55 protein-coding genes (1 of these 55 only partly in view) are annotated in these 57,225 nt (G+C 71.5%); 39 read left to right on the plus strand and 16 right to left on the minus strand.

Features of this window, described 5'->3' with window-relative positions; all coding sequences use genetic code 11:
- Positions 1–159: 159 nt before the first annotated feature.
- The 5 genes from VHU88_23115 (at position 160) to VHU88_23135 (ending at position 4,677) form a co-directional block, all read left to right on the plus strand.
- A complete protein-coding gene (locus VHU88_23115) occupies positions 160–1,743 on the plus strand; it encodes a benzoate-CoA ligase family protein (protein ID HEX3614596.1) in 1,584 nt (527 codons plus the stop codon).
- 1 nt (position 1,744) lies between these two features.
- Positions 1,745–2,086 carry a ferredoxin gene (gene fdxA / locus VHU88_23120; protein HEX3614597.1) on the plus strand — a complete coding sequence of 114 codons (342 nt, stop codon included), beginning with the start codon at positions 1,745–1,747 and terminating at the stop codon, positions 2,084–2,086.
- The gene (locus tag VHU88_23125; GenBank protein ID HEX3614598.1) at positions 2,079–3,011 is read left to right on the plus strand and encodes an amidohydrolase family protein; all 933 of its coding nucleotides are present in this window, start codon (positions 2,079–2,081) and stop codon (positions 3,009–3,011) included. Before fdxA ends, VHU88_23125 begins: the two co-directional genes overlap by 8 nt.
- On the plus strand, positions 3,012–3,539 hold the full coding sequence (locus tag VHU88_23130) for a gamma carbonic anhydrase family protein (GenBank protein ID HEX3614599.1): 528 nt from the start codon (positions 3,012–3,014) through the stop codon (positions 3,537–3,539).
- A gap of 475 nt (positions 3,540–4,014) precedes the next feature.
- On the plus strand, positions 4,015–4,677 hold the full coding sequence (locus VHU88_23135) for a TrkA family potassium uptake protein (GenBank protein ID HEX3614600.1): 663 nt from the start codon (positions 4,015–4,017) through the stop codon (positions 4,675–4,677).
- Between the two features lie 86 nt (positions 4,678–4,763).
- On the opposite strand, the gene VHU88_23140 is transcribed toward VHU88_23135, so the two are convergent.
- Entirely contained in the window at positions 4,764–5,420 is a 657-nt protein-coding gene (locus tag VHU88_23140) for a TetR family transcriptional regulator (protein HEX3614601.1), read from the minus strand.
- Positions 5,421–5,523: 103 nt separating this feature from the next.
- Here VHU88_23140 and VHU88_23145 point away from each other — a divergent pair, with 103 nt between their 5' ends.
- From VHU88_23145 to VHU88_23155, 3 genes are all read left to right on the plus strand, one after another.
- Positions 5,524–6,390, plus strand: a complete 867-nt coding sequence (locus VHU88_23145; protein ID HEX3614602.1) for an alpha/beta fold hydrolase — start codon at positions 5,524–5,526, stop codon at positions 6,388–6,390.
- Positions 6,391–6,425: 35 nt separating this feature from the next.
- Positions 6,426–6,836 carry a hydroxyphenylacetyl-CoA thioesterase PaaI gene (gene paaI / locus VHU88_23150; GenBank protein ID HEX3614603.1) on the plus strand — a complete coding sequence of 137 codons (411 nt, stop codon included), beginning with the start codon at positions 6,426–6,428 and terminating at the stop codon, positions 6,834–6,836.
- A 122-nt stretch (positions 6,837–6,958) separates the two neighbouring features.
- Positions 6,959–8,191 (plus strand): FAD-dependent oxidoreductase, encoded by a 1,233-nt coding sequence (locus VHU88_23155; GenBank protein HEX3614604.1) that lies wholly within the window; start codon positions 6,959–6,961, stop codon positions 8,189–8,191.
- Between the two features lie 85 nt (positions 8,192–8,276).
- Here VHU88_23155 and VHU88_23160 read toward each other — a convergent pair whose 3' ends face one another.
- The 5 genes from VHU88_23160 to VHU88_23180 form a co-directional block, all read right to left on the minus strand.
- Positions 8,277–8,654 (minus strand): cupin domain-containing protein, encoded by a 378-nt coding sequence (locus VHU88_23160; protein ID HEX3614605.1) that lies wholly within the window; start codon positions 8,652–8,654, stop codon positions 8,277–8,279.
- Between the two features lie 49 nt (positions 8,655–8,703).
- On the minus strand, positions 8,704–9,906 hold the full coding sequence (locus VHU88_23165) for an acyl-CoA dehydrogenase family protein (GenBank protein ID HEX3614606.1): 1,203 nt from the start codon (positions 9,904–9,906) through the stop codon (positions 8,704–8,706).
- Positions 9,907–9,967: 61 nt separating this feature from the next.
- Positions 9,968–10,699 (minus strand): DUF4328 domain-containing protein, encoded by a 732-nt coding sequence (locus tag VHU88_23170; GenBank protein ID HEX3614607.1) that lies wholly within the window; start codon positions 10,697–10,699, stop codon positions 9,968–9,970.
- Complete coding sequence (locus VHU88_23175; GenBank protein HEX3614608.1) at positions 10,692–11,603, minus strand: MaoC family dehydratase N-terminal domain-containing protein; 912 nt, start codon at positions 11,601–11,603, stop codon at positions 10,692–10,694. Before VHU88_23175 ends, VHU88_23170 begins: the two co-directional genes overlap by 8 nt.
- Positions 11,600–12,829 carry a CoA transferase gene (locus tag VHU88_23180; GenBank protein HEX3614609.1) on the minus strand — a complete coding sequence of 410 codons (1,230 nt, stop codon included), beginning with the start codon at positions 12,827–12,829 and terminating at the stop codon, positions 11,600–11,602. The genes VHU88_23175 and VHU88_23180 overlap by 4 nt, the downstream gene beginning before the upstream one ends.
- Before the next feature lie 105 nt (positions 12,830–12,934).
- On the opposite strand from VHU88_23180, the gene VHU88_23185 reads away from it, so the two are divergent.
- The 12 genes from VHU88_23185 to VHU88_23240 all read left to right on the plus strand — a co-directional run bounded on the left by VHU88_23185 (position 12,935) and on the right by VHU88_23240 (position 26,125).
- Positions 12,935–14,110, plus strand: coding sequence for an acyl-CoA dehydrogenase family protein (locus VHU88_23185; GenBank protein HEX3614610.1), 1,176 nt, complete (start codon positions 12,935–12,937; stop codon positions 14,108–14,110).
- Entirely contained in the window at positions 14,110–14,820 is a 711-nt protein-coding gene (locus VHU88_23190) for a histidine phosphatase family protein (protein ID HEX3614611.1), read from the plus strand. Before VHU88_23185 ends, VHU88_23190 begins: the two co-directional genes overlap by 1 nt.
- Positions 14,821–14,893: 73 nt before the next feature.
- Entirely contained in the window at positions 14,894–15,466 is a 573-nt protein-coding gene (locus VHU88_23195; GenBank protein ID HEX3614612.1) for a nucleotidyltransferase family protein, read from the plus strand.
- A gap of 186 nt (positions 15,467–15,652) precedes the next feature.
- Positions 15,653–16,216 carry a rhodanese-like domain-containing protein gene (locus tag VHU88_23200; GenBank protein ID HEX3614613.1) on the plus strand — a complete coding sequence of 188 codons (564 nt, stop codon included), beginning with the start codon at positions 15,653–15,655 and terminating at the stop codon, positions 16,214–16,216.
- Positions 16,216–17,850: an AMP-binding protein gene (locus VHU88_23205; GenBank protein HEX3614614.1), complete on the plus strand. Its 1,635-nt coding sequence runs from the start codon at positions 16,216–16,218 to the stop codon at positions 17,848–17,850. The genes VHU88_23200 and VHU88_23205 overlap by 1 nt, the downstream gene beginning before the upstream one ends.
- A gap of 235 nt (positions 17,851–18,085) precedes the next feature.
- Positions 18,086–19,099 (plus strand): Gfo/Idh/MocA family oxidoreductase, encoded by a 1,014-nt coding sequence (locus VHU88_23210; protein ID HEX3614615.1) that lies wholly within the window; start codon positions 18,086–18,088, stop codon positions 19,097–19,099.
- Complete coding sequence (locus VHU88_23215; GenBank protein HEX3614616.1) at positions 19,096–20,022, plus strand: TIM barrel protein; 927 nt, start codon at positions 19,096–19,098, stop codon at positions 20,020–20,022. The genes VHU88_23210 and VHU88_23215 overlap by 4 nt, the downstream gene beginning before the upstream one ends.
- A 73-nt stretch (positions 20,023–20,095) precedes the next feature.
- Positions 20,096–21,085, plus strand: a complete 990-nt coding sequence (gene iolC / locus VHU88_23220) for a 5-dehydro-2-deoxygluconokinase (protein ID HEX3614617.1) — start codon at positions 20,096–20,098, stop codon at positions 21,083–21,085.
- Positions 21,082–21,963, plus strand: a complete 882-nt coding sequence (gene iolB, locus VHU88_23225) for a 5-deoxy-glucuronate isomerase (GenBank protein HEX3614618.1) — start codon at positions 21,082–21,084, stop codon at positions 21,961–21,963. Before iolC ends, iolB begins: the two co-directional genes overlap by 4 nt.
- 7 nt (positions 21,964–21,970) lie before the next feature.
- Complete coding sequence (gene iolD / locus VHU88_23230; protein ID HEX3614619.1) at positions 21,971–23,851, plus strand: 3D-(3,5/4)-trihydroxycyclohexane-1,2-dione acylhydrolase (decyclizing); 1,881 nt, start codon at positions 21,971–21,973, stop codon at positions 23,849–23,851.
- A 25-nt stretch (positions 23,852–23,876) separates the two neighbouring features.
- Positions 23,877–25,361 (plus strand): CoA-acylating methylmalonate-semialdehyde dehydrogenase, encoded by a 1,485-nt coding sequence (locus VHU88_23235; GenBank protein ID HEX3614620.1) that lies wholly within the window; start codon positions 23,877–23,879, stop codon positions 25,359–25,361.
- Entirely contained in the window at positions 25,358–26,125 is a 768-nt protein-coding gene (locus tag VHU88_23240; GenBank protein ID HEX3614621.1) for an ROK family protein, read from the plus strand. The genes VHU88_23235 and VHU88_23240 overlap by 4 nt, the downstream gene beginning before the upstream one ends.
- A 13-nt stretch (positions 26,126–26,138) precedes the next feature.
- Here VHU88_23240 and VHU88_23245 read toward each other — a convergent pair whose 3' ends face one another.
- Positions 26,139–28,115 carry a penicillin-binding transpeptidase domain-containing protein gene (locus tag VHU88_23245; protein HEX3614622.1) on the minus strand — a complete coding sequence of 659 codons (1,977 nt, stop codon included), beginning with the start codon at positions 28,113–28,115 and terminating at the stop codon, positions 26,139–26,141.
- Between the two features lie 215 nt (positions 28,116–28,330).
- Between VHU88_23245 and fabG the strand changes: the two genes are divergently transcribed.
- The 3 genes from fabG to VHU88_23260 all read left to right on the plus strand — a co-directional run bounded on the left by fabG (position 28,331) and on the right by VHU88_23260 (position 30,731).
- Positions 28,331–29,080, plus strand: coding sequence for a 3-oxoacyl-[acyl-carrier-protein] reductase (fabG, locus tag VHU88_23250; protein ID HEX3614623.1), 750 nt, complete (start codon positions 28,331–28,333; stop codon positions 29,078–29,080).
- 3 nt (positions 29,081–29,083) lie between these two features.
- Positions 29,084–29,887 carry an enoyl-ACP reductase FabI gene (gene fabI, locus VHU88_23255; protein HEX3614624.1) on the plus strand — a complete coding sequence of 268 codons (804 nt, stop codon included), beginning with the start codon at positions 29,084–29,086 and terminating at the stop codon, positions 29,885–29,887.
- A 340-nt stretch (positions 29,888–30,227) separates the two neighbouring features.
- Positions 30,228–30,731, plus strand: a complete 504-nt coding sequence (locus VHU88_23260; GenBank protein HEX3614625.1) for a histidine phosphatase family protein — start codon at positions 30,228–30,230, stop codon at positions 30,729–30,731.
- Between the two features lie 15 nt (positions 30,732–30,746).
- On the opposite strand, the gene VHU88_23265 is transcribed toward VHU88_23260, so the two are convergent.
- The 3 genes from VHU88_23265 to glgC form a co-directional block, all read right to left on the minus strand.
- Positions 30,747–31,202: a hypothetical protein gene (locus VHU88_23265; protein ID HEX3614626.1), complete on the minus strand. Its 456-nt coding sequence runs from the start codon at positions 31,200–31,202 to the stop codon at positions 30,747–30,749.
- Positions 31,203–31,382: 180 nt separating this feature from the next.
- The gene (gene serB / locus VHU88_23270) at positions 31,383–32,552 is read right to left on the minus strand and encodes a phosphoserine phosphatase SerB (GenBank protein ID HEX3614627.1); all 1,170 of its coding nucleotides are present in this window, start codon (positions 32,550–32,552) and stop codon (positions 31,383–31,385) included.
- 60 nt (positions 32,553–32,612) lie between these two features.
- On the minus strand, positions 32,613–33,851 hold the full coding sequence (gene glgC / locus VHU88_23275; protein ID HEX3614628.1) for a glucose-1-phosphate adenylyltransferase: 1,239 nt from the start codon (positions 33,849–33,851) through the stop codon (positions 32,613–32,615).
- A gap of 59 nt (positions 33,852–33,910) precedes the next feature.
- Between glgC and glgA the strand changes: the two genes are divergently transcribed.
- On the plus strand, positions 33,911–35,095 hold the full coding sequence (gene glgA / locus VHU88_23280) for a glycogen synthase (protein HEX3614629.1): 1,185 nt from the start codon (positions 33,911–33,913) through the stop codon (positions 35,093–35,095).
- Between the two features lie 98 nt (positions 35,096–35,193).
- Here the strand turns inward: glgA and VHU88_23285 are convergent, their stop codons facing one another.
- Positions 35,194–36,021 (minus strand): hypothetical protein, encoded by an 828-nt coding sequence (locus VHU88_23285; GenBank protein HEX3614630.1) that lies wholly within the window; start codon positions 36,019–36,021, stop codon positions 35,194–35,196.
- A 109-nt stretch (positions 36,022–36,130) separates the two neighbouring features.
- Here VHU88_23285 and VHU88_23290 point away from each other — a divergent pair, with 109 nt between their 5' ends.
- Complete coding sequence (locus VHU88_23290; GenBank protein HEX3614631.1) at positions 36,131–36,931, plus strand: ABC transporter ATP-binding protein; 801 nt, start codon at positions 36,131–36,133, stop codon at positions 36,929–36,931.
- A gap of 3 nt (positions 36,932–36,934) precedes the next feature.
- On the opposite strand, the gene VHU88_23295 is transcribed toward VHU88_23290, so the two are convergent.
- On the minus strand, positions 36,935–37,411 hold the full coding sequence (locus tag VHU88_23295; protein ID HEX3614632.1) for a transglycosylase family protein: 477 nt from the start codon (positions 37,409–37,411) through the stop codon (positions 36,935–36,937).
- 155 nt (positions 37,412–37,566) lie between these two features.
- Here VHU88_23295 and VHU88_23300 point away from each other — a divergent pair, with 155 nt between their 5' ends.
- Entirely contained in the window at positions 37,567–38,322 is a 756-nt protein-coding gene (locus VHU88_23300) for a sulfite exporter TauE/SafE family protein (protein ID HEX3614633.1), read from the plus strand.
- Between the two features lie 62 nt (positions 38,323–38,384).
- On the opposite strand, the gene arfB is transcribed toward VHU88_23300, so the two are convergent.
- Complete coding sequence (gene arfB / locus VHU88_23305; protein HEX3614634.1) at positions 38,385–38,807, minus strand: alternative ribosome rescue aminoacyl-tRNA hydrolase ArfB; 423 nt, start codon at positions 38,805–38,807, stop codon at positions 38,385–38,387.
- 55 nt (positions 38,808–38,862) lie between these two features.
- Here arfB and VHU88_23310 point away from each other — a divergent pair, with 55 nt between their 5' ends.
- The 13 genes from VHU88_23310 (at position 38,863) to VHU88_23370 (ending at position 54,349) form a co-directional block, all read left to right on the plus strand.
- Complete coding sequence (locus VHU88_23310; GenBank protein ID HEX3614635.1) at positions 38,863–39,810, plus strand: cobalamin biosynthesis protein; 948 nt, start codon at positions 38,863–38,865, stop codon at positions 39,808–39,810.
- Positions 39,807–41,312, plus strand: coding sequence for a cobyric acid synthase (locus VHU88_23315; protein HEX3614636.1), 1,506 nt, complete (start codon positions 39,807–39,809; stop codon positions 41,310–41,312). The genes VHU88_23310 and VHU88_23315 overlap by 4 nt, the downstream gene beginning before the upstream one ends.
- 137 nt (positions 41,313–41,449) lie before the next feature.
- The gene (locus tag VHU88_23320; GenBank protein ID HEX3614637.1) at positions 41,450–42,412 is read left to right on the plus strand and encodes a hypothetical protein; all 963 of its coding nucleotides are present in this window, start codon (positions 41,450–41,452) and stop codon (positions 42,410–42,412) included.
- A 137-nt stretch (positions 42,413–42,549) separates the two neighbouring features.
- Positions 42,550–43,020: an Rrf2 family transcriptional regulator gene (locus VHU88_23325; GenBank protein ID HEX3614638.1), complete on the plus strand. Its 471-nt coding sequence runs from the start codon at positions 42,550–42,552 to the stop codon at positions 43,018–43,020.
- Positions 43,021–43,093: 73 nt separating this feature from the next.
- Positions 43,094–43,870 (plus strand): 2'-5' RNA ligase family protein, encoded by a 777-nt coding sequence (locus tag VHU88_23330; protein HEX3614639.1) that lies wholly within the window; start codon positions 43,094–43,096, stop codon positions 43,868–43,870.
- A 106-nt stretch (positions 43,871–43,976) separates the two neighbouring features.
- Positions 43,977–45,962: a putative cobaltochelatase gene (locus VHU88_23335; GenBank protein ID HEX3614640.1), complete on the plus strand. Its 1,986-nt coding sequence runs from the start codon at positions 43,977–43,979 to the stop codon at positions 45,960–45,962.
- A complete protein-coding gene (gene cobO, locus VHU88_23340; protein ID HEX3614641.1) occupies positions 45,962–46,576 on the plus strand; it encodes a cob(I)yrinic acid a,c-diamide adenosyltransferase in 615 nt (204 codons plus the stop codon). Before VHU88_23335 ends, cobO begins: the two co-directional genes overlap by 1 nt.
- Positions 46,573–48,000 (plus strand): cobyrinate a,c-diamide synthase, encoded by a 1,428-nt coding sequence (locus VHU88_23345; GenBank protein HEX3614642.1) that lies wholly within the window; start codon positions 46,573–46,575, stop codon positions 47,998–48,000. Before cobO ends, VHU88_23345 begins: the two co-directional genes overlap by 4 nt.
- A gap of 73 nt (positions 48,001–48,073) precedes the next feature.
- Positions 48,074–49,162 carry an Rv2231c family pyridoxal phosphate-dependent protein CobC gene (cobC, locus tag VHU88_23350; protein ID HEX3614643.1) on the plus strand — a complete coding sequence of 363 codons (1,089 nt, stop codon included), beginning with the start codon at positions 48,074–48,076 and terminating at the stop codon, positions 49,160–49,162.
- Positions 49,159–50,886, plus strand: coding sequence for a nicotinate-nucleotide--dimethylbenzimidazole phosphoribosyltransferase (gene cobT, locus VHU88_23355; GenBank protein ID HEX3614644.1), 1,728 nt, complete (start codon positions 49,159–49,161; stop codon positions 50,884–50,886). Before cobC ends, cobT begins: the two co-directional genes overlap by 4 nt.
- A 117-nt stretch (positions 50,887–51,003) precedes the next feature.
- Positions 51,004–52,212, plus strand: coding sequence for a uroporphyrinogen-III C-methyltransferase (gene cobA / locus VHU88_23360; GenBank protein HEX3614645.1), 1,209 nt, complete (start codon positions 51,004–51,006; stop codon positions 52,210–52,212).
- Positions 52,213–52,214: 2 nt separating this feature from the next.
- Positions 52,215–53,039 (plus strand): RNA methyltransferase, encoded by an 825-nt coding sequence (locus VHU88_23365; protein HEX3614646.1) that lies wholly within the window; start codon positions 52,215–52,217, stop codon positions 53,037–53,039.
- Between the two features lie 23 nt (positions 53,040–53,062).
- Positions 53,063–54,349 (plus strand): PrsW family intramembrane metalloprotease, encoded by a 1,287-nt coding sequence (locus VHU88_23370; protein ID HEX3614647.1) that lies wholly within the window; start codon positions 53,063–53,065, stop codon positions 54,347–54,349.
- Between the two features lie 3 nt (positions 54,350–54,352).
- Here VHU88_23370 and VHU88_23375 read toward each other — a convergent pair whose 3' ends face one another.
- The 3 genes from VHU88_23375 to VHU88_23385 all read right to left on the minus strand — a co-directional run.
- Entirely contained in the window at positions 54,353–55,462 is a 1,110-nt protein-coding gene (locus VHU88_23375; GenBank protein ID HEX3614648.1) for a hypothetical protein, read from the minus strand.
- Positions 55,459–56,406, minus strand: coding sequence for an ABC transporter ATP-binding protein (locus VHU88_23380; GenBank protein ID HEX3614649.1), 948 nt, complete (start codon positions 56,404–56,406; stop codon positions 55,459–55,461). Before VHU88_23380 ends, VHU88_23375 begins: the two co-directional genes overlap by 4 nt.
- A gap of 100 nt (positions 56,407–56,506) precedes the next feature.
- On the minus strand, positions 56,507–57,225 hold the 3' portion of the coding sequence (locus tag VHU88_23385) for an AMP-binding protein (GenBank protein HEX3614650.1). Its footprint extends 679 nt past the window's final position; 719 of the gene's 1,398 nt are visible here — the last part of the coding sequence; its start codon lies beyond the right edge, outside the window; it ends in the stop codon at positions 56,507–56,509.

Genomic DNA, 57,225 nt, shown 5'->3' on the forward strand with positions numbered 1-57,225 from the left:
CCCAGGACGACAAGGCCCACATCGCCTCGCTCATGCGCCCGGTGTACGAGCCCGGCAAAATCGCCGGCTGGGTCGCCCCACCCAGGACCGGCATCAACGGGCAACCCTTCGAGTACGAGTACGTCCACCTCGCCTGACGCCGACCCCGGAGGCCAGGCCATGGGTGAACATTTCAACGCCGGTTGGTATCTGACTGACCGTCAGGTAGAGCTGGGCAACGGCGACCGGATCGCCGTGATCGGCCCGCACGGAAGTTCCACGTACACGGAGTTGGCCGCCGCGGTCCGGACGGCGGCGGCCGGGCTGCGGGCCGCCGGCCTGCACCCGGAGGAACGGATCGCGCTGTACAGCGCCGACCGTGTCGAGCTGCTGATCTGTTTCCTGGCGGCACTGCGAATCGGTGCCGTTCCGGTCCCGATCTCGACCATGTATAACGAGCGCGAGCTGTCCGAACTGCTGACGGACTCGTGCGCCCGGATGCTCCTGTGCTCCCCGGAATTCGCGCCCACTGCCGAGGCTGCCCTTGCAGTCGTCGACCTTTATCCACGCCTGTCGGCGGTTATTTCGACCGACAAGCAGGGTTTACAGTCGACGACTGCAAACCTGACCTGGGGCGAACTGGTCGAAATGGGGCAAGGCGGGGACGAGAGCCTCGCCGATACCTGGCCCGAGTCGCCCGCGTTCTGGCTCTACACCTCCGGGACCACCGGTACCCCCAAGGCCGCGATGCACCGGCACGGCAGCGTGCGGTTCGTCGCCGAGCACTACGGCACACAGGTGCTGGGGATCCGCCCCGACGACCGCGTCTTCTCCGTGGCCAAGCTGTTCTTCGCCTACGGGCTGGGCAACTCGGCACTGTTCCCGCTCTCGGTCGGGGCGACCACGATCCTGGCGCCGGCCCGGCCGACCCCGGACTCCGTGTACGAGGTGCTCACCGAGCACCGACCGACCCTGTTCTTCGGGGTGCCGACCTTCTACGCGGCGTTGCTCGGCGCCGACCTGCCACCCGAGGCATTCGCCTCGGTGCGGCTGGCCGCCTCGGCCGGCGAGCCCCTGCCTGCCGAGCTGTACCAACGGTTCACCACCCGCTTCGGCGTCGACATCATCGACGGCCTCGGTTCGACCGAGGCGTTGCACATCTTCCTGTCCAACCGGCCGGGCGAGGTCCGGCCGGGGACCACCGGGCAGGCAGTCCCCGGCTACGAGATCCGGCTGGTCGACGACGCCGACGCCCCCGTCCCGCAGGGCACCCCGGGCCACCTGCACGTGCGCGGCGGCTCGTTGACCACCGGCTACTGGTGCCGTACCGAAAGCACCCGCGCGGCCTTCACCGGCGACTGGATGCGCACCGGCGACACCTATGTCGCCGACGCGGACGGCTACTACACCTGCCTGGGCCGCTCCAACGACATGATCAAGGCTGGCGGCATCTGGGTTTCCCCCAGCGAGGTCGAGGTCTGCATCCTGCGCCAGCCCGGCGTCGCCCAGGTCGCCGTGGTCGCCGTCCCGGACGGCGACGGGCTCGACAAGCCGGTGGCCTGCGTGGTCCCGACGGCCGGCACGGTGCTCGACCCCGACCTGCTGATCGCCGCCTGCCGGGAAGCCCTCGCGGCGTTCAAGCGCCCGCGCCACATACTGATCGTCGAGTCGTTGCCGCTCACCGCGACCGGGAAGATCCGGCGCTTCGAGGTGCGGGCCGCGGCGGCGCGAACGCTGGCCGGGGACAGGTTCGAGGGAGCCTGAGATGCCGTACGTGATCGTCGATGCCTGCATCGATTTGATGGACACGTCGTGTCGGGAGGAGTGTCCGGTCGACTGCATCTACGAGGGGGACCGCAAGCTCTACGTCAATCCCAAGGAGTGCATCGACTGCGGCGCCTGCGAACCGGTGTGCCCGGTCGAGGCAATCTCCCAGGACCGCCGGGTGAAGCCGGACGCCATCGACTTCGTCGCTGACAACAGCCACTTCTTCTGCGAGGCACTGCCTGGCCGCGACGCCCCGCTGGGCAACCCCGGCGGCGCCACCGGGGCCGGGCGGATCGGCGTCGACACCGAGCTGGTCAGGAACCAGCCGTCCAATGCTTGACGGCCGTCTGCTCGTCGACGCGCACGTGCACGCACCGCGCCTGTCCACGCTGCGGCCGGCCTGGGCGTCCTGGGCCGAGGAGTTCGGCAAGGCGAACCCGTGGCCGGACCTGTTCGACACCGACGGCGCCCCCATCCCGGAGCTCCTCGACGCCCACTTCGCCGCCGAGGGCGTCGACGCGGTCCTCCTGTTCGCCGAGTACAGCCCGAAGGCCACCGGGATCCAGCCGGTCGAGGACTATTTGCCGCTGCTGAAGCACAATCCGCGGCGCTTCCGGCTCGTCGCGAACGTCAACCCGCACCTGCATCACCCGATCGGCGAGGAAGTCGCCCGGCAGGTCGACCTCGGCGCGGTGGCACTGAAGCTGCACCCGGTGCACGGCGGGTTCGCTGTCAGCGACCCGATGCTCTATCCGGCCTACCAGGTGTGCCGGGAGGCGAACATCCCGGTCGTGCTGCATTGCGGAACCAGTTCCTTCCCGGGCAGCCAGAACAAGTTCGCCGACCCGGTCCTGCTCGACGATGTACTGCGGGATTTCCCCGACGTCTCGTTCGTGCTGGCCCACGGTGGGCGCGGTTGGTGGTACGACGCGGCGGCCTTCATGGCGTTGACCCGCGACAACGTCTGGATCGAGCTGTCCGGCCTGCCACCGAGCCGATTGCCCGAGTACTACGCACGTTTCGACCTGGCCCGCCTCGCCAAAAGGTTCATCTTCGGCACCGACTGGCCGGGCATGCCCGGCGTGGCCCGCAACGCCCGGGCGCTGGCCAAGCACGGCTGGGACGAGGAGACCCTGGCCGGGGTGTGGGCCGGCAACGCGCTGCGCGTCTACCCAGCTCTGTCTGATTTGTCGACAGAGTCGACGACGTCTGACTTGTCGACAGAGTCGACGACGGCGAACCTGCGAGACCCGGAGAATGACTGAATGGCTGTCTACGCACTCGGCGACCTTGTGCCGAACATCGACCCCACTGCCTACGTCCATCCCGACGCGGTCGTGATCGGCGACGTCACGATCGGACCGGAGTCCTCGATCTGGCCCAGCGCTGTGCTGCGCGGCGACCACGGGTACATCCGCATCGGTGCCCGCACCTCGATCCAGGACGGGTCGATCCTGCACACCACCGAGCACTGGCCGACGTTGGTCGGCGACGACTGCGTGGTCGGCCACCTCGTCCATCTGGAGGGCTGCACAGTTGCCGACCGGGTCCTGGTCGGCTCGGGTTCGATCATGCTCAACCGCTCGAGCGCGCAGAACCGCTCGGTCGTGGGCGCGGCCGCTCTCGTCGCCGAGGACGTGGACGTGCCGTCGGGGCATCTGGCGCTCGGCGTGCCGGCCAAGATCCGCCCGATGCCGGACCCGTCGGTGATCGACACCTGGATCGACTACGCGGTCGAGTTCTACTGCGCCAACGCCGTGCGCTTCGCCAAGGAACTGCGTCGTCTCGACTGAACGGCCTGCAGGTCCGCGACGGCGGGCTTCGCGGATCCGTCGGGGCTTTGGGTTGCCCTCGTGCCGGGGGGTGTCACACCCAGCACGAGGACCTGGGACAAGTATGACACGACTCCGGATCAACTTGGCGCAGATGTAGAGAGTCGCGACATTTGCTGTGAGATTGGTAAGAACCCCTCGGATGGGGGCGCTCTTCAGGCTCTTCTCAAGTTGGCGTCTGACAATCGACACGCGTCGCCGAATTCAAGATCCGTTCCAGCGTCCGGATCCGGAAGACAGCGACCTCGCCGCCCCGGGAGCCTCCTTCCCTACCGCGGCGCACGCGATCTGATCAGCGTGTGCGCCGAGCGGGGGAAGCCGGGGCGGCTTCTTTTTTGCCCCATCCCACACCTCTGCTCCGGCTCGCGACCGATTCCGCAATACTCGCAGCGCTCATTTCGCGATACTCGCGGCGGCCGACAACTGGAGAGGCGCGATGCAGCACCTGCGCAACGAAGCCGTGGCGGTCATCGGGCTCGGCCGGTTCGGCAGAGCTCTGGCCCTGGAGTTGGTTCGGGAGGGCGTCGACGTCCTGGCCGTCGACAGTCGCACGGACCTCGTCGCGCGGATGACCGGCAAACTCACCCACGTCGTGGCGGCCGACAGCACCGACCTCGAGACGCTGCGCGAACTCGGCATCCCGGACTTCACCCGGGCCGTGGTGGCGATCGGCAACGACATCCAGGCCAGCATTCTGACCACCTCGCTGCTGGTTGAACTCGGGATCCCGGACATCTGGGCCAAGGCCGTCAGCGAGCCGCACGGCCGGATCCTGCGGCGCGTCGGCGCGCACCACGTCGTGTTCCCCGAGCACGAGATGGGCGAGCGGGTGGCTCACACCGTGCAGGGCCGGATGCTCGACTACATCGCGATGGACGACGACTTCGCGATGATCAAGACCGTGGCCCCGTCTGCAGCGGTCGGCATCACGCTGGCCGAGACCGGTTTCCGGGCCCGGTACGGAACCACGGTCGTCGCGGTCAAGCACGCCGACGGCGACTTCACCTACGCGACGACCGAGACCGTGCTCGGCGCCGGTGACGTGATCTTCGTGTTCGGCCGCATCGAAGGCATCGAGCGCTTCGCCGCCGACATGTGACGCCCCCCCATCCCACTTCTGCCGCGTGTCCCACCTGTCCGGACGCCCTGACAGGTGCGACAGGCAGCAGAAGTGGGAGATGGGCGCTAGTGGTCGGCGGCTTGTGCGGCGGCCGTCCGAGTGATCCGGGCGGCCACCGCGTCCGGGTCGTTGGCGGTCTGCTCCTGGCCCAGGAACAGGTCGCGGATCGCGTCGAACAACTGCTCGGCGTCGTCGGCCTCGGGGTCGACCAGGTGCAACAGCCCCATCCCGAGCCCGAGGGCGACGAACGCCCGGGCCGAACGATCATCGGTCGGCCCGCCGACGGCGGCCAGGCCGGTCTGGGCGGCGCGGCGGTAGGTGGCCAGCGCCTCGCGCGCGGGCTCGGCCAGTTCAGCGGAGCGCATCGCGTTGACCAGTACCTCGTAGAAGGCCATGCGCTGGACCGGGGAGAGATCCATGATCCGGGCGGCGAACGAGGTGGCGATGTCGGCGGGGGTCAGGAACTCGGCGATCGCGCTCAGGTCGCCGACCTCCATCTGCTCGGCGCGGGCCCGCACGAAGCGCGTCAGCGCCTCGGCGACCAGTTCGGCGATCGAGGAGAAGTAGTAGCTCGCGGTGGCCAACGGCACCCCGGCGGCCTCGGTGACCGACCGGTGCGTGGTCCCGGCCAGGCCGTGCTTGCCGACCACCTCGACGGCGGCGTCCAGCAGGGCGTCACGGCGGGGCTGCGAACGCGGGCGGGGCGTCAGGCTCCTGGGCATGTCCGATTGTTGCACAAATTTCCTGGAAGAACTTCTAGATTTCGGGATCGACACGTGCTTGGCTGATCGCAGAGGCAGATCAGCGCAGACGAAGGAGTCCCGGATGAGCCGCAAGCGCATCGCCACCGCCGTCCTCGCGTTGGTTCTCGGAGCCGCTGTTGCCGCTCCCGCGCCCGCCGTCGCCGACGACATCGGCTCGACCGACCACGCCTGGATGTTCCCGGAGCCGAAGCCGGACGGGATGAACGACGCGAACTGCAAGCCGTCGGCGGCGCATCCGCGGCCGGTCGTGCTGGTCCACGGCCTCGGGGCCACCGCCAGCGAGAACTGGCACGTGTTCGCCCCGTACCTGGCGCAGAAGGGCTACTGCGTCTACGGACTGACATACGGTCAGGTTCCGCAGTGGCCCAGCCGGGGCGGCGTCGACCAGATGGAGACCTCGGCGCTGCAGCTGTCGGCCTTCGTCGACAAGGTGCTCGCGGTGACCGGCGCCAAGCAGGTCGACATGGTGGGCCACTCGGAGGGCGGCATCATGCCGCGCTGGTACCTGAAGTTCGACGGCGGCGGCGCCAAGGTCGCGCACTTCGTGGCATGGGCACCGCCCTCGCACGGCACGACGGTCTCGGGTCTGACGCCGTTGCGCGCGTTCTGGCCCGGCTTCGACGACCAGATGGGCGCCTACTGCCAGTCGTGCCCGGAGTTCATGCCCGGCTCGGCGTTCCTCAAGAAGCTCAACGACGGCGGCGACACCGTTGGCAACGTGAACTACACCGTGATCGCCACCCGCTACGACTACATGGTCACGCCGATCGAGACCGCCTACCTGCACGGCCCCAACGTCACGAACATCCTGCTGCAGGACGTGAACCCGGCCGACATCTCCGAGCACGTCGCGCTGGCTGTCGACCCGACCGTGTTCGGCCTGACCGAGAAAGCGCTCGCCACCGGCGCAGGCCCCGGGAATCAATAGGGTTCGGGTAAGACGCCCACCGGAGGAGCCCGTCCGTGCCCGACCCGCAAGAGGTGGCCGAGGCGGTCGCCGAGGCGATGATGGAGTCCGACCGCATGTCCGCCGAGGCCGGGATGAGCCTGGTGTCGGTCGGCCCCGGTACAGCCGTCGTCCGGATGAACGTGGCCGCCAAGCACGTCAACGGGCAGGGGAACTGCCACGGCGGTGTGCTTTTCACGTTGGCCGACACGGCATTCGCGGTGGCCTGCAACTCCCACGGCCCGCGGGCGGTGGCGGCCGGTGGCGACATTGTCTTCGCCCGGCCGGTCGCGGTCGGTGACGAAGTACGGGCCACCGCCGTCGAGCGCACCCGCTTCGGGCGTAGCGGCGTCTACGACGTGACCCTGACCCGAGGCGAGGAAGTCGTCGCCGAGTTCCGCGGACGGTCCCGGGTCGTGGGCAGCTAGCAGCCGCGGAGGCCTCGTGACGATTCCCACGCTGTGACGGGGACCTCGGCACGGGTCCACGGCCCGGCTGCAGCAACGATAATTGATCGCTTCGGGGTACCTGCGAGGAAGGGGAGTCGTCCGTGACCACGCCGCGTTTCGTGATCGTCGGAGGCGGGCAAGCAGCCGCCGCGGCCGCAGAGGAGCTGCGGAACCGCGAGTTCGCCGGTGAGGTCGTCATCCTCGCCGAGGAGCACGAGTACCCCTACGAGCGGCCGCCGCTGTCCAAGGAGTACCTGCTCAGCGGCGACGCGACCGACCTGTATTTCAAGCCCGCGCAGTGGTACGCGGACAACAAGGTCACCGTCGTGCAGGGCGCGAAGGTCGTCTCGGTCGACCCGAAGTCCAGGGCGCTCTCGCTCGAGGACGGCTCCGAGGAGCGCTACGACAAGCTGCTGATCGCCACCGGCGGCCGGCCGCGGATCGTCCCGTCGATCACCGGTGCACGGGTGCGCTACCTGCGCGACAAGGTCGACGCCGACCGGATGAACTCCGAGCTGGTCCCCGGGGCCACGCTGGTCGTGATCGGTGCCGGATTCGTGGGCTGCGAGGTGGCCGCGTCGGTGCGCAAGCGTGGGGTCGACGTCATCGTCCTCGAGGCTCTCGACGTGCCCATGAAGCGGGCGCTGGGCGACGACGTCGGCCATGCGATGGCCGAGATCCACCGCACCAACGGGGTCGACCTGCGCCTGTCGACGACGATCACCGCGATCACCGAGTCCGGCGAGAAGGTCGTGCTCTCGACCAGCGACGGCGAGATCTCGGCCGACTACGTGCTGGTCGCGATAGGGATGACGCCCAACACCGAGCTGCTCGACGGCTCGGGCATCGAGGTCGGCAACGGCGTGCTGGTCGACGAGTTCTGCCGGTCCTCGGACCCGGACGTCTACGCCGCCGGCGACGTCGCCAACGCCTGGGACCCCGAGCTGGGTCGCCGGGTGCGGGTCGAGCATTACGACAACGCGGCCAAGCAGGGCGCGGCGGCGGCGGCGAACATGCTCGGCGCCGAACAGCCGCACAGCGACTCGCACTGGTTCTGGTCCGACCAGTACGAGCACAATCTCCAGGCCGTCGGCCTGGCCACCGACTACGACCAGGTGGTCATCCGCCGCGAGTCCGAGGGCCCCGCGTTCGCGGCGTTCTACGTCAAGGGCAAGCAGGTGCAGGCCGCCTTCGCGTTGGACAACTCCAAGGAGATCCTGCGCGTGCGCAAGCTGATCGCGGCCGGAACCGAGGTGACGCCAGAGCAGCTGGCCGACCCATCGGTCGACCTGCGCAAGGTCGGCCGGCCCGAGCGCGGCCCCCGCCCTACCTGAAAGGGCGGTACGCACGCCGATCATCGATGATCGGGCGGGGCACTCTCATACGCGGGCGGGGCACTCTCATACGCGGGGCGTTGCCCTAGGCCGGGTCGGGGCCGTCCACGTTGATCGTCGGGATACCGGTACCGGACCGGGCGATGACAGCCGTGCTCGCCACGTCGGTTGGGTTGGACTCACGGTGCACGGCATGCGGCGGCACGTGGATAAAGTCGCCGACCTCGGCTCGCACGGTGGTGGTTCCGCCGGGGCCGAAGTCCAGCTGCATGGCGCCCTCGACCACGTAGAGGCTCGTGTCGTGCTCGCCGTGGTGGTGCCAGCCGGACATGGCACCGGGCTGGGTGTGGACCACGCCGGCCCACAACGACGGCCCGGTGAAGGCATTGCGCCGGCGCATCCCCGGCGTCGGGTCGGCCTCGAGAAAGTCGGCCGGCCGGATGACCTGGACGGGATCGTGCATGACGGGCCTCCGCGCTCGGGTCGGCAGCTGTATCCGTCAGATCCAACCGTCAACCGCGAAGTTTGTAATCCTCCAACAGCCGACGGCCGATGATCATGCGCTGGATGTCGGCGGTGCCCTCGCCGATCAGCAGCATCGGGGCCTCACGGTAGAGGCGCTCGATCTCATACTCCTTGGAGAACCCGTACCCGCCGTGGATGCGGAAGGAGTCCTCGACCACGTCGCGGCAGTACTCACTGGCCAGGTACTTGGCCATGCCGGCCTCGAGGTCGTTGCGCTGCCCGGAGTCCTTCTTGCGCGCGGCCATCACCATCATCTGGTGGGCCGACTCGACCTTGCAGGCCATGTCGGCCAGGCGGAACTGCACGGCCTGGTGCTCGGCGATCTTCTTGCCGAACGTCTCGCGCTGCTGGGCATACGCGACGCCGAGTTCGAAGGCGCGGATCGCCACCCCGCACCCGCGGGCGGCCACGTTCACCCGGCCGACCTCGACCCCGTCCATCATCTGGTAGAAACCCCGACCCCGCCCGGCCGCACCGCCGAGCACCTGGCCCTGCGCGATGCGGAAGTCGTCGAAGACCAGCTCGGTGGTGTCGACGCCCTTGTAACCCATCTTCTCGATCTTGCCCGGGATGATCAGCCCGTTGGCGACCTCACCGAAGCCGGGCTCCTTGTCGACCAGCAGCACGGTCATGTTCTTGTAGACCGACTCGGCACCCTCGTCGGTCTTCACCAGCACCGCGACCAGGTTCGACGAGCCACCGTTGGTCAGCCACATCTTCGCGCCGTTGACGACGAAGTCGTCACCGTCGACCTTGGCCTTGGTCTTGATCGCCGCCACGTCCGAGCCGCAGTTGGGCTCCGACATCGAGAACGCGCCGCGAACCGCGCCCTCGGCCATCTGCGGCAGGTAGTGCTGCTTCTGCTCCTCGGTCCCGTGCTGCATCAGCATGTACGCGAGGATGAAGTGGGTGTTGATGATGCCGGAGACGCTCATCCACCCGCGGGCGATCTGTTCGACGACCAGCGCGTAGGTCAGCAGCGACTCACCCAGCCCGCCGTACTCCTCGGGAATGGTCAACCCGAACAGGCCGAGTTCCTTCATCCCCGCGACGATCTCGGTCGGATAGGTGTCGGTGTGCTCGAGTTCCTGCGCGGCCGGGATGATCTCCTTCTCGACGAAGTCGGCCACCGTCCGCAGGATCTCCTGCTGCACATCGGTCAGGTTCTCGGTCTGCGCGAGGCGGCCCATGGTGGATCTCCCGTCGAGAGTCGTCGGCGCCGCATGTTACCGTTTGGTAGCCGGCGGTGCGTCAGGTCGGGTCGGCAGCGACGTCCGGGGACTCGAGCCGGGCCTTGGTCGCGGCGGTCAGGTCCGCGACCACGACGACGGCCAGCAGAGCCGAGGCAGCCAGGCTGCATCCGGCGGCCATGCCGGAACGGTCAATGGCGTTCAGGTCCTTGGAGTGGTGCTGCGCGTTCAGCACGATCGCCTCGATCCCGACGCCGAGTGCCCCGAGGCCCCACCAGCCGATCGCCGCGCGGGCCGCCAGGTCGGATCCGTGGACCAGGGCCAACTCCCGGATCGAGACGATCGGGACCTTCAGGTTGAACACCGGCACGAACCAACCACCGAGCGGGCCCCAGTCAGGGGAGTCCAGCCCGTCGCCCAATTCCCGCGCTGCCCGGTCGACGGTTACGTGCCACCAGATGAACGGCGCGGCGCACAACAGCACCGCGAGCACGATCGGCAGATCGGCCCGCAGCAGGAAGTGCACCGTGTACGAGCTGGTCCAGCACGACCCGTCCCCCGCGCAGTGGGCGCCCGGCCGGGGTAGGTGTCGGACCGTGTCGCCCGCTCCGCGGTCGGCGTAGGTCAGCACCGACCACAGTCCCGCGGCCGCGGCCACGAGCAGCCCGACGAGTGCCAGTCCGGCCGCGCGCGTCAGGCGGCGCGCCGCGCCGGACGGGTCGTAGGTCGGCTCGAGCAGATCGACCGGGTCGTCGTCGGCATCGTCGACCCAACGCCGGGGAGCGTCAGGCAAAGGTGGCGGTGGCGGTCATCGCGGCCGGACTGTCGGAGGTGGCCACCGCGATCTCGGCCGTGCTGCCGCGGGTCGGGGTGTTGGCCGGGCCGTGCACCAGGACCTGGTGCCGGCAGTAGGCCGTCCTGCGCGCCCGGAACGAGAACTGACGAACCGTCAGTTCCGGGGCGTAGCGCCGGGGGAGTTCCAGGCAGAGAACCGCGAGCAGCGGTCCGTGCACGATGAGGTCCGGGAAGTGCTCGACCGCGCTGACGTACTCCTGGTCGTAGTGGATCCGGTGCGAGTTGTACGTCAAAGCGCTGAACCGGAACAGCGTGACCGGGTCGGGCTGGAAAGCCAACTGCCACGGGCTTTCCGAAGCCGGCGGGGCCTCGGTGCTCGGGTCCTGCGCCGGACGCGCCGGGTCTCCCGAGCGGTACATGATGTGTTTGTCCTCGACGGCGAGCAGGATGCCGCCGGCGGTGAACATGTCGCGCACGGTCACGAACATCATCTCGCCGGTGCTGCCCTGCTTGACCTTCACGTCGGTCACCGTCGAGACGCGGGTGACCTCCTGGCCGACCCGGAACGGGGCATGCTGGATCAGGTGGCCACCGGCGAACATGCGGCGCCGGTCCGGGATCGGGGGCAGGAAGGTCCCCTGCAACGGGTGGCCGTCCGGCCCGACCTCGGACTTGGTCGGCCGGTCCAGCAGGTAGAGCCAGTGCCACAGCGGCGGCAGCGGGTCGCCGTCGCGGGAGACCGGGACGGGCTGGTCGAGCAGTCCGGCCAGCGTCGCGGTCGGCGTGATGTCGATGCGCTCGTACTGGGCGATGGTCTCCGGCTGCCAGCGGGCCGCGATCTCGGTGAGTGAGGTCCGGGACGGTGCGTCGGGCCTCGACGGTGCGTCAGCGGTAGCGGTCACTTCGATCCTCCGGGAGCAGCGGTCGCCACGGCTCCGGCGGCAACCAGTTGTGCGATCTCTGACTCGGCGTACCCCGCAACGCTGCGAAGTACCTCCTCGGTGTGCGCGCCCAGACTCGGCGCGGGCGCGGCGGCCCGGTCCTGCCCGGCGAAGGCCAACGGGCTGCCCGGCGCCAGGTAGGGACCGACGCCGGGCTGGTCGAGCACGGACATCATCGGGTTGGTCGTGGCGGCGGCTGCCGCGTCGGCGAACGTGCCGTAGACCGACCACAGCACGGAGGTCCCGCGCAGCCCGGCGAACACCTGGTCGAGGCCGCGCGCGGCGAACCACGGCCGCAGCAGGCCGAGCAGGACGTCGCGGTGCTCGTATCGGCCGCCGTCGGTGCTGAAGTCGGCCTTCAGCGCACTCTCCACGGCGTCGACCGCCGCGCCGACGCCGCAAAGCTCGACCAGGTCGCGGAAGTGACGGGTCGTCAGGGCAACCACCATGACCCGTCGGGCATCAGCGGTGGCGAAGTCGTGGGCGAAGCCGCCGAACAGGTGGTTGCCGATCCGTTCGCGCACGCCGCCGAGTTCGGCCTCGGCGAGCAGGCCCAGGTTTCCGGCGGTGGCCAGCGCCACGTCGGACAGTGCGGCCGTGACGTGCGACCCGGACCCGGTCAGGCGTCGAGCGCGCTCGGCGGCCACGATCGCCAACGCGGCATACAGACCGCAGGCGACGTCCCAGGCCGGAAGCACGTGGTTGATCGCACCGGCGACCTCCGGCGGGCCGGTCACCAGCGGGAAGCCGATCTCGGCGTTGACGGTGTAGTCGACGGCGGGCGACCCGTCGTGACGCCCGGTCAGCTCGACGACGATCATGTCGGGGCGCAGCGCCGCCAAGGTCGAGTAGCTCATGAACCCGCGGCCGGCCGCGTTGGTCAGCAGGATTCCGCCGCCCGCACCCGGTGCAGTGACCAGACGCTGGATCGCCTCCTGGCCGGCCGGTGAGCGCAGGTCGACGACTGCCGAACGCTTGCCCTTGTTCAAGCCGGTCCAGTAGAGGCTGGTGCCCGACTCGGCCAGCGGCCAGCGCCGCACGTCGGGGGCGCCGCCGACCGGGTCGATCCGGATCACGTCGGCGCCGAGCTGGGCCAGCGTCATCCCGCCCAACGGAGAGGCCACGAACGACGAGATCTCGATCACACGCAGACCGGTCAACGGACCGGCGGCAGTGGTGTCCGACACCTACGTTCTCCCTCCGGCAGACCCTGCTTCGCCGCGTCCAGGTAACCAACTGGCACGGTATCGCCTAGCGCCGCTCGCGCCGCCCGGTCACGAGCGGTCCTGAGGATGGGATCCAACACAGTGGACATCAGTGGCCTGAGCACCGAGGAGGCCGACGTCGTCGCGACCGTGCGCGACTTCGTCGAGCGCGACGTGCGACCGGTCGTGCGTGAGCTGGAGCACACGAACACCTACCCGGGCGAACTCATCGACACCATGAAGCAGCTCGGGATCTTCGGGCTGGCGATCCCGGAGCCGTGGGGCGAGGCGCCGGTGTCCACCCCGTGCTTCGCGTTGGTCACCGCCGAACTGTCCCGCGGTTGGATGAGCCTGGCCGGCGCGATGGGTTCGCACACAGTCGTGGCGACGTTGATCAAACGGTTCGGAACCCCGGAGCAGCAACAGCGCTGGCTGCCGCGGATGGCCACCGGAGCGGTGCGCGCGGCAATGGCCCTGACCGAGCCCGGAGGCGGTTCGGATCTGCAGGCACTGCAGACCACCGCCCGCCGGTGCGGCGAGGGCTACCGAGTGACGGGCATGAAGACCTGGATCAGCAACGCCCGCCGGGCCGGGCTGATCGCGGTGCTCTGCCGCACCGATCCGCAGGCGCGTCCGGCCCACCGCGGCATGAGCATCCTGCTCTGCGAGCACGGCCCTGGGCTCAGCGTCTCCCGGGATCTGGGCAAGCTCGGCTACAAGGGCGTGGAGAGCTGCGAGGTGATCCTCGACGAGCACGCGGTGGGCTCCGAGGCGTTGCTCGGTGGCGTCGAGGGGCAGGGCTTCACCCAGTTCATGGCCGCGCTCGAGGTGGGCCGGATCCAGGTCGCCTCGCGGGCACTCGGCGTGGGCCGGGCGGCGTTCGACGACGCGTTCCGCTACGCACAGGAACGTGAGACGTTCGGCAAGCCGATCTGGCAACACCAATCGATCGGGAACTATCTGGCCGACATGGCAACCAAACTGACCGCCGCGCAGCAGTTGATCCTGCATGCCGCCCGTCGCTACGACTCCGGGGCGCGCAGCGACGTCGAGGCCGGGATGGCGAAGCTGTTCACGTCCGAGGTCGCACTCGAGGTGGCCATCAGCGCGGTGCGTATCCACGGCGGGTACGGGTACTCGACCGAGTTCGACGTGGAAAGGTATTTCCGCGACGCCCCGTTGATGATCGTCGGCGAGGGCACGAACGAGATACAACGAGATGTGATCATGCGTCAGTTGATCAGACGTGGGGGGTTGGACTGATGGTGGCGAGCGAGGATTCCGCGGAGATCTATCCGCAGTACCGGTTCCGGATTCCGGCCGGTGCCTGCGATGTGTTGCTGGTGCGGCACGGGGAGTCCGCGCCGATGCCCGCCGGTGGCGGGTTCCCGGTGACGGCCGAAGGCCAGGCCGACCCGGACCTCTCGCCGGTAGGCCGCGAGCAGGCGGTGCTGGTGTCCGCACGGTTGGCCAAGGCGGGGCTGGACGCGCTCTACGTTTCCTCGTTGCGCCGCACCCAGCAGACCGTCGCCCCGCTGGTCGCGCACACCGGCCTGACGCCCACCGTCGTGCCGGACCTGCGGGAGATCGGGTTGGGTGAATGGGAAGGCGGGGAGTTTCGACGCCTGGTCATCCTGCGGGACCCGCTCATGATGCGGATGCTGGACAACGGCAGTTGGTCCGAGGTCCCGGGTGGCGAGGACTCGAAGGTGTTCGCCGAGCGGGTGCATGGCGCAATCACGCGGATTGCGGCCGCCCATCCCGATCAGCGGGTGGCCGTGATCTGCCACGGCGGGGTGATCGGGCAGACCATCTCGTTGGCGACCGGGGCCGCCACGTTGTCGTTCATGGGCTGCGACAATTCCTCGATCAGCCAAGTGATCGTGCAGGGTGATCGCTGGATAGTGCGCCGATTCAACGACACCGAACACCTGTCGTCGGCGTTCACCACCGCGGCCGACCCGCCGCAGTGAACGAGCTCGCGAGCGAACCGATGCCACAGGGTCAGGCGATGCCGAGGGTGCACCGGCCGACGAAGGCCCGCGGGTGAACGTCGCCGGGCTGGTGCTGGCGGCCGGCTCGGGCAGCCGGCTGGGACATCCCAAGGCCCTGGTGCAGGTCGGCGCCGAGCGCCTGGTCGACCGGGCCGTGCGCACACTGCGGGCGGGCGGCCTGGACCCGGTCGTCGTCGTCCTCGGGGCGGCCCTGACCGAGGTGCCCGGCGCGACCGTCGCGGAGAACCCGGACTGGGAGTCCGGGATGGGCTCCTCGCTGCGGGTCGGCCTGGCCGCGATGCCGGCGGGGGCGGGCGCCGCGATGGTGTACCTGGTCGATCAACCCGACGTCGGCCCGGCGGCAGTGGCCCGGCTGGCGGCCGCGTTCGAGGCCGGGGCGGTGGTGGCGGTGGCGTCGTACTCCGGGCGGCGGGGCAACCCCGTGCTGCTGGCGCGTTCGACCTGGCCCGAGGTGTCGCGATTGGCGCAGGGCGATGTCGGGGCCCGACCGTTCCTGGCGGCCTACCCGGAACTGGTGACCCCGGTGCCCTGCGACGACATCGCCGACCCGACCGACATCGACACTCCCGAGGACCTGGCCCGACGCCGCTCGGCGCCGGACTGACCCCGCCTCGTCCACAGGGCGCGGGCCGTCCACAGGCCCGTCGCACCCGGCTCGACACGCCCGGGAATGTCGACCAATCTCCTGGTGTTGGCCCGGGATGGTGGACCCCCCTACGGAGGGTGGGTAGCGTCCGGGGTAAGCGCGGGCGAACGACAACCGGCCGTGCAAGCGGCGAGGAGGAACACGATGTCCCAGGCCACGATCAGCGCCGCCGGGCTGCGCGACCGGCTCGGCAGCGACGAGAAGCTCCGCCTTCTCGACGTGCGGACGCCGGGGGAGTTCGCTGCCGCCAGCATCCCGGGCTCGCACAACATCCCGCTCGGCGACCTCGACTCCTACGCCGCGACGCTGGCCGGCGGCGCCGTCACCGACCTGGTCGTGATCTGCCAGTCCGGCGGGCGCGCCACCCGCGCGGCCGAGCAACTGCGGGCGGCCGGGCACGAGCGGGTCAGCGTCCTGTCCGGCGGTATCGCCGCGTGGGAGGGCTCCGGCGGCGACGTCGCGGGCGGCGGCCCGGCATGGACCATCGAGCGCCAGGTCCGGCTGGTTGCAGGCTCGTTGGTGCTCAGCGGGATCGTGACCAGCCTCCGGTACCCCAAGGCCAAGTTCCTGTCCGGCGCGATCGGCGGCGGGCTGGTCTTCGCCGCGCTGTCGAACACCTGCATGATGGGGAACCTGCTCTCGAAGCTGCCGCACAACCGCACCGATTCGGTCGACGCCGAAGCCGCAGTCTCGGCGCTCACCAACTGATGACAACGGCCGAGCCGGCGTACTCCTCCGGGACCTCCACGGTCCCCCTGCTCGGTGAGACCCTCGGCGCGATCCTGGCCCGGATCGCCTCCGCCCATCCGACTGCCGAAGCAGTCGTCGACGTGCCGGCCCGCCGCCGGTGGACCTACGCGGAATTGAACGCCCACGTGCGAAGGCTGGCAGCCGGGCTGCTGGCCGCCGGCGTCCGGCCCGGCGACCGCGTCTCGCTGTGGGCGCCCAACTGCGGTGAGTGGATCCTGCTGCAGCACGCCACCGCGCTCATGGGCGCGATCCTGGTCAACGTCAACCCGGCCTACCGCACCCACGAGCTGTCCTACGTGCTGCGGCAGTCCGGCAGCCGGATGCTCGTCGCGGTGCCGCAGTTCAAGGCCAGCGACTACCGAGCGATGGTCGCCGAGGTCGCGCCGGACTGCCCGGACCTGCGCGACGTCGTCTACATCGGCGAGGACAGCTGGACACAGCTGGTGACCGGCACCGAGCCCACCCCGGAGCTCGACGAGATCGCCGCCGGTCTGTCCTTCGACGACCCGATCAACATCCAGTACACGTCCGGGACCACCGGGTTCCCGAAGGGTGCCACCCTCACCCACCACAACATCGCAAACAACGGCCTGTTCCTCGGCGAGGTCATGCGCTACACGCCCGCCGACCGGGTGTGCGTGCCGGTGCCCTTCTACCACTGCTTCGGCATGGTCATCGGCAATCTCGCCGCGCTGACCCACGCCAGCGCGGTGGTCATCCCGGCGCCCTCGTTCGACCCGGCCGCGACCCTGGCCGCGGTCGCCGCCGAGCGTTGCACCTCGCTCTACGGCGTCCCGACGATGTTCATCGCGATGCTGGCCGATCCGTCGCGGCCCGACCTCGATCTGTCCAGCCTGCGGACCGGGATGATGGCCGGCGCCACGTGCCCGGTCGAGGTGATGAAGCGGGTCATCAACGAGTTCGGGATGACCGAGGTGACCATCGGTTACGGGATGACCGAGACCTCCCCGGTCTCCACCCAGACCCGCATCGGCGACGACCTGGAGCGGCAGACCGGCACCGTCGGCCGGGTGCACCCGCACATCGAGGTCGCAATCGTCGACCCGGAGACGAACAAGGTCGTCGCCCGCGGGCAGCGTGGCGAGTTCCGCACCCGTGGCTACCACGTGATGCGCGGCTACTGGGAGGAACCGGACAAGACCGCCGACGCCATCGACGCGGGCGGCTGGATGAAGACGGGCGACCTGGCCGAGATGGACTCCGAGGGCTACGTCCGGATCGTCGGCCGGATCAAGGACACCGTGATCCGGGGTGGGGAGAACATCGCCCCGCGCGAGGTCGAGGAGTTCCTCTACTCCCACCCGGCGATCATCGACGTCCAGGTGGTCGGTGTCCCGGACGTGAAGTTCGGTGAGGAACTCTGCGCCTGCGTCCGGCTGAGCGAGGGCGCGACCCTCGACGCGGCCGGGGTCAAGGAGTTCTGCTCCGGAAAGATCTCGCACCACAAGATCCCGCGCTACGTCGAGGTCGTCGACGCCTACCCGATGACCGTGACCGGCAAGGTGCAGAAGTACCTGCTGCGCCAGGCCATGATCGACAGGTTGGGTCTCGACCCCGAAGCCGGCCGGTGACCCGAACGACATCTCGCGTATGAGAGAACAACGCTCCGATCATCGATGATCGGCCGCTTCGCGGACACGCGTATAAGGTGCGAAATTCGGGCGACGCCTTGCGCCGCGAGGTCGAGCCGAGGTGAACATCCGCCCCCGGGATGACCACGATCGGATGCGCGATCTTTTCGTTCTCCGCGCGCAACTGCTGGACTGTGCCTCACCCTGATTGCTACGGGGAGGGGAACTGAAGGCGATGCGGTTCGGTGTGGCGGGTGTAGGTCGGATCGGCGTGCTGCACGCCGAGAACCTGGCCGGGGTGGTCGGCGCGGACTCGGTGCTGGTCGCCGACGTCGACGCGGCCCGGGCCACCGCCGTCGCCGAGAAGCTCGGCACCCACGCCGTGCCCGACGTCGACGCGCTGCTGGCCGCGGGGCTCGCGGGCCTGGTCGTCGCGGTGAACACCGACGGCCACGCGGACCTGATCCTGCGCGCGGTGCAGGCCGGCGTCCCCGTGTTCTGCGAGAAGCCGGTCGCTCCGGACATCGCCGGTACGCGGGCCGTGCTGGACCGCCTGCGCGGCAGCGACGTCCCGGTGCAGATCGGCTTCCAGCGGCGGTTCGACGTCGGCTACGCGGCGGCCCGGGCCGCCGTCGCCGCCGGCTCGCTGGGCCGCCTGCACACCGTCCTCGGATTCACCCTCGACCCCGAGCCGCCGCCGCCCGCGTACATCCCCGGCTCCGGCGGCATCTTCCGCGACTGCGCCGTCCACGACCTCGACATTCTGCGCTGGGTGACCGGCCAGGAGATCGTCGAGGTCTACGCGACCGGGTCGAACCTCGGCGCCGACTACATCCGCGAGGCCGGCGACGTGGATGCTGTAGCGGCCACGCTCACCCTCGCCGACGGCACGTTGGCCCAGCTGTCCGCGAGTCGCTACAACCGCGCCGGGTACGACGTACGCATGGAACTACGAGGTCACGACGACTCGATCGTCGTCGGGCTCGACTCCCGCACCCCGCTGCGCTCCGTCCAGCCGGACGGACCCGCCGGCGGGACTGCCTACCCTGGATTCCTGGACCGGTTCCGCGACGCGTACGCGGCCGAGATCGCCGCCTTCGTCCGGCTCGCCACCGAACGTGCCAATAGCGAACAGCACAGCAATCCGTGCACGGTGTCCGACGCCCTGGCCGCGTTCGTGCTGGCCGAGGCCTGCGAGTTGTCCCGCCGACAACATCGACCGGTGACGGTCGCGGAGGTGAGCTCATGAGCGAGCGCATCACGACCGGTGCCTTCGCCGATCGCCTGGCCGGTGCCCCGATCTCCTGGGGCGTCTGCGAGGTGCCCGGCTGGGGCCCGCAGCTGCCGCCGGACCTGGTCCTGACCGAGATGGCCGCCGCCGGGCTGAGCGCTACCGAGTTCGGCCCCGACGGCTTCCTGCCCGCCTCCGGTGCCGGCAAGAAGCAGGCGTTGGCCGCGCATGGCCTGCGGGCGGTCGGCGGCTTCGTGCCGGTGGTCGTGCACCTGGCCCACGTCGACCCGGTGCACGGTCTGGGCAGCGTCTTCGACAACTTCCTCGCCGCCGGTTCCGACACGGTTGTGTTCGCCGCGGCGACCGGCGTAGCCGGCTACGAAAGCCGCCCGGAGTTGGACGCGGCGGCGTGGCGCACCCTGTGCCGCAACCTGGACCGGCTGTCCGATGCCGCCGGGGCCCGTGGGCTGACCGCCGGCCTGCACCCACACGTGGGCACGCTGGTCGAGCGCCCGGAGGACGTCGCGATCGTCCTGGAGTCCTCCTCGATCGGGCTGTGCCTGGACACCGGCCACGTGCTGGCCGGCGGCGGCGACCCGGTGGCCCTGGCCCGGATGGCGGCCGAGCGAATCGTGCACGTACACCTCAAGGATGTCGACGCGGCGATGGCCGCGCGGGTCCGCGCGGGCGTACTGGGCTACGCCGAGGCGGTGGCCGCCGGCATGTATCGACCGCTGGGCCGCGGCGACGCGGGGATCGCGGCGATCGTCGCGATGCTCGAGGCAGCCGGGTACTCCGGTTGGTACGTGTTGGAGCAGGACCGGGTGCTGAGCCCGGACCGGTCCGGGGCCTCCGGGGCGTTGGCCGCCGTGCGGGCCGACGTGGCCGCGAGCCTGGCCCATCTCACGGCGGCGGTACACGCCCGTATCGGCGCGGCATGAGCGAGCCTGCGAGCGAATCGACAAACACAGCACGACCGTGCCTCATGCCGCCGCCGAGGAACGAGGCGGCGGCATGAGCTTGGCATCGTCGGGCGCCGAAGCCAACAGCTTCGACGTCCTGACGATGGGCCGCGTCGGTGTCGATGTGTACCCGCAGCAGATCGGCGTCGGCCTGGAGGACGTCACCTCGTTCGCCAAGTACCTCGGCGGCAGCGCGGGCAACGTCGCGGTCGCCGCGGCCCGGCACGGCAGGCGGGTCGCGCTCGTGTCCGGGGTCGGCACCGACCCGTTCGGCCGGTTCGTCCGGCGTGCGCTGCGCGGCTTCGGGGTCGACGACGCCTTCGTGGTCGACGTCGACGACCTGCCCACCCCGGTCACGTTCTGCGAGATCTTCCCGCCGGACCACTTCCCGATCTACTTCTACCGACGGCCCAGCGCCCCGGACCTGCAGGTGCGCCCCGAGCACCTCGACGCCGACGCGGTCCGCCGCGCCGGGATTTTCTGGGCCACGGTCACCGGCCTGTGCCAGGAGCCGAGCCGGACGACCACATTGCAGGCCCTGGCGCTGCGCGGCCGCGCCGACCACACCGTGCTCGACCTGGACTGGCGCCCGATGTTCTGGGAGTCCGCCCAGGCCGCCGAGCCACTGATCCGGGCCGCGCTGGACCGAGCCACCGTAGCCGTGGGCAACCTCGACGAGTGCGAGGTCGCGGTCGGGGAGCGCGACCCGGAGCGAGCCGCGCAGCGCCTGCGCGCGCTGGGGATCCGCCTGGCCGTGGTGAAGCTGGGCGGCGACGGCGTCTTCGCGCTCGACGACTCCGGCGCCCACCACTGCCCGGCAACCCCGGTCGAGGTGGTCAACGGCCTCGGCGCCGGCGACGCGTTCGGCGGCGCCCTGTGCCACGGCCTGCTGGCCGGTTGGGACACCGGACGGATCCTGCGGTTCGCCAACGCCGCCGGGGCGTGGGTGGCCGCCCGGCTGGCCTGCGCCGACGCGATGCCCACCGCTGCCGAGGTAGAGGACTGGCTGTCCTCCCGCGAGCCCGTCATGCTGCGGCCATGACCGCACACGAGTGGTACCTGCCACGGGGCAGCACGGCGGCGGCCCCGTGGTCCTGCGTGGTCGCGCCGGGTCGAGCGGGCTGGTCGCACACCTCGCTTCGCGTGCTGGAGTTGGAGGCCGGCGGCCGGCACAACTTCGCCACCGGTGCTGAGGAAGTCGTGGTGCTGCCGCTGTCCGGGTCCGCGACGGTGCTCGCCGACCGGGCCGAGATCGTGCTGACCGGCCGCGCGTCGGTGTTCGACCGGGTCAGCGATTTCGCCTACGTGCCAAGGGATTGCGAGGCCACGGTGCACTCCCGGGCCGGCGGACGATTCGCCGTGGTCGGGGCGGTGTGCGAACGGCGCCTGCCCGCGCGGTACGGCCCGGCCGAGAACGTTCCGGTCGAACTGCGCGGCGCCGGGCCGGCGTCCCGACAGGTCAACAACTTCTGCACCCCGGACTCTTTCGAGGCCGACCGGCTCATCGCCGTCGAGGTGCTCACCCCGGGCGGCAACTGGTCGTCGTACCCGCCGCACAAGCACGACGACCACCGGCCGGGCCTGGAGTCCGAGCTGGAGGAGATCTACTACTTCGAGGTGTCCAGGCTGTTCGGGCCGGCCTACCTACGCGTCTACGGCAGCGGGGTACGCCCGATCGAGGTGCTGGCCGAGGTCGGCGACGGCGACGTGATTCTGGTCCCGCACGGCTGGCACGGCCCGGCGGCGGTCGCGCCCGGCGCCGACCTGTACTACCTGAACGTGATGGCCGGGCCGCATCCGGAGCGGGCCTGGCGGATCTGCGACGACCCGGTCCACGCCGGGGTCCGGGCGTCCTGGTCCGGCGTCCCGGTCGACCCGCGGCTGCCCTTGACCTCGGCCGCGGGTCGCGCCAGGAGATGATCCTGCCGTGCAGACGGTGCGACTGACGGTGGCTCAGGCGGTGGTGCGTTTCCTCGCCGCCCAGTACTCCGAACGCGTCGGACATCGACAACGGCTGATCCCGGCCTGCTTCGGGATCTTCGGGCACGGCAACGTGGCCGGGCTCGGGCAGGCGTTGCTCCAGGCGCACGTGACCGGCGAGACCGACCTGCCCTACCACCTGGCCCGCAACGAGCAGGCGATGGTGCACACGGCGATCGGCTACGCGCGAATGCGCAACCGCCTCGCGACGCTGGCGTGCACCACCTCGATCGGTCCCGGCGCCACCAACCTGGTCACCGGGGCCGCCACGGCGACCGTGAACCGCCTGCCGGTCCTGCTGCTGCCCGGCGACGTCTTCGCCACCCGGGCGGCCGGAACCGTGCTCCAGCAACTGGAGGCCGCCGGGCTGCCCGGGGCGAGCGTCAACGACACCCTGGCCCCGGTCTGCGTGTTCTTCGACCGGGTGCACCGCCCCGAACAACTGCCCGAGGCCCTGCTCGGTGCGATGCGGGTGCTGACCGATCCGGCGAGCACGGGCGCGGTCACGATCGCGCTCCCGCAGGACGTGCAGGCCGAGGCCCACGACTGGCCCGTCGAACTGTTCGCCGACCGGACCTGGCACGTCGCCCGCCCAGGCCCGGACCCAGCCGCGATCACCCGTGCGGCAGCGGTGCTGCGGTCGGCCCGGCGGCCGTTGGTCGTCGCAGGCGGCGGGGTCGTCCACTCCGCCGCGCAGGAGGCATTGATCGCCTTTGCCGACGCCACCGGCATTCCGGTTGCCGACACCCACGCAGGGAAAGGTGCGATCCCGTTCGACCACCCCGCCGCGGCCGGCCCGCTGGGCTCGACCGGCACCCCGGTGGCGAACTCCCTGGCTGCGCAGACCGACGTGGTGCTCGGGATCGGCACGCGCTGGACCGACTTCACCACCGCATCCCGCACCGTGTTCGCCGAGCCGGGCGTGCGGTTCGTCAACCTCAACGTGGTCGGCTTCGACGCTGCCAAGCACGCCGCGACCGCGGTCCTGGCCGACGCGCGCGCCGGACTGCTCGCACTGGCGAGGGAACTGGCCGACTGGCGCGCGCCCGAGGACTGGACCCGACGCCACCGGGAACTGGTCGCCTCCTGGGAGCCGGTCGTCGCATCCGCCCGTGCCGGTGCCGAGACCGGAACCCCCGCGCAGACAGCGATTCTGGGGGCCGTCAACGACGCGGTGAACGTCCGCGGCGGCACCGTGGTCAGCGCCGCCGGGAGCATGCCCGGCCAGCTGCAGATGCTGTGGCGCACCGGCGACCCGTTCGGGTACCACGTCGAGTACGGCTACTCGTGCATGGGATTCGAGATCGCCGGCGGCCTCGGCGCCGCGCTGGCCGCGCCGGAGCGAGACGTGGTCGTCCTGGTCGGCGACGGCAGCTATCTGATGATGGCTCAGGAATTGGTCACGGCCGTCGCCGAGGGCGTCAAGCTGGTCGTGGTGCTGGTCGACAACGGGGGATTCGCCTCGATCGGGGCGCTCTCGGAGTCGTTGGGCGGGCAACGCCTCGGCACCTCCTACCGGGCCCGCAACGCGGCAACCGGCCTGCTCGACGGCGAGGAGTTGGCCGTCGACCTCGGCGCCAACGCCGCCAGCCTGGGCGCCCGGGTACTGCGTCCGACCGACCTCCCGGAATTCCGCAAGGCGCTGGACGCCGCGCTCGACGCGGACGGCGTCACCGTGGTCCACGTCCGCACCGAACTGGTCGCGCCGGCCCCGTCGTCCGGGTGCTGGTGGGACGTCCCGGTCGCCGCGGTGTCCGAACTGCCCGGCACGCGGGCCGCACGTGAGGTCTACGACGCGCAGAAACGTCGCCAACGGCCGCTGCTTTGACCAGCAGGTCTGGCACGCTGACCGCATGCGCACGATCGAGCACTGGATCGACGGGATCCTGACGCCGGGTCAGTCGAGGAGGACCGCGCCGGTTTTCGACCCGGCCACCGGCGCGGTCGGCGCGAACGTGGTCCTCGGCGAGGCCGCCGACGTCGACGCCGCGGTGGCCGCCGCGACGAAGGCCGCTGCGGCCTGGCGGGAGAAGTCGCCCTCGGCGCGCGCCCGGGTGATGTTCGCACTGCGCGACCTGCTGCACCGGCACACCGACGAGATCGCCGCGGCGATCACCGCCGAGCACGGCAAGACGTCGGCCGACGCCAAGGGGGAGATCGCCCGCGGCATCGAGGTCGTCGAGTTCGCCTGCGGGATCCCGCACCTGCTCAAGGGGGAGTACTCCGACGGCGTGGCCACCGGGGTCGACGCCTGGTCGCTGCGCGAACCCCTCGGCGTGGTCGCCGGGATCACCCCGTTCAACTTTCCGGCGATGGTCCCGCTCTGGATGCACCCGATCGCGATCGCCACCGGCAACGCCTTCGTGCTCAAGCCCAGCGAGCAGGATCCGACGGCCTCGATGCACCTGGCAGAGCTCTACGCCGAGGCGGGCCTGCCCGCCGGGGTGTTCAACGTCGTGCACGGCGATCGGCACACAGTGGCGGCAATCCTCGACCACCCCGCAATCGCGGCGGTGTCCTTCGTCGGCTCCACGCCGGTCGCGCGACTTGTGCACCAGCGGGCGAGCGCGGCCGGCAAACGGGTGCAAGCCCTGGGCGGGGCCAAGAACCACGCCGTCGTGCTGCCCGACGCCGACCTGGATCTGGCCGCGGCCGAGCTGACCGGCGCGGCCTACGGTTCGGCCGGCCAACGCTGCATGGCGGTCTCGGTCGTGGTGGCCGTCGGCCCGGTGGCCGACGAACTGGTCGAACGGTTGGCCGTACGCGCCCGCGGAATCCACGTCGGACCGGGAGCTGACCCGGCGTCAGAAATGGGCCCGTTGATCAACCCGGCCGCGGTGGAGCGGGTCCGGGCGCATCTGGCCGGCGCGCAGGCGGCCGGTGCCCGGGTCGTGGTCGACGGCCGCGAACACCCGCCCGGCAACGGGTTCTTCGTCGGCCCGAGCCTGGTCGACCGGGTCGCCCCGGACCACGACATCTACACCACCGAGGTTTTCGGCCCGGTACTCGCGGTGGTCCGGGTGGATTCCCCGCAGGCCGCGCTGGACCTCGTCAACGCCAATCCCTACGGCAACGGGGTTGCGGTGTTCACCAGCAGTGGCGCAGCGGCGCGCTGGTTCACCCGAGGCGTGCAGGTCGGGATGGTCGGGATCAATGTGCCGATCCCGGTGCCGATGGCGTTCCACTCCTTCGGCGGCTGGAAGGACTCGTTGTTCGGCGACACGCACGTGCACGGCGCCGAGGGCGTCCGGTTCTACAGCCGGGCCAAGGCGGTCACCGCCCGCTGGCCACGGGACTCGGTGTCCGCGACCGGCCTGAGCTTCCCGGCGCAGACGTGACTCTGGCGCGGGTCGTCGAGGGTCGTGAGTCGACCCTGACGTTGGACGTCGGCGGAACGGGGATCAAGGCGACCGTCCTGGACCGCACCGGCGAACCCATCGCTGGGCGGTTGCGGGTGCCCACGCCCTACCCGTGCCCGCCGGAGTTGCTCGTCAAGACGCTGCTGGAGATCGGCGACCAGTTGCCCTCGTTCGACCGGGTCTCGGTCGGGCTGCCGGGCATGATCCGCCACGGCCGGGTGCTGACCACGCCGCACTTCATCACGGAGGCCGGGCCGTTCACCCCGCGCCGACCGGACCTGGTCCTCGCCTGGCGCAACTACGACGCGGCGAGCGCGCTGAACGAGGCGTTCGGCTGCTCGGTGCGAGTGGTCAACGACGCCGAACTCGCCGGGTTCGCGGTGATCGAGGGCGCCGGCCTGGAAGTGCTGCTCGCCTTCGGCACCGGATTCGGCGCCGCCCTGTTCGACGACGGTCGCCTGCTGCCCAAGTTGGAGCTGTCCCAGGCACCGTTCCGGCTGCGCCAGACCTACGACCAGCAACTCGGCGACCACGCCCTGCGGGCGCTGGGTCCGCGCCGCTGGAGCAAGCGCGTGGCGATGGCGCTGGACCGCTGGTATCCCGTGCTCGGCTGGGACCGCCTGTACCTCGGCGGCGGAAATGCCGAGCACCTGGTGGGCGACCTCGGGTACCGCGCCACCCGCGTCGGCAACGAGGCCGGCCTGCGTGGCGGGCACAAGCTGTGGAGCTACCGAACCCTATGAGCAGGTCACGCCGTCAGGGGTACTCCGGCTTGGGCAGGTCGCGGGCGTAATCCTTGATCTCGAGGAGGAACTTGCGGGCCAGCGGCCCGGCCGTGGTGGCGCCGGTCTGGCCGCGTTCGACGATCACCGCGAACGCGATGTTGCCCATGAACCCGACCATCCAGGCGTGGTTGCCCGGCTGTGCGGTGCTGCCGTACTGCGCGGTCCCGGTCTTCGCGCCGACCTCGACGCCGGGTAGCTGGAGCACTCTCGCGGTGCCGTTCTTCACGGTGTCGACCATCAGGTCGTGAATGGTCGCCGCGGCGTCCAGCGGCGCCAGCGGCTTCGGGCTGGGCGCCGGGCCGCTGGTCGGCATCGCGGTCGCGGTCGGGCCCGCCGGCGGGTCTACCGGCGGACCGTCCAGCACCAACTGCGGGGTGCGCGGGGTCCCGTCGGCCACGGCCGCGGCGACCACCGCCATCGCCAGCGGGCTCATCAGGATCCGGCCCTGCCCGATCGCGTCCGCGGCCTGTTCCTCCGGGCTGTTGGCCGGCGGCACGTCGCCGGAGAAGTTGGTGAGCCCGAGGTCCCACTCGTTACGCACGCCGAACAGTTGGGCCGCGTCGGCCAGTCCGGTGTCCGGCAGCTTGCCCGCGGCGCCGATGAACGCCGTGTTGCACGACTCCTCGAAGTCACGGATGAACGGCACGGCACCGAGGGAACCGAGCCCGTCGTAGTTGCTGAACTGCTTGCCGTTGACCGTGATGCTCGGCGGGCAGGGGACGGTGTCCTCGGGCTTGACGCCGATCTTCAGCAGGGCCGCGGTCGTGATGAGCTTGAACACCGAGCCCGGCGCGTACCGGCCGTTCAGCGCCCGGTCGTCACCGGCCTTGTCGGACGGGCCGTTGGCCACGGCCAGGATGTCACCGTTGCGGATGTCGATCGCCACCAGCGAGGTGTTTTCCGTCGACCCGGTCAGCGCGTCGTCGGCGGCCTCCTGGATCCGGCTGTCCAGCGAGGTGTGCAGCGGCAGGCCCGGCACAGCGGCGAACGTGGCCAGGGTCGCCACGGTCTTCTGCGTCGACTTGTCGACCAGCAGCACCTTCCCGGACGGCCGCCCGGCCAACTGGCGCTGATAGCTGGCCTGCAGCCCGAACGACCCGACGGCATCGGCCGGTGAGGCGAACGGGCCGGCGTTGGCCAAGGACGAGGCGGTGGCCGTCGTGACGGCACCGAGCACCTCGCGGGCGAAGGCCCGGGTCGGCGCGAGGGCCTGGGTGGACTGCTGGGTGCTGACGCCGCCGATGTCGGCCAGCCTGTCGGCGATCGCGTCGTAGTCGCTCTGCCGCAGCACCGCGGCCTCCACGAACTGGCCGGAGGTCGCCTCGCTGGTGCGGGTTGTCAGCCCGTCCACGTCAAGGTTGAGCAGGGCGGCGAGCTTGTTGATGGTCCCGTCAGGCACCGCACCGGCGGTGACGCCAACCCGGTAAACGGTCTGGTTGCTGACCAACGGCCGGCCGTAACGATCCTCGATCGGCGCCCGCTGCGGCAGCGCGCGCTGGCGGGTGATCATCGTCGAGTCGGTGAGCTGCGGGTGGATCACGCCGGGCGCCCACTGCACCACCCACCGCTTGCCCTTGCCGGTGTCCTGCTGCACCAGACCCAACGAACCCTGGTAGCGCCAGTCGCCGAGCGCCTGCAGGTGCAGGTCGGCGTCGAACGCGACCGTGCACCCCTGATCGCTCTTGCAGCCGTTCTTCGCGCCGACCGTGAGGATCCGGGTGGTCGGTTCGATGCGGCTCTGGAAGTCCTGCAGAGCAGCCTTCGCGGCGTTCGGGTCGCTGGTCGCGGCGCCGGCGGCGGTGAGGTCGCCGGTCGACCAGTCGTGCAGGAACGCCGCGGCGGCACTCGTCGCCGCGTCGTGCGCAGAACTCGACCCGCCCGAGCCGCACCCGGTGACGACGAGCGCCACCGCCGCCGCGCCGGCCACCGAACGGTGGCGTGCACCCATCCACGCTCCCGATGCTCCGACTGCCTGCCGTGGCAGGACGCTTGCCCCGATGCAAGCAGACCGCCGACCCACGGTCGCTCACCTCATGATCCTCCAGCTGTGGCGTGTCGCATAAGCGGGGGGCCGGGGTCGGCGTGCCGGACGTCACGGCGACCTGTCGGACGCGGCCGATAGCGTTCTTGCGGTAGGTGCACAGACGAACTGGGGAGGACCGGGTGGACCGTTCAGTGCTCGTGACCGGCGGCAACCGGGGAATCGGGCGGGCGATCGCGGAGGCCTTCGTGGCCGCCGGCGACAAGGTCGCGGTCACCTACCGCCGCGCAGAGACCGACACCGGCCATGCAACCGCAGGGCAAGGGAAGTCCGGCGACCTGCCGGACGGCGTGCTCGGCGTCAAGTGCGACGTCACCGACACCGCGGCGGTCGAGGCCGCCTTCGCGGAGGCCGAGGCGGCCCACGGGCCGGTGGAGGTGGTGGTGGCGAACGCCGGGATCACCCGCGACACGTTGCTGCTGCGGATGAGCGAGGAGGACTTCACCGCGGTGCTCGACACCAACCTGACCGGAGCGTTCCGGGTCGCCAAGCGCGCCGCGAAGTCGATGCTGCGCCTGCGCAAGGGCCGGATCATTTTCATCTCCTCGGTGGTCGGGCTGCTCGGCTCGCCGGGGCAGGTCAACTACGCCGCATCCAAGGCCGGGCTCGTGGGCATGGCCCGCTCGATGGCCCGCGAACTCGGCTCGCGCAGCATCACCGCCAACGTCATCGCGCCGGGCTTCATCGAGACGGCGATGACCGCGGAGCTGACCGAGGACCGGCAGAAGCAGATTCTCGGCTCGGTGCCGCTGGGTCGTTACGGCCAGACCGAGGAGATCGCGGGCGCCTGCCTGTTCTTGGCCGGCGAGCACGCGTCGTACATAACGGGTGCCGTCCTCCCTGTCGACGGCGGTCTTGGAATGGGGCACTGAATCATGGGTCTGCTCGACGGCAAGCGAATTCTGGTCACCGGCGTCCTGACCGACGCCTCGATCGCCTTCCACGTCGCCCGGCTGGCGCAGGAGCAGGGCGCCGCCGTGGTGCTGTCCTCCTACGGCCGGGTCCTGCGCCTCACCACCCGAATCGCCGGGCGGCTGCCGCAGCCCGCGCCGGTCATCGAGCTCGACGTCACCGACACCGACCACCTGGCCGCGCTGCCGGACGCGGTGCGCGAACACGTCGACGGCCTCGACGGGGTCGTCCACTCGATCGGGTTCGCGCCCGAGACGGCACTGGGCGGCAACTTCCTGAACACCGAGTGGGAGGACGTCGCGACCGCGGTGCACGTGTCGGCCTACTCGTACAAGGCCCTCGCGATGGCCGCGCGGCCGTTGTACCCGGCAGTGCAAACTCCGCGCTCGCCCGGCGGCTCGCGCGGCGGCGCCGCGGTGGTCGGCCTCACGTTCGACGCAACCGTGGCCTGGCCGAAGTACGACTGGATGGGCGTCGCGAAGGCCGCGCTGGAGTCCTGCTCCCGCTACCTGGCCCGCGACCTCGGCCCGCACGGCGTCCGGTCGAACCTCGTCGCTGCCGGCCCGATCAAGACCATGGCGGCCAAGTCGATCCCTGGCTTCGAGGAGTTCGAGAACGTCTGGAAGGCCCGCGCCCCGATGGGCTGGGACGTCGGCGACCCGGTGCCGGCCGCGCAGGCCTGCGTGGCCCTGCTCTCGGACTGGTTCCCGGCCACCACCGGCGAGATAGTGCACGTGGACGGCGGCGTACACGCGATGGGTGGTTGAGTTGTCACAAGTGTCCGATTCCCCTGTGTTCCGCTTTGCGTTCAACAGGCTCAATCGGCTCGGCATTGCGAGCGCACGTTGTCGGACGCACGATCTGCTGCGGGCGCTCGCACTGCCCTCGCCTCAATCGCCTGTGCGAGACTGATTGCCATGGAGGACGGCAGTACCAGCCCTTCCGGGGGCGCACGATCCGCAACGCGAGAACCGACACCGCAGAACCGCCGGCAGGCGGTGCTGATCCTGCTGACCATGGTCGTTTTCTTCGTGGGCCTGGTGGCACTGTCGTGTTGGGCGGCGTCGAACGGATGACCGGCCCGAGTCGCGCACCGCGGACCATCGCATGACCCGCGAACTGATCGTGCTGCGGCACGCCAAGGCCGACCGGGGCTCACACGTCGACCACGAACGCCCGTTGACCGGGCGCGGCCGACGCGACGCGCTGGCCGCCGGCCGGTGGATGGCCGAGAACGACATCAAGCCGGAACTGACCTTGTGCTCCACGGCCACTCGCGCCAAGGAGACGTGGGCGTTGGCGGCCATGGAGCTCGGCGACGGCGTGCCCACGCAGTTCGAGCGCGACATCTACGGCGGCGACACCGAGGACATCCTTCGGCTGCTGCGCGACACGGACAAGCACGTCCACACGCTGTTGCTGGTCGGCCACAACCCGACCCTGCAGGACCTCGTGCTGTTGCTGGCCGGCGACGGTGAACCGGAGTTGATCGACGCCGCACGCAGCGACTTCGGCACCGCGGCGCTGGCGCGACTGCGCCTGTCGCGGGGCTGGACGGTGCTCGATCCAGCTTCCGCCGCCCTGATCGACTTCACGGTCGCCAGAGGCTGAGCCGGCGACTCCGAATTACTTCGGTGCGATGGACGGGCCGCCGGCGGCGCTCGACCGGTTGACTGCGAAGTGGCCGCTGCCGGCGGTGATCGGAGTGTCGCCCGGATCGCACTTGGTCACGTCCGCGTCCGGGGCCAGTGGCTTGAAGCCGAACTTTCCGGTTGCCCCGGCGCCGATGTCCTCAACGGTGATCAGAATGTTCTGGCCCTGGGCGGCCTCGGGCGTGGAGGTCTTGTCGACCGGGTAGATGAACCCGGCGCGCTTGCCCTCGACCTGCAGACAGATGATCGGGCCGTGGAAGTGCGTCACCGGGTTGTCACCCTTGAAGTAACCGGTGGCAGCGGTGCCGGTCGGACCGCGGTTGGCGGCGTGGAAGCTGATGTCGGCAATGGAGACGTTGCCCTCGCCCTCGATTGCGTTGTACTGCGGAGTCATGTCCGCACCGGCGGTGGCCGGAAGAACCAGCACCATCAGGGCGGATGCCGCGAGGAGGGCGCCAAGACGGCGACTGGGTTTGACGATCACTTCGACTCCCGGGGTTTCGGGCGTGCAGCTTCGGCCGCGCGTCGCGGCCGTCTGGAGCTGATTCGGCTGAGGGACTCGCCCCGATGGGTCCCGCTCAGCAAATCTTAAGATTCCCTGGGATTCCGGCTAGTCGACGAGATCGCCGGCGTCGGCCGCCTCGACGTCCTCCCGGCTGATGCCGAGCAGGAACAGCAAAGTGTCCAGGTACGGCACGTTGATCGTGGTGTGCGCGGCGCGGCGCACCATCGGCTTGGCGTTGAACGCCACCCCGAGGCCTGCGGCGGCCAGCATGTCCAGGTCGTTGGCGCCGTCGCCGATCGCGACCGTCCGGGACAGCGGTACCCCGGCACGGGCGGCGAACTTCTTGAGCATCGCCGCCTTGTAGGCGCGGTCGACGATCGGGCCGACCAGCCGGCCGGTGAGCTTCCCGTCGACGATCTCCAGGGTGTTGGCGCAGGAGTGGTCCAGGTCTAGCTCGGCGACCAGGAAATCGGTCACCTGGGTGAATCCGCCGGAGACGATCGCCACCTCGTGGTCCAACCGCTTCAGCGTCCGAACCAGCGTCCGCGCGCCCGGGGTGAGGCGCACGGCTGCGCGGACCGCGTCGACGGCGCGCGCGTCCAGCCCGGCCAGCAGTCCGACGCGGGCCAGCAGCGAGGCCTCGAAGTCCAGCTCCCCACGCATCGCGGCCTCGGTGATCCGGGCGACCTCGGCGGCGTGGCCGGCGTGGGCGGCCAGCATCTCGATGACCTCGTCCTGGATCAGGGTCGAGTCGACGTCCATGACGACCAGCCGCTTGCCGTGCCGGTGCAGGCCGCCCTGTTGCACCGCGATGTCCACGCCCCGCGCCGCGGCCTCGGCGGCCAGTTCGACACGCAACCCGGCCAGGTGCGCGCGGCCGGAGACCTCCAGTTCCAGGCACGTCACCGGGTAGCCGGCCAGACGGGTGATGCTGTCGATGTTCGCCCCGGCGGCCGCGATCCGGGCCGCGATCCCGGCCATCGCCGCGGTGCCCAACGGGCGGCCGAGCACGGTGACGTGCAGCCGGCTCGCTCCGCTCGGCTCAGCCTCCGCCGCGCCGGAGCTGATCTCGACGTACATCCCGAGCCGGTCGGCGACCGCCGCGACGGCGGACCGGACCGCTGCCTCGGCCACCCCGGCCGAGACAAGAACGCCCAGCACCAACTGACCGCGGATGACGACTTGTTCGACGTCGACGACCTCGACGTCGTGGCCGACCAGCGAGTCGAACAGTGCCGCGGTGACCCCAGGTCGGTCGCGGCCGGTCACCGTCACCAGCAAGGTACGAGCAGACTCCGCCCGGGCTCGACCGGCCGGATCGGCTGTCGACATGCCCTAGGCCGGGCCGAGGCGCGCGCCCTTGGAGACCACCCGGATCCCGTCGGCGGTCATCGTCACCCGCGGCAGTTCCGCGTCGGCGGCGGAGAAGCCGAGGCGGTAGCCGTCCGGCACGACCACGTTCTTGTCCAGGATGGCGTTTCGCACCGCGGCGTCCTGTCCGATGCGCACGCCGTCGAGCAGCACGCAGCCCTCGACCCGGGCGTTGCGGCCGACCGAGACGCCGGGGGAGAGCACCGACCGTTCGACCGAGCCCGCGACCTGCACGCCGACCGACACCATCGACTCGACCGCGTGCCCGGTGACGCCCTCGGTGCCCCCGACGAACCGGGCCGGTGGCCAGGCGTCCTGCAGGGTGTAGATCGGCCACTCGCGGTTGTAGAGGTTGAACGCGGGGTTGGCCGAGATCAGGTCCATGTGCGCCTCGTAGAAAGCGTCCAAGGTCCCGACGTCGCGCCAGTAGCCGGCCTCGCGACCGGCCGGGCCGGGGACCTCGTTGTGCGAGAAGTCGTAGACGCCGGCCTGCCCCTCCTTCACCAGCCGCGGGATGATGTTGCCGCCGAGGTCGTGCTTGCTCGACGGGTCCATCGCGTCCTCGTTGACGGCCTTGATCAGCGCCGAGGTGCGGAAGACGTAGTTGCCCATCGAGGCGAAGACCTCGTCGGGGGAGTCCGCCAGGCCCGGGGGGTTGTGCGGCTTCTCCAGGAACTCGGCGATCCTCGAGCCGGTGGCGTCGGCCGAGATCACGCCGAAGTGGCTGGACATCGAACGGGGCTGACGCACCGCGGCGACCGTCACGCCCAGCCCGGACTCCATGTGCTGGTCGACCATCTGCCGGGGGTCCATCCGGTAGATGTGGTCGGCGCCGAACACGATCACGTGCTCCGGCTGTTCGTCGTCGATCAGGTTCAGGTTCTGGAAGATCGCGTCCGCGGACCCGGCGAACCAGTGCGGCCCGCGCCGCTGCTGGGCGGGCACCGGGGTGACGTAGTTCCCGAGCAGCGTGGACATCCGCCAGGTCCGCGAGATGTGCCGGTCCAGGCTGTGGTTCTTGTACTGGGTCAGCACGACGATCTTGAGGAATCCGCCGTTCACGAGGTTCGACAGGACGAAGTCGACCAAGCGGTAGATGCCGCCGAACGGGACCGCCGGCTTGGCCCGGTCCGACGTCAGCGGCATCAGGCGCTTACCTTCCCCACCGGCGAGCACGATCGCGAGGATCTGCTTTCCGGCCATGCGGTCGACCTTATAGGCGCACAGGAGTTGGCTTGACGACACCGGGGTAACGTGCCGTCGTGCGTGTCGATCTGATGACCCGTGAGTACCCGCCGGAGGTATACGGCGGTGCTGGGGTCCATGTGGAATATCTGGCCGCCGAGTTGCGGCGGTTGGCCGAGGTCCGGGTGCACTGCTTCGGTGAGCCCCGCGACGAACCCGGGGTGACGGCTCACCCCGTCCCGAGCGAGTTGGCCGCGGCCAACGCGGCGCTGCAGGTGCTCGGCGTCGACCTGTCGATCGCGGCCGCGGTCAACGGGACGGACCTGGTGCACAGCCACACCTGGTACGCCAACATGGCCGGCCACGTGGCCAAGCTGCTGCACGGCGTCCCGCACGTGATGACGACGCACTCCCTGGAGCCGCTGCGGCCGTGGAAGGCCGAGCAGCTCGGCGGCGGGTACGCGCTGTCGCGCTGGGCCGAGAGCACCGCGATCAACGCGGCCGACGCGGTCATCGCGGTGTCCGCCGGGATGCGCGCCGACGTGCTGCGCTGCTACCCGGACGTCGATCCCGATCGCGTCCACGTGATCCACAACGGCATCGACACCGCGGAGTACTCACCCCGGCTGGACGCCGCCGTGATGGCTCGGCACCACCTGGACCCGGACCGCCCGACCGTCGTGTTCGTCGGTCGGATCACCCGGCAGAAGGGCCTGCCGTACCTGCTGCGCGCAGCCCGCGCGTTCGACCGCGACGCCCAGATCGTGCTGTGCGCCGGCGCCCCGGACACTCCGGACATCCTGGGCGAGGTCACCGGCCTGGTGAACCTGCTGCAGACCGAGCGACGCGGGGTCTTCTGGATCTCCGAGACCCTGCCGCGGGCGGATCTGGTCTCGATCCTCAGCCACGCCACGGTTTTCGTGTGCCCGTCGATCTACGAACCGATGGGGATCGTGAACCTCGAGGCCATGGGTTGCGAGACGGCTGTGGTGGCCACCGCGACCGGCGGCATCCCGGAGGTCGTCGCCGACGGCGAGACCGGCCTGCTGGTCCCGATCGAGCAGGCCGGCGACGGCACCGGCATCCCGGTCGACCCGAACAAGTTCGCGGCCGACTTCGCCGCGGCGGTCAACCAACTGCTGCGCGACCCGGCCCGGGCGCAGGCAATGGGCAAGGCCGGGCGGGAGCGCGCGGTCACCCGGTTCTCGTGGGCCGAGATCGCCTCGCGGACGGTAGACCTCTACGGCCGACTGCTGGTCTGAATCGGGGCGACGTCCCGCCGCGGACGGTAGAGCAGCGTCTACGGCCGACTGCTGGTCTGAATCGGGGCGAGGTCCCGCCGCGGACGGTAGAGCAGCGTCTACGGCCGACTGCTGGGCTGAACCACCGGCTCCACGACGCTGTTGAACGCCGCCACCGTGGCGTGCCGGGCGGCGGTGGCCAACGGGCGCAGCAGCGCGTCGCGGGCCGCGGCCGAACCGGTCCCGGCGCCGCCGCCGGGGTCGGTCCGCACCAGGTCGGCGATCGCGGCCAGGCGCTGGGCCAGGGCCAGGACGCGGTGTGCCCGGCCGGGATAGCCGGGGGCCAACGCCGGTGCGCCGGCGCCGTCGCGGATCCCGTCCAGGACAGCGGCCAGTTGCGGCCGCCAGCGGGCCAGGTCGAGGTCGGCAACAGCCGTGGTGACCTCCCGGACCGTGGTCGCCAACTCCCGCTCGGCCTCGGCCAACGAGAGCAGGTCCAGGCCCACCCGCGGGCTGATCGGCTGCATCTGCCAGCGCACCAAGGTCTCCGGCAGCCCGTCCGGGTCCGGCGGCACGGCGAACGGCACGAGGCCGGTGGGGCTCTCGGCAATGGTGAGCACGGCCTCCCCGGCGTCGATCGCCGAGGCGTTGAAACCGGCCGGTCCGGGCAGGCCCGACGGGTCGCCGGGCACCGGCAGCACGAGCATCAGCCCGCGCACCCCGGACGAGCGCAACGCGGCGAGGAACATCGGCAACGTCGTGGAATCCGCAGTTCCGTTGCACAACCGGTGCCGGCCGTCGCCGGCCTGCACCTGGTCGGCGGCGGTGTCCGGGCTGACCCTCCCGGCGAGGACGGCGTTGCCCCAGGCCACCAGTCGACCCGAACGCAGCACTGCGCTCGGCTTGCCGCTGGGGCACTCGGGCGATGTCGGACTCTGCTCGTACATGGTGCAGCCAGGGTAAGGCCGAGTGGCGCCCGATCCGAGCAGCCCGGAAATTCGCGGGTCGACGCGGCACGTCGACGCCCTCGCGCCGCGGTCGATTAGGTTGAGGCTTGTGGGTGCTCCGTTGGAACCGTTGGTGCTGGATCTCGCGGAAGTCGTGGTGGTGCGCAGCGGATCGCGTCTGCTCGATGAGGTGACCCTGGAGGTCCGGGAGGGCCAACGGTGGGTCGTCCTCGGTCCCAACGGGGCCGGTAAGACCACGCTGCTGCAGGTGATCGGCGGTCACCTGTTCCCGACCTCGGGCTGGGCCGCGATCCTCGGCGAGGTGCTCGGCGAGACCGACGTCTTCGAACTGCGGCCCCGGGTCGGCCTGGCCAGCGCGGCGTTGGCCGATCGGCTGCCCCGGCAGGAGAAAGTCCGCGACGTGGTGCTGACTGCGGCGTACTCCGTGGTGGGTCGGTGGCGGGAGACCTACGACCCGTCGGACGTCGCCCGTGCCGAGTCGCTGCTGAAGGCGATGGGCATGGAGGCGTTCACCGAGCGCACGTTCGGGACGCTGTCCGAGGGCGAACGCAAGCGGGTGCAGATCGCCCGGGCGCTGATGGCCGACCCGGAGATGCTGCTGCTCGACGAACCGGCCGCCGGCCTCGACCTCGGTGGCCGCGAGGACCTGCTGCGACGGCTCACCACGTTGGCCCAGGACCCGGCCGCGCCGACCACGATCATGGTCACGCACCACGTCGAGGAGATCCCGACCGGGACGACCCACGCGCTGCTGCTGCGCCACGGTCGGGTCCTCGCCTCGGGGCCGGTGCTCGAGGTGCTGACCTCGCAGAACCTCTCCGAATGCTTCGGGCTACCGCTGGCGGTTGCGCACGACGGCCACCGTTTCAGCGCGCGACTGGCCGGCTGACCCTCACTCCGGGGTCGCGTTCGGCGGCGGGGTGGACTCGTCGACCGGTGGCCCGGCCGACTCGATGGTGGGCCGCGCTCCGGGCGTCACGTCCGGGGTGCCCATCGCCTCCTCGTTGGTCAGGTGCAGGCGGTGCGAGCACACCGGCCACGGCTTCCAGGAGGCCTCGTCCAGCACCTTCTGGGCGACCAGGATCTGGTCGGGACGCGAGGCCAGATCCGGTCGGGGTGCGTACTCCATCCCGCCGTAGGCCTGCCAGAACTCCATCGAGATCTGCAGCCCACCGAAGTAGTCGTTGCCGTAGTTCGCGGCCCATTCCCCGCCGGTCTCGCACTGCGCCAGCCGGTCCCAGGTTGCAGTGGTCGCCGCGGCGGCCGGCCGTACCGGCAGCCACCACATCAGGGCGACCGCCGTGGTGGTGACGCTCGCCGCTGCCGCCCGGGCCATCCGGCCCCGCCCGTCGGTGCCGATGGTTCTCACCCCCTCGAGGTGCGGCGCAACTGTTGCCACGTCGAGGTTGTTGTGGCAGCGCACGGACTCGCAAGAGGTTCACCCGGTCGGGGGACACCTAGCATTGGCCGGGTGATCACCCGCGTCCGACCTCGCGTCGGGCGGAGGCAGCGGTCGGTGGCCGGTTGACCTTCGGGCATGCGCTCGCGGTCCTGGCTGCGGCCCTGGCCGCCGGAGCGATAAACGCGGTGGTCGGGTCGGGGACGTTGATCACCTTCCCGACCCTGCTCGCGCTCGGTTATCCGGCCGTGCTGGCCAACGTCTCGAACAACGTGGGCCTGGTGCCCGGTTCGGCGGCGGCGACTTGGGCGTACCGCCGCGAACTGGCGGGGCAACGGCACCGATTGATCCGGCTGATGCCGGCCTCGACTGTCGGTGCCCTGGTGGGCGCGACGTTGCTGCTGGTGCTGTCGTCCGGGGCGTTCAAAGCGGTGGTCCCGGTGTTGATCGGCACCGCCTGCGTGTTGGTGCTGCTCCAGCCGCGCCTGACCGCCGCGCTGGCCCGACGACCGGCCGGCACCGACAGCCGATCGTTCGGCCTGCTGCTCCCGGCCACGGTGGGGCTGACCGGCGTCTACGGCGGCTACTTCGGCGCCGCCCAGGGTGTGCTGCTGATCGGACTGCTCGCGACGCTTTCCGGGGAGCCGAGCATGCAACGCAACAACGCCGTGAAGAACGTGCTGGCGACTACCGCCAACCTGGCCGCCGCGGTGTTGTTCATCTGCTCGCATCCGGTGGACTGGGCCGTGGCCGGGCTGATCGCCGGCGGGTCGACGGTCGGTGGGCTGCTGGGTGGGCGCTACGGCCGCCGGTTGCCGCCGAGCGCGCTGCGGGCGCTGATCGTGCTGATCGGCGTGGTCGCGATCGTGCGCATGCTCTGAGCGTATGAGAGTCAGCGCTGCGCGTATGAGAGTCAGCACTGCGATCATCGATGATCGCAGGGTCATTCCGGTGGGTCGCGGCGACCGCGCTTGACCTCGGAGCGCCGAGACTTGGCATCCAGTCGCCTCTGCCGGGCCCGGCGCGACGGCCGGGTCGGGCGACGTGGCGTAGGCGGCGGTGCGGTCGCCTCGGCCAACAGCGCGGCCAGCCGTTCTCGGGCCGCCGCACGGTTGCGCAACTGGGAGCGGTGTTCGGAAGCGACGACGACGACCGTCCCGTCGACCAGGCGGCCTGCCAGTCGTTCCACCGCGCGGGTTCGCAGCACCTCGGGGAAGGCCCCGGAGTTCGTCAGGTCGTAGACCAGCTCCACCCGGGAGTCGGCCGTGTTCACGCCCTGCCCGCCCGGGCCGGAGGAACGCGAGAACCGCCAGTGCAGTTCTGCCTCGGCAATCAGCGTGTCGCCGACCCGGATCCCGTCCTCCATGACGCCCAGGGTGCCGGCCTTCGGCTGCGCGGGCCGGCCGATAGCGTCGCCGTCGATGAAGCGGACGGCCGGCGGACACGGGCGCGCCCTCGGGCTGGCCGCGGGCGTGCTGCTGGACTCGGTGTTCGCCGACCCTCCGCGGTGGCATCCGGTGGCCGGTTTCGGACGGCTGGCCGATCGGCTGGAACGCCGGACCAGACGCGACTCGGTGGCCGCGGGTGCGACGTACGCGGCGTTGTGCGTCTCGGCTCCGGTGCTGCTCGGGCTGGCGGCCGAACGCGTCGGCGCCAGGCGCCCCGTGCTGTCGGCCGGGTTGACCGCAGCCGCCACCTGGACGGTTCTGGGCGGCACCTCCCTGGGCCGGGAGGCCACGCTGATGTGGCGGCTGCTGGCCGCCGACGACCTGGCCGGGGCACGGGATCGCCTGTCGCACCTGTGCGCCCGCGACCCGTCGCAGGCGGACGCGGCCGAACTCGTCCGCGCCACGGTCGAGTCGGTCGCCGAGAACACCGGCGACGCGGTGGTGGCGCCGCTGTGCTGGGGCGCGGTGGCCGGCGTTCCGGGCCTGCTCGGGTACCGCGCGGTCAACACCCTCGACGCGATGGTCGGCTACCGCAATGAGCGTTACCTGCGCTTCGGCCGGGTCGCGGCCCGCGTCGACGACCTGGCCAACCTGCTCCCGGCCCGCGTCACCGGGCTGTTGACCGTGGTGGTGGCGCCGACGGTGGGTGGCTCGGCGCGGCAGGCCGCGCGGGTACTGCGCGCCGACCGGCGGGCCCATCCGAGCCCGAACGCCGGATGGTGCGAGGCCGCGGCGGCCGGCGCACTGGGTGTCCGGTTGGGCGGGGCCAACACCTACGACGGCTACGCTGAGAACCGGCCCGCACTCGGCGCCGCCGGCCGGGCGCCGGAGCTCGCCGACATCGCCCGTGCCGTCCGCCTCAGCCGTGCGGTCACCGGCGCGGCGCTGGTCGGGGCCGTGCTCCTGGCCCGGCGTGCATGAGGGGCGCGTTGCTGGTCGCTGGGACCAGTTCCGACGCGGGCAAGAGCGTGCTCGTCGCCGGGCTGTGCCGATGGCTGCGCCGGGAGGGCGTCTCGGTCGCGCCGTTCAAGGCCCAGAACATGTCCAACAACTCCTACGCGACGCTCGACGGCGGGGAGATCGGGCGGGCGCAGGCGATGCAGGCCGCCGCGGCGGGCATCGAGGCGGAGACGGTGATGAACCCGGTCCTGCTCAAGCCCGGCAGCGACCGGCACTCGCAGGTCGTGCTGCTCGGGCGCCCGGTCGCCGAGGTCGACGCGATGTCCTACCGCGACCTCAAACCACGCCTGTTCGAGACCGTGCTGGAGTCGTTGGCGCACCTGCGCTCCCGGTTCGACGTGGTCATCTGCGAGGGCGCCGGCAGCCCGGCCGAGATCAACCTGCGCACCGAGGACATCGCGAACCTCGGCCTGGCCCGCGCCGCCGGCCTACCGACGTTGGTCGTCGGCGACATCGACCGCGGCGGCGTGCTCGCGGCGATGTTCGGCACGTTGGCGATCCTCGAGCCGGCCGACCAGGCGATGATCGCCGGTTTCGTGGTCAACAAGTTCCGCGGCGACCCCCGGCTGCTCGAACCCGGCCTGGTGACCTTGCAGGAGCTGACCGGCAGACCGGTCTACGGCGTGCTGCCGTGGCGCTGTGACCTGTGGTTGGACGTCGAGGACTCCCTGGCCCTGGACGCAGTGCGGCAGGACGACGCGTGGGACCCGGACCGCTTCCGGGTCGCGGTGATCCGACTGCCGCGGATCTCCAACCTCACCGACGCCGATGCGCTTGGCGCCGAACCCGGCGTGCAGGTGCGGTTCGTCGACGCGGTGCCCGACCTGGTGCACGCCGATCTGGTCGTGCTGCCGGGGACTCGGGCGACGGTGGCCGACCTGGCGTGGCTGCGCGACCGCGGCCTGGCGCAGGCGTTGGTGGCACGGGCGCAGGCCGGTCGGCCGGTGCTCGGGATCTGCGGCGGCTACCAGATGCTGGCCCGCTCGATCACCGACGAGGTCGAGTCGCGCACGGGCACCGTCGACGGCCTGGGTCTGCTGCCCGGCACGGTCACATTCGGCCCGCACAAGGTCGTCGGGCGCACGACCGGGCAGGCCTACGGCGTCGTCGCGCACGGCTACGAGATGCACCACGGCGTCGTACAGCCGGACCCGGGTACCACCGCGTTTCTTGACGGGATCTGCGCCGGGGCGGTGTGGGGCACGACCTGGCACGGGGTGCTGGAGTCCGACGAGTTCCGCCGGGCCTTCCTCGCCGAGGCGGCAGCCGCGGCCGGCGTTCCGGCGCCGGCCGGGGCCGACGTGTCGTTCGCGGCGGTGCGGGAGCGCCGCCTGGACGCCCTCGGGGATCTGGTCGCCGACCATCTGGACACCGTCGGGCTGACTCGGCTCATCACTGCCGGCGTCCCTCGTGACCTGCCCGCTCTGCGTGTCGCACGGGAATCGAAGCCGCTCTCGGGTTGACTGAACGTGGGGGATTTGAGGGGTACGTCCGGTTCGGGAGCTTTTGACCCGGACGGCCCAATTTGCACCCGTTCGGGCAGCCGAGCGGGAAGCCTGTCCGTGACAGCGGACTTCGGCGAATCCAAGGGGTTGGGGACATGTTCATCTCACGACGAAACTGGGCGGCCCTCGGGGTCGGCGTCCTGCTGGCGTTGACTCCCACGGCGGCCGGAGCGGCCGTTCGTATGGACGGACCGCCGTCGCCGCCGGTGCCTTCGGTCGGCCCGGGCAACCTGCCGAACACGGGTGACCTCGGCTCGATCAACCCGAACGACGACGGCAAGAACGCACCCGGCGACGACGGCGGCAACGGCGACTCCGGCCCGGCGCCGACCTCCCACCAGGGCCCGCTGCCGACGGGCAACCAGGGCCCGGGTGGCGGCAACCAGCTGCCGAGCACCAACCTGCTGCCGCCGGTCGGCGGCCAGCAAGCCCCGGGTCAGGGGCAGGGTCAGGCCCCGTCCGGCCAGGACCAGCCCAGCGCCTCGGACCACCAGTCCTCGCAGGGCAACGACAAGGGCTCCGACCCGGCGGCGCAGTCGAACTCCAAGCCGAACTCGGACGCCCCGGCCAACCCGCCGCTGGACTCCCGGCCGGCCGACCCGCAGCCGAGCGACAAGCAGGGCGGAGCGCCGCACTCCGACGCCTCGCAGTCCAACTCGCCACAGTCCAACTCGCCGCGATCCGACGCGCCGCGATCCGACAACAGCGGCCGCTCGGACGACTCGCAGGCCCCGGCCAAGAATTCGGACTCCGCGGCGAGCGACCAGCAGCAGGACGGGCCCCAGCAGGACGCGCACCAGCGTGACTCCCGCTCACAGGTCATCGCCCCGCAGAAGAAGCAGGGCCCGGTCCGCACCGGCCACACCCGCCGGTCGTCGAGTTCCTCCGGTCACCAGCGCACCCACCGCACCGAGCGTTCCGGCTCGGGCAAGGGGCACTCGGGCCAGCCGTGGTGGAGCGACGGCGGGATGAACCCCGACAACAACAACGGCGGCTGGGACGACGAGAACGACGGTCCCGACAACGACAACGACGGTGGTGGTGGCGGCGCGGGCTGATCCGCGTCCACCGCAACACAAGTTCGGCCGAGGCCGGCCGTCGCGATCCAGCGGCGGCCGGCCTCCCGCCGTCGGCGCGTGGACGACGCGGGATAATTGCCGGGAGCGCGGGCGACCCGCGCCCAACGTCCCCGAGGATGGTCCGCCACGTGAAGATCTCGGCCAAAGTCGACTACGCGGTGCGTGCGTTGATCGAGATCGCCGGCGACGACTCCGGGCGACCCCGTTCGGCCGAGTCGATCTCCGCCGCCCAGGACATCCCGCGCGACTTCCTGCTCGCCGTCCTGGCCGATCTGCGCCGGGCAGGCATCCTGGCCAGCCAACGCGGGCAGGCAGGCGGTTGGGTGCTCATGCAGGCACCGACGGCAGTGACCGTGGCCGACGTGATCCGGGCCGTGGACGGCCCACTGGTCAGCGTCCACGGCCGGGCGCCGGAGGAGGTCATCTACCGCGGCTCGGCAGAGAACCTCCAGCAGGTCTGGATCGCGGTCCGGGCCAGCATGCGCCAGATCCTGGAGGAGGTGACCGTGGCCCACCTGGTCGCCAAGTCGCTGCCCGAGGTCACCACCGCGCGCATCCGCGACGCCGGGGCGTGGCAGCGGCGGTGAGTGAGCGCAGCGAGTGAACCAATGTCACAGTGCGAGCCATCCGCGGCGGGCACCAACCAACGAAGGCGCGGCGGTGAGTGAGCGCAGCCAACCCAAGGACAGTGATTTGGGACTGCTTTCCGCTTCGCAGGTCTGGACCGAACGCGAGTCGTTCCCCCGCCACACCCCGGCCGACCCGCACAACGCCGACGCGCTGCCCGCGTACGAGGCGGCCGCCGCGCGCACGCTGGATGCCGTGCGCGACACCCGACGCTTCCTGCCCGGCTCGACCTACGTCACGTTCCACTGGGCGTTGAGCTTCTACGGCGAATACGCCCTCGCGCCGCTGCTCGACGAGTGCGCCGCGGCGTTGGCCGGCAGCGGCCTGGTGCCGGTGAGCAACGACCGGGTGCACGTCCCGCTGCTGCGCATCGGTTCGGACGCGGACGTGACCGAACCCGAACTGCACCGCATCGAGTGGAAGACCCGCGACTGGGCCACCGAGCAGCACCAGTTCCGGCTCAACGTCGGACCGCCGGTGCTCGGGCCCGGCGGAGTGCGGTTGGGCGTCGCCCCGTGGACGGACCTGATCGAGTTGCGCAACGACCTGCGCCGGTTGACCCGCGAGGTGCTCGGTTTGCGGCCCTGGCTGCGCGAGCTGGTCCCGTTCCGGCCGCACGTGCCGATCGCCTACGCACCCACCGAGCTGCCGGCCGCGCCGCTGCGCGCGCGACTGGCGACGGCGGCCGAGCACAAACCCGTGTCGCTGCGGATCCGCCGACTGACGCTGATCCGGATCGTCCGGACGCAGACCGAGGGTTCCTGGCAGGCGCTCGCGGACATGACGCTGGGCAAGCGCACCTCGTTCTGACTCACGTCGCCGAAGGTCGGTCACCGTGTGCAAAACTCGCCAGGCGCGGGCCGACACGGCCGGCCGAGCGAGGGGAGCGAACGGGTTGCAGTGCGAGGTGTCCGGCGTGCCGGTGCGGGCCGGCGTAGCCGGTTTCCCGTTCTCGGCAGTGGTCGGGATGGACGATCTCAAGCTGGCCCTGGCCCTCAACGCGGTCCTGCCGAGCATCGGCGGTGTGCTGGTGCGCGGCCAGAAGGGCACCGCGAAGTCCACCTTGGTCCGGGCGTTGGCGGGCCTGCTGCCCGAACTCGACGTCGTGACCGGCTGTCGGTTCGCCTGCGACCCGACCCTGGCTGACGACCGCTGCCCGGACGGCCCGCACGGGGCGGACGCGCCGAGTGGCCGCCGCCGGGCGCGACTGGTCGAGCTGCCGGTGGGTGCCGCCGAGGACCGCGTCGTCGGCTCGCTGGACCTGGAACGGGCGCTGGCCGCCGGGGTGCGTGCCTTCGAGCCCGGATTGCTGGCCGACGCGCACCGCGGCGTGCTCTACGTGGACGAGGTCAACCTGCTGCACGACCATCTGGTCGACGTGCTGCTGGACGCCGCCGCGATGGGGCGCGCACACGTGGAGCGGGAGGGCGTTTCGGTCTCGCACGCCGCTCGATTCCTGCTGGTCGGGACGATGAACCCGGAGGAGGGAGAACTGCGGCCGCAGTTGCTCGACCGCTTCGGGCTGACCGTTGAGGTCACCGCCAGCCTCGACCCGCAGGTCCGGGTGGAGGTCGTCCGCCGCGGCCTGGCGCACGAGGCGGACCCGGCAGGTTTCGCCGGGGCCTGGGAGAGCGCCGACGCCGAGTTCGCGGCACGCATCGACCGGGCCCGCGCCCTGGTGGCGGCGGTCGAACTGCCGGAGGACGAGCTGTTCCGCATCGCCCGGGTGTGCGCGGCGTTCGCGGTCGACGGGATGCGGGCCGACCTGGTCACCGCCCGGGCGGCCCGGGCGCACGCCGCCTGGCACGGCCGAGCCGCCGTGAACTCCGACGACGTGGCCGCCGCGGCCCGCCTGGCGCTGCCGCACCGCCGCCGGCGCGACCCGTTCGACACCCCCGGCCTGGACTCCGACGCCCTCGACGAGGCGCTGGCCGATCCGCCGCCCGACCCGGAACCCGACGGCGACGGTCCCGACGGCGACGGTCCCGGCGGTGGCGCCACCGAGGACTCCGCTCACGCTCCCGGCCACGCCCCCGAGGCGCGGGAGCAGCCGAGCGCCGGCCCAGGCGGCGAGCGCACGCAGCCGGCCGGTGCCCCGTACCGGTCCCGATTGCTGGTCGTGCCGTCCCGGACACCCGGGGTGCTCGGGCGCCGGTCGCCGGGCACCAGCACCGTGGGTCGAACCACCGGCGCGGCCCGCCCGGACCGGGCGGACGGGACCGTGGTCCGGCTACCCGCCAGCATCCGCGCGGCGGCCGTCCACCAGCACGAGCGCGGCCGGCGACCCGGTGCGGCACTCGCGGTGCGTCCGGAGGACCTGCGCTTCGCGCGCCGGGAGGGACGGGTCGGGAACCTGGTGCTGTTCTGCGTGGACGCGTCCGGGTCGATGGGCGCCCGCTCGCGCACGGGCGCGGTGAAGGCGGCCGTGCTCTCGCTGCTGCTGGACGCCTACCAACGTCGCGACAAAGTCGGCCTGGTCACGTTCCGCGACACCGGCGCGCGGGTCGCGCTCACCCCGACCTCATCGGTCGAGATGGGCGCCAAGCGGCTGCGGGAACTGCCCACCGGTGGTCGAACCCCCTTGGCAGCAGGACTTCTGACCGCCCGTCAGGTGCTGGCGGCCGAGCGGCTGCGCGACCCGCAACGCGAACCGCTGCTGGTGCTGGTCACCGACGGGCGGGCGAACGCCGGTCCGGAGCCCGTGGAACGTGCATTCGCCGCGGCCCGGGCACTGGCTGCCGACGGCGTGGCCACAGTGGTCGTCGACGCCGAGTCCGGCCCTGTCCGGTTGGGCCTGGCGGCAGGCCTGGCCACCGAACTGGGCGCCCCGGTGGTCCGACTGGCCGAGTTGGCTGCCGGCTTGCCGAACCTGGTGGCGGCGCTGCGCACCGGGGCGGCCTGATGCCGCAGGGCGTGCCCGCCGCTGTGCCGGAGGACGGCCTGACGACCCGTCAGCGCCGGACCCGGCCGCTGTTGATCGTGCACACCGGGGAGAACAAGGGAAAGTCGACCGCGGCCTTCGGGACCGCGCTGCGCGCCTGGGACGCGGGCTGGTCGATCGGGGTCTTCCAGTTCGTGAAGAGCGCCAAATGGCGCGTCGGTGAGGAGAACGCGTTCACCGCCTTGGGCCATTTGCACGCGCAGACCGGTGTGGGTGGCCCGGTCGAGTGGCACAAGATGGGTGTGGGCTGGTCCTGGTCGCGGAAGGCGGCCACCGAGGTCGACCACGCCGCGGACGCGGCCGAGGGGTGGGCCGAGATAAAGCGGCGACTGGCGGCCGACCGGCACGACCTCTACGTCCTCGACGAGTTCACGTACCCGCTGAAATGGGGTTGGGTGAATGTGGCCGACGTCGTCGCGACGTTGGCCGACCGACCGGGACGCCAGCATGTGGTGATCACCGGACGCGACGCCCCGGCCGAACTGGTCGCCGCGGCCGACCTGGTCACCGAGATGACGAAGGTCAAGCACCCGATGGACGTCGGGCAGAAGGGCCAACGGGGGATCGAATGGTGAGTGTGCCCGCCGCAGGCGGCCCGCCACGCCTGGTGATCGCAGCCCCTGGCAGCGGGGCCGGCAAGACTACGGTGGCGATGGGGCTGATCGCCGCGCTGCGCTCGCGCGGCTTCGCCGTCTCCGCCCACAAGGTCGGCCCGGACTACATCGACCCCGGCTACCTGGGGTTGGCGGCCGGTCGCCCGGCACGCAACCTCGACGCCTGGCTGACCGCCGAGTTGCTGATCCCCGGGCTGTTCCTGCACGGCGCAAGCCGGGCGCACATCTCCGTGGTCGAAGGCGTGATGGGCCTGTTCGACGGCGTGGCCGGCGGGGTGGCCGGTTGCGCGGACTTCGGGTCCACCGCGCACGTCGCCCGACTGCTGCGCGCCCCGGTGGTGCTGGTCGTCGACGCAGCCGCGCAGTCGCGTTCAGTCGCCGCGCTGGTCCACGGGTTCGCCTCGTTCGACCCGCAGGTGCGCATCGGCGGGGTGATCCTCAACCGCGTCGGCTCGGACCGGCACGAACGGTTGCTGCGCGACGCGCTGGCCGGGATGGCCATGCCGGTGCTCGGTGTGCTGCGGCGCGACGACACGGTCGCGGTGCCCTCCCGGCACCTGGGTCTGGTCCCGGTCGCGGAACGCGCCCCGGAAGCCACGGCGGCGGTCGCCGCGGCCGGTGAGCTGGTCCGGCGCACCGTCGACCTCGCCGCCGTGGTGGCACTGGCCTCCTCCGCGCCGCGCATGTCCGCGACCCCCTGGGACCCGAACCTGGCGGTCGGGCCGATGCCGCGGTCGCGGTCCGTCGTCCGCCCCCGGATCGCCGTGGCCGGTGGACCGGCGTTCACGTTCAGCTACGCGGAGCACGCGGAACTGCTGCTCGCCGCCGGCGCCGAGGTCGTCACCGTCGACCCGTGCCGCGACGAGGCGCTGCCCGCCGGGACCACCGGTCTGGTGCTCGGCGGCGGGTTCCCGGAGGTCCACTCGGCAGCGCTGTCGGACAACGAACTGCTTCGCAAGGACGTGGCCGACCTGGCCGCTTCCGGCGGGGTCGTGGTCGCCGAATGCGCGGGGCTGCTGTACTTGACCCGCTCGCTGGACCGGGCCCCGATGTGCGGGGTACTGGCCGCCGATGCCCAGATGACCCGGCGCTTGACCCTCGGCTACCGGCGACTGGTCGCCGCGACCGACTCGGTGCTGTGCGCCGCCGGCGACGCCGTCCGCGGGCACGAGTTCCACCGCACGGTCACCAACCCGACCGCCGGTGCCGCGCCGGCCTGGCGGCTGGCCCCGACCGACGTCGACGGCCACGCCGCCGAACCGGCGGAGGAGGGCCATGTGGTCGGCAACGTCCACGCCTCGTACGTGCATCTGCACTGGGCCGGTCGGCCGCGGATCGCCCGACGGATCGTCGCCGCTGCCGCCCGCGCCCGGGCTGTGCAGTGAGCGAGCTTGCGAGTGAACCAATGAGCAGAGCAGCGCTCGGGCACGCCGAGCACCTCGCTTGCGAGGTGTCGGCGTGACCGGTCCGGTCCGCCGCGGACCGGAGGATCCCGCGAGCCTGAACCTGCGGCACCACGGCGACGACGAACTCGTCCCCGGGCTGATCGACCTGGCCGTGAACGTGCGGGTCGGCGGGCCCCCGGCGTGGCTGCGCAAGGTGCTGGCCGACTCGTTGACGACGTTGTCGGCCTACCCGCAGCCGGAGGCGGCCCGTGAGGCGATCGCCGAGCGGCACGGCCGTCGACAGTCCGACGTGCTGGTGACGGCCGGCGCGGCGGAGGCGTTCACCTTGATTGCGCGAGCATTCGCACCGCGGCACCCGATCGTGATCCACCCGCAGTTCACCGAACCGGAGCTCGCATTGCGGATCGCCGGCCATCCGATCGACCGCCTGCTGCTGTCCCCGGAGGACGGCTTCGCGCTGCCCGACTACGGCGTCCCGCCCTCGGCCGACCTGGTCGTGATCGGCAACCCGACCAACCCGACGTCGGCGCTGCACCCCGCCGAGGCGCTGGCCGGGCTGGCCCGACCGGGTCGGCTGCTGGTCGTCGACGAGGCCTTCATGGACGCCGTCCCCGGCGAGATCGAATCGCTGGCCGAGGAAACCGACATCCCCGGCCTGATCGTGGTGCGCAGCTTCACCAAGACGTGGGGCCTGGCCGGGCTGCGGGTCGGGTACCTGCTGGCCGCGCCGGACCTGATCGCGGCGCTGGGGGCGGTCCAGCCGCACTGGGCCGTCAGCACGCCGGCGCTGGCCGCGGCGGCCGCGTGCAGCACGCCGACCGCGCTCGCCGAGGCGCAGGCGATTGCCTCGCGTATTGCCACCGACCGTGCGTACCTGATCAAGCGCCTGGCACAGTTCGACGGCGTGGAGGTCGTCGGGATACCGCAGGCTCCATTCGTGCTGCTGCAGGTCCGCAACGGCCGCAAGATGCGCCAACGGCTGCGGGAACGCGGTTGGGCGGTGCGCCGCGGCGACTCGTTCCCGGGCCTGGGCCCGACCTGGATGCGGGTCGCGGTCCGCGATCCGGCCACCACCGACGGCTTCCTGGACGCCCTGGCCACCGTCCAACTCGAGGGTGCATTCGCCGGAGATCATCGATGAGCGGACTGGAGCCGGGCGACGACGCTGCCCTCTACCGGGTGCTCGCGGCGCGCCGCGACGTGCGCAACGGATTCCTGCCCGACCCGCCCTCCGACGAGGTGCTGTACCGGGTGCTGGCCGCCGCGCACCAGGCGCCCAGTGTCGGCTTCAGCCAGCCGTGGGACTTCCTGGTGATCCGCTCTGCGCAGACCCGGGCACGGCTGGCCGTGCTGGCCGCCGAGGCCCGGGCGAACTACGCCGCCTCGCTGCCCGGCGCGCGGGCGAAAGCGTTCGCCCCGTTGCGGATCGAGGCGATCGAGGCGGCGCCGGTCGGGATCGTCGTCACCTGTGACCCGACCCGCGGCGGTCGGCACACCCTGGGCCGGCACACCCTGCCCGCCACCGCCGCGCACTCGGTCGCCGCGGCGATCCAGAACCTCTGGCTGGCCGCGCGCGCCGAGGGTCTCGGCGTCGGCTGGGTCAGCTTCTTCGCCAGCGACGCGCTGCCGCGGGCCCTGGACCTGCCCGAGCATCTGGAGGTCATCGCCTACCTGTGCGTGGGGCACGTGGCGGAGTTCGGCACGGAGCCGGAACTGGCCGCGGCGGGGTGGGCGCGGCGTCGGCCGTTGGCCTGGGCGGTGCACTGGGAGGAGTACGGATTCCGTGGAGCACCGGGGGAGGCGCCGATGGACCTGCTGAGCGAGACGCTGGCCACGATCGGCCCGGCCGACGAGGCCGCCGCTGCCGAGGCCCGCGTGCGGCAGGACCGGATGACCAAGCCGCGCGGGTCGCTCGGCGTGCTGGAGGACCTGTCCGTCCAACTGGCGGGCCTGGCGGGGACCTGCCCGCCGCCGCTGCCGGAGCCCGCCGCGGTGGCGGTGTTCGCCGGTGACCACGGCGTGCACGCCCAGGGGGTGACTCCCTGGCCCCAGGAAGTCACCGCCCAGATGGTGGGCAACTTCCTGGCCGGCGGCGCCGTGGTCAACGCGTTCGCACGCCAGATCGGCACCGAGGTCCAGGTGATCGACGTCGGGGTGGCGGCCGACCTGGAGGTCCGCCCGGGGTTGCTGCCCCGGAAGGTGCGTCGCGGCACCGCCGACCTGTCGGTGACCGCGGCGATGACCCGCGAGGAAGCGGTCGCCGCGATCGAGGTCGGCATCGAGACCGCCCGCGACCTGGTCGCGGCCGGGAACCGCTGCCTGCTCACCGGCGACATGGGCATCGCGAACACGACCGCGTCGGCCGTCCTGATCGCCGCGTTCACCGGGTCCGATCCGGCGGCGGTCACCGGACGCGGCACCGGTATCGACGATCTGATGCACCGTCACAAGGTCGAGGTGGTCACGGCCGCGCTGGAGCTGCACCGGCCGGACCCGACCGACCCGGTGGGGGTGCTGGCTGCGGTCGGCGGGCTCGAGCACGCTGCCCTGGTCGGCTTCCTGCTCGCTGCCGCCGCGCTGCGGACCCCGGTGATCCTGGACGGCGTGATCGCGGGGTCGGCGGCGCTGGTCGCCTCCGCCTTGTGCCCGGAAGCGCGCGTCGCGTGGGTGGCCGGCCACCGGTCGGCTGAGCCCGGGCACGCGTTCGCGCTCGATCACCTCGGGCTGCGTCCGTTGGTGTCGCTGGACCTGCGGTTGGGCGAGGGCACCGGCGCGCTGCTGGCCCTGCCCCTGGTGCAGTCCGCCGTCCGCGCGTTGGCCGAGGTCGCGACCTTCGACGCGGCCGGCGTCACGGAGAAAGCATGACCTGCCGACACGCCGCCCGACCTCATCGGCATCTTCTGCGTGCGTCCGCGCCCTTCGACGCCCGGGGAAGGGCGCGGACACACGCAGAAGATGGGTATGGGGACGCGGGAGTGCGGGTTGAACGCTGAGCCGGAGTCTTATCCGGTCGGGTTGCGGCTGGCCGGGCGGCGGGTGCTGGTCGTCGGCGGCGGGCAGGTGGCGCAACGCCGACTGCCCAACCTCCTGGACGCCCATGCCGACGTCCTACTGGTCTCGCCGGACGTGCGGCCGGCCATCGAGGCCCTGCACGACCACGGTCGGCTCCGGTGGGAGCGCCGACCTTACGCGCCGTCAGATCTCGACGGGGCCTGGTACGCGCTGGCGCTGACGGCCGACCCGGAGGTCAACGCCGCCGTGGCCGCCGACGCCGAGTCCGCCCGGATCTTCTGCGTCCGGGCCGACGACGCCTCCGACGCGACCGCGTGGACGGCGGCTTCGGGCCGGCACGACGGGCTCACGGTCGCGGTGCTGGCCGGTCGTCGGCCCCGCCGGGCCGCGGCGGTCCGCGACGCGCTGCTCGCCGGCCTGCGGGAGGGCGCCGTCGTCCTGGACGCGCCCGACGACAAACCGGCCGGGGTCGCCCTGGTCGGCGGCGGCCCGGGCGACCCGGACCTGATCACCGTCCGCGGTCGGCAACTGCTCGCACAGGCCGACGTCGTGGTCACCGACCGACTCGGCCCGTCCTCGCTGCTGTCGGAACTGAGCCCGAACGTCGAGGTGATCGACGCCGCGAAGATCCCGTACGGCCGGTTCATGGCACAGCAGGCGATCAACGAGGTGCTGATCGACCGGGCCCGGGCCGGGAAGTTCGTGGTCCGGCTCAAGGGCGGCGACCCGTACGTGTTCGGGCGCGGTCACGAGGAACTGCTGGCCCTGACGGCGGCAGGGATTCCCTGCTCGGTGGTCCCCGGGGTCACCAGCGCGATCTCCGTGCCGGCGTTGGCCGGGATACCGGTCACCCACCGCGGGGTGGCCCACGAGTTCACCGTCGCCTCCGGGCACATCGGCCCGGACGACCCGAACTCCCTCACCGACTGGCAGGCGCTGGCCCGACTGCCGGGGACCCTGGTGCTGCTGATGGCCGTGGACAAACTCGGCGCCATCGCGGCCGCGCTGATCGAGCACGGCCGTGATCCGGCGACACCGGCCGCCGCTGTCCAGAACGGCAGCACCGACGCGCAACGGATTGTGCGGGCGCCGTTGTCCGGCATCGCCGCCGCGGTCCACGAGGCCGGGGTCCGGCCGCCGGCGGTGATCGTCATCGGGGCCGTCGTAGCCGTCGGGTAGGCGTGGAGACCCTGCCGGTCCTCGACCCGGCCGACCCCAGGCTGGCCGACTACGCCCGGCTGACCGACGTCGGACACCGGGTACGCCGCGAACCTGCCGCCGGGGTGTTCATCGCCGAGGGCGCGGTGACCCTACGTCGGGCGTTGCGCGCCGGCTACGCCCCGCGGTCGCTGCTACTGGCCCCCAACCGGGTGGAGCCGGCCACCGCTCTCGTGGCCGAGGTGACCGCGCTCGGCGCCCCGGTCTACGTCGCCCCGCCCGGGGTGCTCGAGGAACTGACGGGGTATCAGGTTCACCGTGGCCTGCTGGCCGCGATGAACCGGCGGCCGTTGCCCGACCCGGCCGACCTGCTGCGCACGGCCCGCCGGGTCGTCGTGCTCGAGGACATCGTGGACCACACCAACGTCGGCGCAACCTTCCGCGCGGCCGCGGCGTTCGGCCTCGACGCCGCCCTGGTCACCCCGTCCTGCGCCGACCCGCTCTACCGGCGGGCCGTCAGAACCTCGATGGGCACGGTGTTCCAGTTGCCGTGGTCGCGACTGGTCGCCTGGCCGGCCGATCTGGACGCGTTGCACGCGGCGGACTTCGTCACCGCCGCGCTCACCCCGGACCCCGGCGCGCTCGACCTGACCGAGTTCGCCGCCGCGGCCCCGCCGCGCCTGGCTTGGGTGCTGGGCACCGAGGGCGACGGCCTGCGGGCGAGCACGCTGGCCGCGACCGACGTCCGGGTCCGGATCCCGATGGCAACCGGGGTCGACTCGCTCAACGTGGCCGCCGCGGCGGCGGTGGCGTTCTTCGCCACCACGCCTCAGTTCATCCGAGAATGAGCCCTACGGTAGGAATTGAGCCCATGGCGGTTTTCGTCTACTACGGTCGGAAGGCCGCCGCGCGCCGCGTCTACGGCGGCGACCTGGTGCTGCTGCGGCGCCGGGCCGACGCCGAGGACCGGCCCGCCGTCTGCTCGGGCCTGTATCCCGGTGGGGAGGGCGATTACCTGCCGCACGCCGCGGTCGTGCTCACCGACGCCGACGAGGCCGACTTCTCCGCGCACTGGTTCGCTCACGCCGATTCCGTCCCCGCCAAGTTCGACCGGTATCTCGCGTCCCGCGGCGACGCCGACGCCAGCGGTGCGCCGTTCTGGTACATCGACAGCGACAAGGCCGAGGTCGCCCGCTCGCCCTGGGCGAACTACGCAAGGTCCGGGGAGGCGCTGAAGTCGCCGGCGCGCTCGGTGCAGCACTACCGCCGCCTGCGCGGCCGGGAACGAGCGCTGGCCCCGCTGTTCGGCCCTCGCGTGCGCACGATCGCGCTGATCGCGGTGGCGGTCGCCGTCGCGGTGTCCCTGCTCGTCACGATCGACCGACGGCCGGCCGCTCTCGGTGGGGTGATCCCGGGCGCGGCATGGATGGCCTACCTGCGGCGCAAGGACCGGGTCCGCCCGGAGTCGAAGGCGGTGCTCGGCCGCGCCGCGCTGGCCGGGGTCGTCTCCACCGCGCCGATCGTCGTGATCGAGGGTGTGTTCAGCCTGTTCGCGCCGTCCCAGGTCACCGCGTTCGGTGCGCTGATCACGGCCTTCTGCGTCGCCGCGTTGGTCGAGGAGTCCGGCAAGGCCCTGTGCCTGTGGTCGTTCCGATGGAACCCGGAGTTCGACGAGCGCTTTGACGGCATCGTCTACGCGGGCTGGATCGGGTTGGGCTTCGCGACCGTGGAGAACGTGCTCTACCTGGCCAACGCCCCGACGTCCGGGGCCTACATCGGGACGTTCACGATCCGGGCGGTGCTCGCCGTCCCGGACCATGCGATCTGGGCCGGCCTGGTGGGCTACGCGGTGGCCTGTCGCCGGTTCGGCGATGCGGGTGCGAATCCGTGGCGGGCGTTGGCGCTGGCTGTCACGATGCACGGGCTCTACGACTCCGGGCCGTTGCTCGCGGCCGCGATGGCGCACTCGGGCTCCGGGAACGCCTTGGTCCGCGGCGCCCTCGGCCTGCTCGGGCCGATCGTGATCACCATCATCGGGATGGTGCTGATCCAGCGGCGGGCAACGGCCGCGCTGGCCGCCGACGCTGCCGAGGAAGCGCGACTGATACCGGCCGGAATGCCACCGGCACCGCCGAACTTCTCGCCCGGTCAGGCCTGAGCCTCAAGCCACCCGCACCCCGCGCGGCAACCGTTTGGCCGGAGTGCGCAGCCTGCGGATCGTGATCACCGTCGCGCCGATCGCCAGCAGGACGTCGAACCCCAGGCCCCACGGCCACACCGGGGCCGCGGCGTTCGGGTCGCCGGTGGCGTTGGTCGAACCCGGATCCCGCGCTCCGCGGACCGCCGCGGCCACACTGGCCAACGGGTCGAACGACCCGCCGATCTGCGAGGAACCGTTGTCCTCGACGGTGACCGAGTCGAGGTTCAGGCCCTTGTGCTTCTCCGGCGCCGCGTCGGCCAGGATCACGTACGGGTTCGGGGCCAGCAGCCACCAGACCTTCTCCGGCCGGATCTCATCGCGGGTCTGGGTCTGGCTGCGGGTGGGGAGGTGCCCGAGATTGAGGTGCCCGCCGCTCAACTGGTACTCGATGGCCGACTGGTCAGGGACCTGCTCGGTCACCGTGTGGCTGCCCCGGGTCGCCGGCAGGGCCACCCCGAAGACGATCAGCGTGCCGACCGTCAGCGCGAACACGCTCAGGTAGGACAGGACGCCGGACAGGCCGGTGCGGCTGACCAACGCCGACCAGCACTGCGAGATCGCCGCGACCACCCCGAGCAGCACCGCCAGCACCAGCAGCGTGACGACCAACCGCCCGACGCCCACACCGCCGGCGAACAGCGTGGCGACGGCCATGGGGACCGACAGCAGCAGGAACACCATCGACACGCCCCAGGCGGCCAGCAACTTGCCCAGCGCGATCTCGGTGGGCGTCAGCAGCGTGACCTGCAGGGTGGCCAGCACGCCACGCTCCCGGTCGCCGTTCACCGACTGCCCGGCCAACGCGGGCACGACCAGCAACGACAGCGAGAGCAGCACGATCATCAGGCCGCCGAAGATCGGCACCCCGCGCTGGTGCAGTTGTGGCACCGAGTTCGCGGCGCGCCACAGCAGCCAGGTCAGGCCGGCCAGCGCGGCGACCCAGAGCACCAGCAGCAGCTGCCACCGGCCGGTCCGCAGGCGCAGCCGGAACTCCTGGGCGGCCACGGTGTGCACGCCGCGCCAGTTGCCGCGCTGGACCCGGAGTGCCGGGGTGGGCGCGAACGTGGTCATCGGTCCTGCTCCGTGATCGCCAGGTAGGCGGACTCCAAGGCGCTGCCGACCGGTCCGATCGCGGAAACTGCGACGCCGTCGCGCATGAGCGCAGCCAAGAGAGCAGCGGCATCCTGGTCGCCACGCAGCACGACCTGCACGCCGGCCGGTTCGACCGTGAACGGCACGCCGTAGTGGGTCAACGCACCCAGCAAGTGATCGGTCGCCAACGCGCGGATCCGCCACGGGGCCGGCTCGTCGGTGACCCTCAGGTCGCGCAGGGACTGTTCGGCGACCGTCCGTCCGCCGGCCACGAACACCACCCGGTCGGCCATCTCCTCGAGCTCGGCCAGGATGTGGCTGGAGATCAGGACCGCGGTGCCGGCCGCGGCCATCGCGCGCACCAGGCCACGCAGTTCGACGCGCGACCCGGGGTCGAGGCCGGAGGCAGGCTCGTCGAGCAGCAGCACCGCGGGGGAGTGCACGATGGCCCGAGCCAGGCCCAACCGCTGCTTCTGCCCGCGGGACAGCACGTGCACCGGGCGGTCGGCGAACTCCGTCAGCCGCACCAGTTCGAGCAGTTCCGCGGCGCGGGCACGCGCCGCGGCCCGGGGCATCCGGTAGGCCGCGCCGACGAAGCGCAGAACCTCACGGGCGCTCAGGTTGTCGTAGGTGCCGAAGTTGTCGGGCATCCAGCCGAGCAGCCGGCGTACCTCCCGTGGGGAGCGCACCGGGTCGTGGCCGGCCACCAGCAACTGCCCGGCGTCCGGGCGCAGCAACGTGGCGAGCATCAGCAGGATCGTGGTCTTGCCCGACCCGTTGGCCCCGACCAGCGCGGTGACGGTGCCGGGCGGGGCCTCGAACGACACCTCGTCGACGGCGACCACCGAGGCGAACGTCCGGCGTACCGAACGCACGACCACCCCGCCGCCGGGACCGGCGGTCGGGGGCGGGGGAACGGTCAACGGTTGGGTGAAGCTGATGGCCGCCTCCTGGCGCCGTGGCGTTCGTGCAGTCCCATGGTCCGTCCCGTGGCGGACGCTGTCCGTCGAACGGCGTAGACCACTAGCTGCCCAGGCGGGTCTTCTGCACCTTGCCAAGAGCGTTGCGAGGCAGTTCGGCCACGAACACGATGCGGCGTGGGCGTTTGTGCACCGACAGGGCTTGTGCGACGTGTGACTCCAGCGCCGCCGCGTCGACGCCGTGCGCGACCACGTAGGCCACGATCCGCTGCCCCAGTTCCGGGTCGGGTTCGCCGACCACGGCGGCCTCGCCGACGCCCGGGTGGGTGAGCAGCGCCGCCTCGATCTCACCGGCCCCGATCCGGTAGCCGCCGGACTTGATCAGGTCGACGCTTGCCCGGCCGAGGATCCGGTGCCACCCGTCCGGGCCGACGGTGGCGACGTCGCCGGTCCGGAACCAGCCGTCGGCCGTCCAGCACGCCGCGGTGGCTTCGGGCCGGCCGAGGTAGCCGTCGAACATCGTCGGGGTGCGGACCTGCAGTTCGCCCGGGTTCTGGCCGTCGGCGGGCAGTTCGGTCCCGTCGTCGGCGACGACCCGGGTCGTCACGCCGGGCAGCGGCACGCCGACCTCGCCGGCCCGGCGCTCGCCGGCGGCCCGGGAGCTGACGGTGATCAGGGTCTCGGTCATCCCGTAGCGCTCGACCGGGCGCTGCCCGCAGTGGTGCATCAGCTCATCGGACAGGGCGGCCGGCAGGCCCGCGCTGCCGGAGACCAGCAGCCGGGCGCCCCGCAGCGCGGCCGCGGCCGCGGGGTCGGCGACCA

The sequence above is a fragment of the Sporichthyaceae bacterium genome (assembly GCA_036269075.1).
GTDB lineage: Bacteria > Actinomycetota > Actinomycetes > Sporichthyales > Sporichthyaceae > DASQPJ01.

Excerpts from the sequence above, each read along its gene's own strand:
- VHU88_23115 (HEX3614596.1), top strand. The coding sequence starts at position 160 with ATGGGTGAACATTTCAACGCCGGTTGGTATCTGACTGACCGTCAGGTA.
- fdxA (HEX3614597.1), top strand. The coding sequence starts at position 1,745 with ATGCCGTACGTGATCGTCGATGCCTGCATCGATTTGATGGACACGTCG.
- VHU88_23125 (HEX3614598.1), top strand. The coding sequence starts at position 2,079 with ATGCTTGACGGCCGTCTGCTCGTCGACGCGCACGTGCACGCACCGCGC.
- VHU88_23130 (HEX3614599.1), top strand. The coding sequence starts at position 3,012 with ATGGCTGTCTACGCACTCGGCGACCTTGTGCCGAACATCGACCCCACT.
- VHU88_23135 (HEX3614600.1), top strand. The coding sequence starts at position 4,015 with ATGCAGCACCTGCGCAACGAAGCCGTGGCGGTCATCGGGCTCGGCCGG.
- VHU88_23140 (HEX3614601.1), bottom strand. The coding sequence starts at position 5,420 with ATGCCCAGGAGCCTGACGCCCCGCCCGCGTTCGCAGCCCCGCCGTGAC.
- VHU88_23145 (HEX3614602.1), top strand. The coding sequence starts at position 5,524 with ATGAGCCGCAAGCGCATCGCCACCGCCGTCCTCGCGTTGGTTCTCGGA.
- VHU88_23160 (HEX3614605.1), bottom strand. The coding sequence starts at position 8,654 with ATGCACGATCCCGTCCAGGTCATCCGGCCGGCCGACTTTCTCGAGGCC.
- VHU88_23165 (HEX3614606.1), bottom strand. The coding sequence starts at position 9,906 with ATGGGCCGCCTCGCGCAGACCGAGAACCTGACCGATGTGCAGCAGGAG.
- VHU88_23185 (HEX3614610.1), top strand. The coding sequence starts at position 12,935 with ATGGGATCCAACACAGTGGACATCAGTGGCCTGAGCACCGAGGAGGCC.
- VHU88_23190 (HEX3614611.1), top strand. The coding sequence starts at position 14,110 with ATGGTGGCGAGCGAGGATTCCGCGGAGATCTATCCGCAGTACCGGTTC.
- VHU88_23200 (HEX3614613.1), top strand. The coding sequence starts at position 15,653 with ATGTCCCAGGCCACGATCAGCGCCGCCGGGCTGCGCGACCGGCTCGGC.
- VHU88_23205 (HEX3614614.1), top strand. The coding sequence starts at position 16,216 with ATGACAACGGCCGAGCCGGCGTACTCCTCCGGGACCTCCACGGTCCCC.
- VHU88_23210 (HEX3614615.1), top strand. The coding sequence starts at position 18,086 with ATGCGGTTCGGTGTGGCGGGTGTAGGTCGGATCGGCGTGCTGCACGCC.
- VHU88_23215 (HEX3614616.1), top strand. The coding sequence starts at position 19,096 with ATGAGCGAGCGCATCACGACCGGTGCCTTCGCCGATCGCCTGGCCGGT.
- iolC (HEX3614617.1), top strand. The coding sequence starts at position 20,096 with ATGAGCTTGGCATCGTCGGGCGCCGAAGCCAACAGCTTCGACGTCCTG.
- iolB (HEX3614618.1), top strand. The coding sequence starts at position 21,082 with ATGACCGCACACGAGTGGTACCTGCCACGGGGCAGCACGGCGGCGGCC.
- VHU88_23235 (HEX3614620.1), top strand. The coding sequence starts at position 23,877 with ATGCGCACGATCGAGCACTGGATCGACGGGATCCTGACGCCGGGTCAG.
- VHU88_23245 (HEX3614622.1), bottom strand. The coding sequence starts at position 28,115 with ATGGGTGCACGCCACCGTTCGGTGGCCGGCGCGGCGGCGGTGGCGCTC.
- fabI (HEX3614624.1), top strand. The coding sequence starts at position 29,084 with ATGGGTCTGCTCGACGGCAAGCGAATTCTGGTCACCGGCGTCCTGACC.
- VHU88_23260 (HEX3614625.1), top strand. The coding sequence starts at position 30,228 with ATGACCCGCGAACTGATCGTGCTGCGGCACGCCAAGGCCGACCGGGGC.
- VHU88_23265 (HEX3614626.1), bottom strand. The coding sequence starts at position 31,202 with ATGGTGCTGGTTCTTCCGGCCACCGCCGGTGCGGACATGACTCCGCAG.
- glgC (HEX3614628.1), bottom strand. The coding sequence starts at position 33,851 with ATGGCCGGAAAGCAGATCCTCGCGATCGTGCTCGCCGGTGGGGAAGGT.
- VHU88_23285 (HEX3614630.1), bottom strand. The coding sequence starts at position 36,021 with ATGTACGAGCAGAGTCCGACATCGCCCGAGTGCCCCAGCGGCAAGCCG.
- arfB (HEX3614634.1), bottom strand. The coding sequence starts at position 38,807 with ATGGAGGACGGGATCCGGGTCGGCGACACGCTGATTGCCGAGGCAGAA.
- VHU88_23310 (HEX3614635.1), top strand. The coding sequence starts at position 38,863 with ATGAAGCGGACGGCCGGCGGACACGGGCGCGCCCTCGGGCTGGCCGCG.
- VHU88_23315 (HEX3614636.1), top strand. The coding sequence starts at position 39,807 with ATGAGGGGCGCGTTGCTGGTCGCTGGGACCAGTTCCGACGCGGGCAAG.
- VHU88_23320 (HEX3614637.1), top strand. The coding sequence starts at position 41,450 with ATGTTCATCTCACGACGAAACTGGGCGGCCCTCGGGGTCGGCGTCCTG.
- VHU88_23325 (HEX3614638.1), top strand. The coding sequence starts at position 42,550 with ATGGTCCGCCACGTGAAGATCTCGGCCAAAGTCGACTACGCGGTGCGT.
- cobO (HEX3614641.1), top strand. The coding sequence starts at position 45,962 with ATGCCGCAGGGCGTGCCCGCCGCTGTGCCGGAGGACGGCCTGACGACC.
- cobT (HEX3614644.1), top strand. The coding sequence starts at position 49,159 with ATGAGCGGACTGGAGCCGGGCGACGACGCTGCCCTCTACCGGGTGCTC.
- VHU88_23370 (HEX3614647.1), top strand. The coding sequence starts at position 53,063 with ATGGCGGTTTTCGTCTACTACGGTCGGAAGGCCGCCGCGCGCCGCGTC.
- VHU88_23375 (HEX3614648.1), bottom strand. The coding sequence starts at position 55,462 with ATGACCACGTTCGCGCCCACCCCGGCACTCCGGGTCCAGCGCGGCAAC.